The organism is Streptomyces sp. NPDC001568 (genome assembly GCF_042893755.1).
Classification (GTDB): domain Bacteria; phylum Actinomycetota; class Actinomycetes; order Streptomycetales; family Streptomycetaceae; genus Streptomyces.
In genome coordinates, this window is sequence record NZ_JBIAVF010000004.1 from 452,725 (window position 1) to 501,096 (window position 48,372).

41 protein-coding genes (1 of these 41 only partly in view) are annotated in these 48,372 nt (G+C 73.6%); 19 read left to right on the forward strand and 22 right to left on the reverse strand.

Going from position 1 to position 48,372, the window contains the following annotated elements; genetic code table 11:
- The 4 genes from ACFY0I_RS10150 to ACFY0I_RS10165 form a co-directional block, all read left to right on the forward strand.
- On the forward strand, window positions 1–199 hold the 3' end of the coding sequence (locus tag ACFY0I_RS10150) for an ABC transporter ATP-binding protein (RefSeq protein WP_388892708.1). Its footprint begins 731 nt before the window's first position; 199 of the gene's 930 nt are visible here — the last part of the coding sequence; the start codon falls outside the window, past its left edge; its stop codon occupies window positions 197–199.
- Window positions 196–1,149 (forward strand): ABC transporter permease subunit, encoded by a 954-nt coding sequence (locus tag ACFY0I_RS10155; protein ID WP_388892710.1) that lies wholly within the window; start codon window positions 196–198, stop codon window positions 1,147–1,149. Before ACFY0I_RS10150 ends, ACFY0I_RS10155 begins: the two co-directional genes overlap by 4 nt.
- A 160-nt stretch (window positions 1,150–1,309) precedes the next feature.
- Window positions 1,310–2,086, forward strand: a complete 777-nt coding sequence (locus ACFY0I_RS10160) for a class I SAM-dependent DNA methyltransferase (protein ID WP_388892712.1) — start codon at window positions 1,310–1,312, stop codon at window positions 2,084–2,086.
- A gap of 196 nt (window positions 2,087–2,282) precedes the next feature.
- Window positions 2,283–5,549 (forward strand): TIM-barrel domain-containing protein, encoded by a 3,267-nt coding sequence (locus ACFY0I_RS10165; protein ID WP_388892714.1) that lies wholly within the window; start codon window positions 2,283–2,285, stop codon window positions 5,547–5,549.
- Here the strand turns inward: ACFY0I_RS10165 and ACFY0I_RS10170 are convergent.
- Window positions 5,539–6,942, reverse strand: coding sequence for an MFS transporter (locus tag ACFY0I_RS10170; RefSeq protein ID WP_388892716.1), 1,404 nt, complete (start codon window positions 6,940–6,942; stop codon window positions 5,539–5,541). The two genes, ACFY0I_RS10165 and ACFY0I_RS10170, sit on opposite strands and share 11 nt — an antisense overlap.
- Window positions 6,939–7,532 (reverse strand): TetR/AcrR family transcriptional regulator, encoded by a 594-nt coding sequence (locus ACFY0I_RS10175; protein ID WP_388892718.1) that lies wholly within the window; start codon window positions 7,530–7,532, stop codon window positions 6,939–6,941. The genes ACFY0I_RS10170 and ACFY0I_RS10175 overlap by 4 nt, the downstream gene beginning before the upstream one ends.
- A 146-nt stretch (window positions 7,533–7,678) precedes the next feature.
- Here ACFY0I_RS10175 and ACFY0I_RS10180 point away from each other — a divergent pair, with 146 nt between their 5' ends.
- The 7 genes from ACFY0I_RS10180 to ACFY0I_RS10210 all read left to right on the forward strand — a co-directional run bounded on the left by ACFY0I_RS10180 (window position 7,679) and on the right by ACFY0I_RS10210 (window position 14,685).
- On the forward strand, window positions 7,679–8,065 hold the full coding sequence (locus tag ACFY0I_RS10180; RefSeq protein ID WP_388892720.1) for a GntR family transcriptional regulator: 387 nt from the start codon (window positions 7,679–7,681) through the stop codon (window positions 8,063–8,065).
- The gene (locus tag ACFY0I_RS10185) at window positions 8,062–8,949 is read left to right on the forward strand and encodes an ABC transporter ATP-binding protein (protein WP_388892722.1); all 888 of its coding nucleotides are present in this window, start codon (window positions 8,062–8,064) and stop codon (window positions 8,947–8,949) included. Before ACFY0I_RS10180 ends, ACFY0I_RS10185 begins: the two co-directional genes overlap by 4 nt.
- Window positions 8,946–9,863, forward strand: coding sequence for an ABC transporter permease subunit (locus ACFY0I_RS10190; protein WP_388892724.1), 918 nt, complete (start codon window positions 8,946–8,948; stop codon window positions 9,861–9,863). The genes ACFY0I_RS10185 and ACFY0I_RS10190 overlap by 4 nt, the downstream gene beginning before the upstream one ends.
- A gap of 103 nt (window positions 9,864–9,966) precedes the next feature.
- Window positions 9,967–10,878 (forward strand): aldo/keto reductase, encoded by a 912-nt coding sequence (locus tag ACFY0I_RS10195; RefSeq protein ID WP_388892725.1) that lies wholly within the window; start codon window positions 9,967–9,969, stop codon window positions 10,876–10,878.
- 88 nt (window positions 10,879–10,966) lie between these two features.
- Window positions 10,967–11,236, forward strand: coding sequence for a hypothetical protein (locus tag ACFY0I_RS10200; protein WP_388892727.1), 270 nt, complete (start codon window positions 10,967–10,969; stop codon window positions 11,234–11,236).
- Between the two features lie 94 nt (window positions 11,237–11,330).
- On the forward strand, window positions 11,331–13,367 hold the full coding sequence (locus ACFY0I_RS10205) for a prolyl oligopeptidase family protein (RefSeq protein ID WP_388892729.1): 2,037 nt from the start codon (window positions 11,331–11,333) through the stop codon (window positions 13,365–13,367).
- Window positions 13,368–13,461: 94 nt separating this feature from the next.
- Entirely contained in the window at window positions 13,462–14,685 is a 1,224-nt protein-coding gene (locus ACFY0I_RS10210) for a PP2C family protein-serine/threonine phosphatase (protein ID WP_388892731.1), read from the forward strand.
- Between the two features lie 16 nt (window positions 14,686–14,701).
- Here ACFY0I_RS10210 and ACFY0I_RS10215 read toward each other — a convergent pair whose 3' ends face one another.
- From ACFY0I_RS10215 to ACFY0I_RS10235, 5 genes are all read right to left on the reverse strand, one after another.
- Window positions 14,702–16,774, reverse strand: a complete 2,073-nt coding sequence (locus ACFY0I_RS10215) for a SpoIIE family protein phosphatase (protein ID WP_388892733.1) — start codon at window positions 16,772–16,774, stop codon at window positions 14,702–14,704.
- A 205-nt stretch (window positions 16,775–16,979) separates the two neighbouring features.
- On the reverse strand, window positions 16,980–17,480 hold the full coding sequence (locus ACFY0I_RS10220) for a hypothetical protein (protein ID WP_388892735.1): 501 nt from the start codon (window positions 17,478–17,480) through the stop codon (window positions 16,980–16,982).
- A gap of 208 nt (window positions 17,481–17,688) precedes the next feature.
- A complete protein-coding gene (locus tag ACFY0I_RS10225) occupies window positions 17,689–17,946 on the reverse strand; it encodes a hypothetical protein (RefSeq protein WP_388892737.1) in 258 nt (85 codons plus the stop codon).
- Window positions 17,947–18,017: 71 nt separating this feature from the next.
- Window positions 18,018–18,491: a hypothetical protein gene (locus tag ACFY0I_RS10230; protein ID WP_388892739.1), complete on the reverse strand. Its 474-nt coding sequence runs from the start codon at window positions 18,489–18,491 to the stop codon at window positions 18,018–18,020.
- A 61-nt stretch (window positions 18,492–18,552) separates the two neighbouring features.
- Window positions 18,553–19,017, reverse strand: a complete 465-nt coding sequence (locus ACFY0I_RS10235; protein ID WP_388892822.1) for a DUF2199 domain-containing protein — start codon at window positions 19,015–19,017, stop codon at window positions 18,553–18,555.
- Window positions 19,018–19,177: 160 nt separating this feature from the next.
- On the opposite strand from ACFY0I_RS10235, the gene ACFY0I_RS10240 reads away from it, so the two are divergent.
- Window positions 19,178–19,906 (forward strand): SOS response-associated peptidase, encoded by a 729-nt coding sequence (locus ACFY0I_RS10240; RefSeq protein ID WP_388892741.1) that lies wholly within the window; start codon window positions 19,178–19,180, stop codon window positions 19,904–19,906.
- 31 nt (window positions 19,907–19,937) lie between these two features.
- Here the strand turns inward: ACFY0I_RS10240 and ACFY0I_RS10245 are convergent, their stop codons facing one another.
- Window positions 19,938–21,059 (reverse strand): sulfite oxidase, encoded by a 1,122-nt coding sequence (locus ACFY0I_RS10245; RefSeq protein WP_388892743.1) that lies wholly within the window; start codon window positions 21,057–21,059, stop codon window positions 19,938–19,940.
- 81 nt (window positions 21,060–21,140) lie between these two features.
- Here ACFY0I_RS10245 and ACFY0I_RS10250 point away from each other — a divergent pair, with 81 nt between their 5' ends.
- Complete coding sequence (locus ACFY0I_RS10250; protein WP_388892745.1) at window positions 21,141–21,959, forward strand: class I SAM-dependent methyltransferase; 819 nt, start codon at window positions 21,141–21,143, stop codon at window positions 21,957–21,959.
- A 6-nt stretch (window positions 21,960–21,965) separates the two neighbouring features.
- Here ACFY0I_RS10250 and ACFY0I_RS10255 read toward each other — a convergent pair whose 3' ends face one another.
- Both ACFY0I_RS10255 and ACFY0I_RS10260 read right to left on the reverse strand, forming a co-directional pair.
- The gene (locus ACFY0I_RS10255) at window positions 21,966–22,595 is read right to left on the reverse strand and encodes an HAD family hydrolase (protein WP_388892747.1); all 630 of its coding nucleotides are present in this window, start codon (window positions 22,593–22,595) and stop codon (window positions 21,966–21,968) included.
- 3 nt (window positions 22,596–22,598) lie between these two features.
- The gene (locus ACFY0I_RS10260) at window positions 22,599–23,354 is read right to left on the reverse strand and encodes a DeoR/GlpR family DNA-binding transcription regulator (protein WP_388892749.1); all 756 of its coding nucleotides are present in this window, start codon (window positions 23,352–23,354) and stop codon (window positions 22,599–22,601) included.
- Window positions 23,355–23,426: 72 nt separating this feature from the next.
- Between ACFY0I_RS10260 and ACFY0I_RS10265 the strand changes: the two genes are divergently transcribed.
- From ACFY0I_RS10265 to ACFY0I_RS10275, 3 genes are all read left to right on the forward strand, one after another.
- Complete coding sequence (locus ACFY0I_RS10265; protein ID WP_388892751.1) at window positions 23,427–24,671, forward strand: MFS transporter; 1,245 nt, start codon at window positions 23,427–23,429, stop codon at window positions 24,669–24,671.
- 96 nt (window positions 24,672–24,767) lie between these two features.
- Window positions 24,768–27,971, forward strand: a complete 3,204-nt coding sequence (locus ACFY0I_RS10270; protein WP_388892753.1) for an amidohydrolase family protein — start codon at window positions 24,768–24,770, stop codon at window positions 27,969–27,971.
- A 168-nt stretch (window positions 27,972–28,139) separates the two neighbouring features.
- Window positions 28,140–28,853, forward strand: coding sequence for an intradiol ring-cleavage dioxygenase (locus ACFY0I_RS10275; RefSeq protein WP_388892755.1), 714 nt, complete (start codon window positions 28,140–28,142; stop codon window positions 28,851–28,853).
- On the opposite strand, the gene ACFY0I_RS10280 is transcribed toward ACFY0I_RS10275, so the two are convergent.
- The 9 genes from ACFY0I_RS10280 to ACFY0I_RS10320 form a co-directional block, all read right to left on the reverse strand.
- Window positions 28,832–30,136 (reverse strand): MFS transporter, encoded by a 1,305-nt coding sequence (locus ACFY0I_RS10280; protein WP_388892757.1) that lies wholly within the window; start codon window positions 30,134–30,136, stop codon window positions 28,832–28,834. The genes ACFY0I_RS10275 and ACFY0I_RS10280 overlap by 22 nt on opposite strands.
- Window positions 30,136–31,257, reverse strand: a complete 1,122-nt coding sequence (locus ACFY0I_RS10285; protein WP_388892759.1) for a PLP-dependent cysteine synthase family protein — start codon at window positions 31,255–31,257, stop codon at window positions 30,136–30,138. Before ACFY0I_RS10285 ends, ACFY0I_RS10280 begins: the two co-directional genes overlap by 1 nt.
- 365 nt (window positions 31,258–31,622) lie before the next feature.
- Complete coding sequence (locus ACFY0I_RS10290) at window positions 31,623–32,030, reverse strand: hypothetical protein (protein ID WP_388892761.1); 408 nt, start codon at window positions 32,028–32,030, stop codon at window positions 31,623–31,625.
- Window positions 32,031–32,173: 143 nt separating this feature from the next.
- Window positions 32,174–33,376: a GNAT family N-acetyltransferase gene (locus ACFY0I_RS10295; protein ID WP_388892763.1), complete on the reverse strand. Its 1,203-nt coding sequence runs from the start codon at window positions 33,374–33,376 to the stop codon at window positions 32,174–32,176.
- 92 nt (window positions 33,377–33,468) lie between these two features.
- Window positions 33,469–34,761, reverse strand: coding sequence for an ATP-grasp domain-containing protein (locus ACFY0I_RS10300; RefSeq protein WP_388892765.1), 1,293 nt, complete (start codon window positions 34,759–34,761; stop codon window positions 33,469–33,471).
- A complete protein-coding gene (locus ACFY0I_RS10305) occupies window positions 34,758–36,053 on the reverse strand; it encodes an MFS transporter (RefSeq protein ID WP_388892767.1) in 1,296 nt (431 codons plus the stop codon). Before ACFY0I_RS10305 ends, ACFY0I_RS10300 begins: the two co-directional genes overlap by 4 nt.
- Entirely contained in the window at window positions 36,053–37,429 is a 1,377-nt protein-coding gene (locus tag ACFY0I_RS10310) for a diaminopimelate decarboxylase family protein (RefSeq protein WP_388892769.1), read from the reverse strand. The genes ACFY0I_RS10305 and ACFY0I_RS10310 overlap by 1 nt, the downstream gene beginning before the upstream one ends.
- Window positions 37,426–38,229, reverse strand: coding sequence for a class I SAM-dependent methyltransferase (locus ACFY0I_RS10315; RefSeq protein ID WP_388892771.1), 804 nt, complete (start codon window positions 38,227–38,229; stop codon window positions 37,426–37,428). Before ACFY0I_RS10315 ends, ACFY0I_RS10310 begins: the two co-directional genes overlap by 4 nt.
- Window positions 38,230–38,234: 5 nt before the next feature.
- Complete coding sequence (locus ACFY0I_RS10320) at window positions 38,235–38,921, reverse strand: 2OG-Fe dioxygenase family protein (RefSeq protein ID WP_388892773.1); 687 nt, start codon at window positions 38,919–38,921, stop codon at window positions 38,235–38,237.
- A 423-nt stretch (window positions 38,922–39,344) separates the two neighbouring features.
- On the opposite strand from ACFY0I_RS10320, the gene ACFY0I_RS10325 reads away from it, so the two are divergent.
- Window positions 39,345–40,637, forward strand: a complete 1,293-nt coding sequence (locus ACFY0I_RS10325; RefSeq protein WP_388892775.1) for an MFS transporter — start codon at window positions 39,345–39,347, stop codon at window positions 40,635–40,637.
- Window positions 40,638–40,967: 330 nt separating this feature from the next.
- Here the strand turns inward: ACFY0I_RS10325 and ACFY0I_RS10330 are convergent, their stop codons facing one another.
- Together ACFY0I_RS10330 and ACFY0I_RS10335 are read right to left on the reverse strand one after the other, a co-directional pair.
- On the reverse strand, window positions 40,968–42,863 hold the full coding sequence (locus ACFY0I_RS10330) for a helix-turn-helix domain-containing protein (protein WP_388892776.1): 1,896 nt from the start codon (window positions 42,861–42,863) through the stop codon (window positions 40,968–40,970).
- A 27-nt stretch (window positions 42,864–42,890) separates the two neighbouring features.
- Window positions 42,891–44,264 (reverse strand): MFS transporter, encoded by a 1,374-nt coding sequence (locus ACFY0I_RS10335; protein WP_388892824.1) that lies wholly within the window; start codon window positions 44,262–44,264, stop codon window positions 42,891–42,893.
- Between the two features lie 308 nt (window positions 44,265–44,572).
- On the opposite strand from ACFY0I_RS10335, the gene ACFY0I_RS10340 reads away from it, so the two are divergent.
- Window positions 44,573–46,171, forward strand: coding sequence for a serine/threonine-protein kinase (locus ACFY0I_RS10340; protein WP_388892778.1), 1,599 nt, complete (start codon window positions 44,573–44,575; stop codon window positions 46,169–46,171).
- Entirely contained in the window at window positions 46,168–47,766 is a 1,599-nt protein-coding gene (locus ACFY0I_RS10345) for a serine/threonine-protein kinase (RefSeq protein ID WP_388892780.1), read from the forward strand. The genes ACFY0I_RS10340 and ACFY0I_RS10345 overlap by 4 nt, the downstream gene beginning before the upstream one ends.
- A 264-nt stretch (window positions 47,767–48,030) precedes the next feature.
- Here ACFY0I_RS10345 and ACFY0I_RS10350 read toward each other — a convergent pair.
- The coding region (locus ACFY0I_RS10350) for a hypothetical protein (RefSeq protein WP_388892782.1) at window positions 48,031–48,372 on the reverse strand (342 nt) is incomplete at its 5' end.

Consider the following 48,372-nt stretch of genomic DNA (forward strand, 5'->3'; position numbering starts at 1 on the left):
GTTCGACCGCGACTCCGTCGTGCACGCCGCCGCCAGTGGCCGTCAGGTCACCGCCCTCGTCCGCACGTCCCCGGGCGCCCCCTTCGCGCCGGGCGACCGGTGGATCGCCGAAACCCCCTCCCTGGAAACCCTGTTGCTCGCTCACCTGCGCTCCCCGCGATCCGCTGCCGACGCCACGACGACGGAGGCAGCCGCATGAAGGGCGCGCTCTGGCTGGCCTGGCGCCAGCAGCGGCTGCTGATCCTGGCCGGTACGGCCCTGCTCGTCGGCTGCGCGGTCTGGGTGGCGTACCAACGCTCCGGGATGATGCAGCTGATCGAGGAGTACGGGTGGGTGCCCTGTCCGGGGTGGAACGGCGGCTGTGAGAGCGTCGCCACCTACGAGATCATGAACGGCAACGTCGACGGCATCCGGATGCTCGGCACCCTCGGGTTCGCGATTCCGGCCCTCATCGGCGTGTTCTGGGGTGCCCCGCTCATCGGCCGGGAGTTGGAGAGCGGCACGTTCAAGGTGGCCCTCACCCAGGGCGTCGGCCCGCGCGGTTGGTTCGCCGCCCGCTTCGGCCTCGCGGCGCTGTTCGCCCTGCTGGCGTCGGCGGTCGTCGCGGCCCTCGTCGCCTGGTGGTGGCTGCCGATCGCCAACACCCTCGAGGGGCCCTACTGGCACGACGCCGCCGTCTACGACGCGACCGGACCGGCCCCGCTCGCCACGGCCCTGTTCGCCCTCGCCGTCGGCACCCTCGCGGGGCTCCTCGTGGGCAAGGTGCTGCCCGCCATGGGTGCGGCCTTCGGCGTGATCGGCGCGACGATGCTCGCCGTCACCTACTTCCGCACCTCCTGGATCGACCCGGAGACCCGGATCACCCCCGGCATGACGCCCAAGCGACTCGTCGGCAGCGCCTGGTCCACGGGCGAGTTCGGCTACCGCACGCCGGACGGGCGGGAGTTCTCCATCGGCGAATGGTGCCAGACGTCCGGGTGGGACGCCCAGCAGTGCATGGACGAGAACGGCTTCACCAGTCGCTACCACAAGGTCTATCCCAGCAGCGACTTCTGGACCTTCCAGTGGATCGACACCGCGCTCTACCTGGGCCTGGCAGCCGTACTGATCGCCGTCACGCTGGCCGTCCTGCGCCGCCGCACCGCCTGACGGCCGGACCGCCCGTCCGCCGCACCGCCGGCTCCGTCGCACGGCCCGAACCACCCCACCGCCCGTCCACCCCACCGCCCGCCCACCGTACGGCTCGACCCGCCGTGCGGTGCGCGCATCACCACCGCACCTCTTCTCCGTACCCCAGGGGGGACCCCTCATGGCCACCAAGAAGAACCTCACCGCCAACCGCTCCGGCGTCGGGCACAAGGTCCGCTACGCGTTGGGCAACCCGACCCGCATCGCCCCGTACGTCCGGCGGGCCGCCCGGGACGGCTGGCTGCGTTTCAAGCACCCCGACCACGTGGGGTACTACCGCGCCGTCATGGCCTCCGACACCGGCCGCAATCCGGAGGCGGCCGTCGGCAGCCAGAGCCACGACCGTTGGTTGGCGCTCGGCAAGATGCAGTTCGACTACCTGCTGGAGCACGGCCTGACGCCCCGGCACCGGATGCTCGACATCGGCTGCGGCAACCTGCGGGCCGGCTGGCGGTTCATCGAACACCTGGACGCGGGCCACTACTACGGCATCGACATATCGCCCGACATCCTCATCGCGGCCAAGCAGACCCTGACGGGACGCGGTCTCCAGGCCAAACTGCCGCACCTCACCATCACCCAGGACCTGACCCTGGACTTCCTGCCCGACCACCACTTCGACGTGGTGCACGCCCACAGCGTCTTCTCGCACTCGCCGCTGCACATCATCGACGAATGCCTCGCCCACGTGGGACGGGTGCTCGCGCCCGGCGGCCGGTTCGACTTCACCTTCGACCGTACCGAGGGCGTCGAACACCAGGTCCTGCGCGAGGACTTCTACTACCGCACGCGGACCCTCGTGGACCTCGCGGCCAAGCACGGTCTGCGGGCCCGCTTCATGGAGGACTGGGAGCACCTCGGCCACGGCCAGTCCAAGATCCGCGTCACCGCTGCCTGACCGGCGGCCCCGGGAAGCCGCCGCAACGGCTTCCCGGGGCGGCCCGGGCGGGCGCCCACCTCGCGGAGTGCTCAAAGGTGCGTGATACGAGACGATTTCGAGCAACTTCCTTCAAGTGGACGCTCGGGGCCGCTATGTTGCCGGGAGCATGCCAAAGCGGTGTGTCCGCGATCCGGACCGCACGAGGAGCTGCCCGATGACACCGAGCACCAGGCGCGACCGGCACGACCCCCCACCCCCACCGCCACCCCCGCACCGGACCGCCCGATCCGGCCGCCCGGCCCGCCGTCGGGCCCCGCTCAAGGCCCTGTCGGCCGCCGCCCTCGCCGTCGCGGCACTCGCCGCCGTCGGCCCGGCCACCGCCCGCGCGGCGGGACCCGATCCGGCCCGGTCCGTGAGCGCCCCCACGGTGACGGCGGGGAACGTCACCGGGTTCACCCGGGCCGGAAACACCTTCACCATCAGCACGTCCAGCGGGGCCAAGGCCCGGGTGACGGTCGCCCGCGCCGACATATTCCGGATCAGGATCTCGCCCGACGGGTCCTTCACCGACGACCCGGCCGGCTCCGACCTCGCGCCCACCACCGACTTCGGCCCGGTGGACGCCGAGTCGACCGACGCCGGCGGGCACCACCGGATCACCACCGGAGCCGTGTCCATCCGCGTCGAGAAGTCACCCCTGCGGTTCTCCGTCTACCGCGCCGACGACTCCACCCTCGTCTGGCAGGAGACCCGGCCCACCAGCTGGGGCGGCGGCAGGACCACCCAGTACCTGGCCCGGGGAGCCGACGAGCAGTTCTACGGCACCGGCCTACGGCTCGGCGAATGGGCACTGCGCGGCAAGACCGTTCCCGTCGCCGTGGACAACAAGTGGCGTGAGAACGACAATGCCAGCCCGGCCCCCTTCTACATGTCGACCAACGGCTACGGCGTCATGCGCAACACCTGGGCCCCCGGCTCGTACGCCTTCGACGCGCCCACCGCCCTCACCCACGACGAGGACCGCTTCGACGCCTGGTACTTCACCGGGGACTCCCCGAAGTCCGTCCTCGACGCGTACACCGACGTCAGCGGCAAACCGTTCATGGCGCCCCTGTGGGGCTTCGAACTCGGCAACGCGGACTGCTTCAACGCCTCCAACCCCGACTACCAGGGCAGGCACGACCGCCTCCGGCACCAGAGCACCCCCGACGTCATCGGATACGCGACCGACGCCCGCGCCGCCGACATGCCCTCGGGCTGGTTCCTGCCCAACGACGGCTACGGGTGCGGCTACACCGCCCCCCTGAAATCCACCGTCGACGCGTTGGCGGCCAAGGGGTTCCGGACCGGCCTGTGGACGTCCACGGGGCTCGGCTCCATCGCCGACGAGGTCGCCGGGGCCGGCAGCCGCGGGGTCAAGACGGACGTCGCGTGGATCGGCAGCGGCTACAAGTACGCCTTCGACGGGGTCCGGCAGGCCGTCGAAGGCATCGAAAGGAACTCCGACGCCCGCCGCTACGTCTGGACCGTCGACGGTTGGGCGGGCACCCAGCGCAACGCCGTCGTCTGGACCGGTGACACCCACGGCACCTGGGACGACATGCGCTGGCACGTCCCCGCCATCACCGGAGCCGGCCTCTCCGCCCTCAACCACGCCGCCGGCGACGTCGACGGCATCTTCGGCGGCAGCCCGAAGACGTACGTCCGCGACCTCCAGTGGAAGGCCTTCACCCCGGCCTTCATGACCATGTCCGGTTGGGGAGCCACCGGCCCGTCGGCCGGCTACCAGGACAAGCAGCCCTGGCGGTTCGCCGAGCCGTACCTGTCCATCAACCGCAAGTACCTCCAGCTGAAGATGCGGCTGATGCCCTACCTGTACACGATGAGCCGCGTCGCCCACGAGAGCGGGGTGCCCAGCACCCGCGCCCTGGTCCTGGAGCATCCCGACGACCCGGTGGCCCGCGGCAACGCCACCAGCGGACAGTTCATGGCCGGCGACTCCTTCCTGGTCGCCCCCGTCGTCTCCGACACCTCGGTCCGCGACGGCATCTACCTGCCCGCGGGGACCTGGACGGACTACTGGAGCGGGAGGACCTACGCCGGGCCGGGCTGGTTGAACGGCTACCGGGCGCCCCTCGACACCCTGCCGCTCTTCGTGAAGGGCGGCGCGATCGTCCCGATGTGGCCGCAGATGAACCACACCGGCGAGAAGCCCGTCTCCACCCTCACCTACGACATCCACCCGCGCGGGACCTCCACCTTCAGTCTCTACGAGGACGACGGCCTGACCCGGGCCCACGAGTCGGGCGCCTTCGCCCGCCAGCGCGTGGACGTCACCGCCCCCGCGACGGGAACCGGCACGGTCACCGTCGCCGTCGGCGCCCCCACCGGCCAGTACACCGGCAAACCCGCTTCGCGCGGCTACGAGTTCAGCCTGCACGTGGCCTCCGCACCCACCGCCCTCACCGTGGACGGTGCCCCCCTGGCCCGCCTCACCGACAAGAGCGCCTACGACGCCGCCGCGACGGGCTGGTTCTTCGACCCGGCCGACCGCGCCGGCATCCTGTGGGTCAAGTCCGGTACGAAGGCGGGGGCGTTCACCGTCACCGCCGCCGGGGTGGCCGTCCCGACGGCCGATCCGGTGCCGGCCGGCTCGCCACCCCTGGACCCGTCGCGGTGGAGCCTGGTCTCCGCCGACAGCCAGGAGACCGGCGCCGAGAACGGGTCCGCGCGCAACGCCTTCGACGGCGACCCCGCCACGCACTGGCACACGGCCTGGTCCGCCGGCGCGCCGGCCGCGCTGCCGCACGAGATCGTCCTCGACCTCGGAGCCCGCCACACCGTCGACGGGCTCGGCGTCCTGCCCCGCCAGGACGGCGGCGTGAACGGCCGGATCGGCGGCTACGAGGTGTACGTCTCGGACTCCACCGCCGACTGGGGCACCCCGGCGGCCACCGGCGCCTTCGTCGACGGCGCGAGCGCCCAGAACATCGCCCTCGCCCCCCGGACCGGCCGTTACCTCCGGCTCCGGGCCCTCACCGAGGCCGCCGGCCGCGGCCCCTGGACCAGCCTCGCCGAACTCACCCTGACCGGTCGTCCGGCACCGCTCCCGGCCGACGTCACCCTCGTCAACGCCGCCTCCGCCCGCTGCGCGGACCTCCCGCACAGCGCCACCACCCCCGGCACCGAACCCACGCTGTACTCCTGCCACGGCGGCCCGAACCAGCGCTGGACGCCGCATTCCGACGGCCGCCTCACCGGCCTCGGCGGGGTCTGCCTCGACGGCGCCGACCCGGCGAAGGTCACCGTACGGGGCTGCGACGGCAGTTCCGGCCAGATCTGGCGTACCGCCCCGGACGGCAGCCTGCGCACCGCCGACCAGTGCCTCACCCCGGCCGGGTCGGGCACCGCCAACGGCACCCGGCTCACCCGGGCCGCCTGCACCGGCGCCGCCGCCCAGCGCTGGACGCTCACTCCCTGACCCGTCGTGCGCGGGGTTCTGTCCGGCCCCCCACGCCGGGCAGAGCCCCGCGCACGACGCCCGCCGGGCCGGAGCGGCCCGGGAGCAACGCCGCGGCCGGCAGCCCGGTCGCGGCGAGCGCGGCGAGTACGGCGAGCGTGCGACCCGCGGCGTCCGTCGCGGCGGGTACCGGGCCGGCGGCCCCGGCGCCCGCACCCGCCGCGACCGCGATGCCCAGGGCCGGGCCGACGTTCATCGCCGTCTGCTTCAGCCCGCCCACCACCCCCGCGTACCCGGGCGGGGCGTCCCCCACGACCGAGGCGGTGGCGGTGACCATCACGGCGGTGAACCCGGCGCCCAACACCCCGAACGCCACCGGCCCGCCCGAACCCAGTGCGGCGATCCCGGTCACCACCAGCGCCGTCCCCGCCAGGGCCGTGCGCCGCGGGCCCAGCCGGCGCAGCGCGAGCCCCGCCACCGGCGCCCCGGCGACCATCAGCGCCGTCATCGGCAGCACCCGCAGACCCGTCTCCATCGGGTCCAGCCCCCGTACGTCCTGCAACAGGAACGTCGCCGTGAACAGCGCGCCGAACATCCCCGCCGAGACGGCCATCAGCAGCGCCATCGAAGCCGCCACCGGCCTGGAGCGGGCCACGGCGGGCGGCACCAGCGGGCGGAAGCCGCGCCGTTCGCGCCGTACGAACAGGGCCCCGAGTCCGGCCGCAGCGCCGCATCCGAGCAGGGTGCCCGGCGCCGTCCAGCCGGATTGCGCCGCCCCGGCCAGCGCGTGCACCGCCGCCGCGACGGCCGCCGCGAGCAGCGTCGGGCCGGCCACGCCCATCGGGGTCCGGGTCGTTTCCGGCGCGGTGGGGACCCGTACGGCCGCCGCCGCGACGGCGATGACGACGGCCACCGGCACGTTCACCAGGAACACGGCCCGCCAGCCCCACTGCGCGACGATCACCCCGCCGAGCAGCGGCCCCGCCGCCGCGGCCAGACCGATCGCGCCGGTCCGCACCGCGATCGGCGTGCTCAGCCGCTCCGGCGGGTGGGTGAGCCGCAGCAGCGCGAGCGTGGCGGGCTGCAGCAGCGCCCCGAACAGCCCCTGGACGGCCCGCAGGGCGATGACCCAGCCGACGTCGGAGGCGAGCGCGATCCCCGCCGAGGCCGTGGCGAAGCCCAGTACGCCGGTGAGCAGCAGCCGGACGTGCCCGTACCGGTCGCCCAGCCGGCCGGCGATCACGAGGAACGCCGCGACGGTGAGCAGGTAGGCGGTACTCGTCCACTGCACCTGGGCCGCGCTCGCCCCGAGGTCCTGACGCAGCGCGGGTTGGACCACGATCAGGACGGTGCCGTCGAGGGCGACGAGCATCGCCGCCGCCACGCTGACCAGGAGCGCGAGCCGCCTCCTCATGCCGGCTCCGGCCCGAGGTGCGCGTCCAGGGCGGCGGCGACGAGCCGCTCGACGCCGGCCTGCGGGCCTCCGTCGAGAACGAGCGGCAGGCTGCCCGTCGCCCACAACTGGGCCACGCCGTGCAGGTTGGCCCACAGGGCGGCGGCGCTCACCTCGGGATCCGGTGCCCCGCACCGGGCGACCAGGGAGACGAGCAGGGCGAACAGCGGCAGGGTCGCTTCCCGCAGCCTCGGCCCGTCGTCCGGTTCGCCGGTGCTGTCGAGCAGGTCGTGACGGAACATCAACTCGAACATGCCGCGGTGCTCCAGCGCGTGGTCGACGTATGCCGTCGCGAGGGCCCGTACCCGCTCCCGAGGGGCCCGACCCGCGGTGTCCCCGGCCGCGAACCGGGCTCCGAGATCGGCGAAGCCGCGGCGGGCGATGGCCGACAACAGGGCCCGGTGCGTGGGGAAGTGGCGCCGCGGCGCGCCGTGCGAGACCCCGGCCCGACGGGCGATCTCCCGCAGCCCCAGGGCTCCGCTCCCCTCGGTCGTGAGGAGTTCCACTCCGACGTCGATCAACCGCTCGCGCAGCGGGCTTCCGGGTTCCATGGACACTGTCTACCAGCCGGTAGTAGACAGTGTCTACCCCCTGCTCCCGACTCTCCAACTGCCCCGACTCAAGCGGAAGGTTGACATCCGTCCCCTCCCTCCGCCACCCTTTCACTAGTTAATTAGTGAAAGGGTGGTGATGGGGCGTGCTGGAGTACCGCATCGACCGGCGCAGCGGCATGGCCACGTACCTCCAGATCGTCCAGCAGACCAAACAGGCCCTGCGCCTGGGCCTGTTGGAACCGGGCGACAAACTGCCCACCGCGCGCGAGGTCGTCGAAGCGACCGCCATCAACCCGAACACGGTCCTCAAGGCCTACCGGGAGTTGGAGCGCGAAGGCCTCGTCGAAGCACGACGCGGCATGGGCACCTTCGTCCGCCGGACCCTGGGTGCCGCGCCCGCCGGATCGCCCCTGTGGGAGGAACTGGCCGACTGGGCGCGGCGCGCCGGTGAGGCGGGCCTCGCGCGGGACGACGTGGCCGCCCACTTCACCGCGGCACTCGACGAACACTTCAAGGGGGACGACGCGTGAACGACATGGCGATCGAGGCGGAAGGCCTCGGCCTGCGCTACGGACGGAAGGGGACCTGGGCCCTGCGCGACTGCTCCTTCCGGCTCCCCGCGGGCCGGGTCTGCGCGCTCGTGGGCCCCAACGGCGCGGGAAAGTCCTCCCTCCTCACGCTGGCGGCCGGCCTGGAACGCCCGACCGAGGGCGCCATCAACAGCTCCGCCTCCCGCGAGACGCTGGCGTACGTGGCCCAGGACAAGCCCCTGTACCCGCAGCTCACCATCGGCGAGACCCTGCGCATGGGCCACGAACTCAACCCCGACCGCTGGGACGCCGCGAAGGCGGCACGCATCGTCGAAGCCGGCGGACTGCGCGAGGACACCCGCGTACGGACGCTCTCCGGAGGTCAGCGCACCCGCGTGGCCCTCGCGCTCGCCCTGGCCAAGCGGCCCACGCTGCTCCTGCTGGACGAACCGATGGCCGACCTCGACCCCCTCGCCCGACAGCAGCTGATGGGCGTCCTCATGGGCGACGCCGCCGAGAACGGCACCTCCGTGGTGATGTCCTCGCACATCCTCACCGAGCTCGAAGGGGCCTGTGACCAGCTGCTCCTCGTCGACGGCGGCCGGATCCGGATCTCCGGTCCCATCGAGGACGTCATCACCGCCCACAGCCTGCTCACCGGCCCCGCCACGGCCGCCGACGAACTCGCCGCGCACACCGTCGTCGAATCCCGCACCACCGGCCGACAGCTGATCAGTCTCGTGCGGCCGGGGGGCCCGGTCGACACCGACACCTGGCACGCGGCGCACCCGACCCTGGAGGAACTCTTGCTCGCGCATCTCCGCGCCCCCGACGCCCCGCCCCTGGCGCTCCAGCCTTCCGGCGCCGAGGCGGTGCGGGGATGAGCGTCCTGACCCTGAAGGGCCCCCACTGGGTCACGGTCCGCCAACACCGGCGCGCCCTGTGGGCCCTCCCGGCCGCCGTCGCCGCGTGCCTCGTGGCCGCCGTCGCCCTGCGCGTGCTGTCCTCGCCGCGGGGCACCCTGGATCCGAACATCTGGTACGACCTGCGGCCCAGCGCCCTGGAAGGCGCCGGGCGCGGCATGCTGATCCTGCCGGTGCTGATCGCCGCGTTCGTGGCCGGCCCGATGCTGGCCCGGGAGACGGAGAGCGGGACGTACCGGCTCGCCCTCACGCAGTCGACGACGCCGAAGGCCTGGCTGGCCTCCAAGGTCTCGGTCGCCGCGGTGGTGTCGGCGGCCTGCGCGGCCGCCATGATCGGGGTGTACCGCTTCGGCTGGGCCCCGGTGGCCGGTGCCTACCAACTCTCCTGGGCCGACCGCGGCACCTACGAGGCGACCGGACCGGTCGTCGTCGCCTACTGCCTGCTCGGCGTGGGCGTCGGAGCCGTCGTCGGGCAGTGGATCCGCCGTACCCTGCCCGCCCTGCTCGTCGCCGGCGCCGTCACGGGCCTGGTGGTCGTGGTGTTCGGATTCCTGCGCTGGTCCGTCCTCACCCCGGTGACGCTCACCACCCCGCTCACCGAACGGCCGGAAACGGGAGTGCCCCGATCGGCGTTCCTGATGGAATCCGGCCTCCTCAAGGCCACGGGCGAGCGCATGCCCGAATGGGCCTGCACCAGCCCGTCCGGCGGCCTCGGCCCCTGCGCCGCGGACCTCCGGGTCACCGGCCGGTACGTCGACTACCACCCGTACGCGCACTACTGGCTGACCCAACTCATCGAAAGCGCCGCCGTCCTGACCCTGGCGGCCCTCGCCCTCCACGCCGCCTTCCGCGTCCTGCGTGCCCGCCGGGGCTGACGCCGGCACCGGGCCGTACGCGTCGAGCCGCCCCGGCGGCCGGCCGCGTACGGCCCGCCAATCCGTTGGCGGCCGCCCCGCCGGATGGGTGATCATGCACGCCATGACCACAGAATCGACCCACGCATCGGCTTCGGGGACCTGGAAGCTCGGCGACCTCGAGATCAACCGCATCGGCTTCGGCGCGATGCGCCTGCCGCAGAACGGCGCCGCCCTGCGCGCCGACGCCGTCTCGGGGGACCGCGACCGCGCGATCGGCGTCCTGCGCAAGGCGATCGACCTCGGCGTCAACCACATCGACACCGCGACGTTCTACTTCTCCCCGCTGCGCTCCGCCAACGAGCTGATCAACAGCGCCTTGGGCGGCCCCTACCCGGACGACCTGGTCATCGCCACCAAGGTCGGTCCGGGTCGCGACCTGTCCGGCGAATGGACCGCCCACGCCGGCCCCGCGCAGCTGCGCGGCCAGGTCGAGGAGAACCTGCGCCAGCTCGGCCGGGACCACCTCGACGTGGTCAACCTGCGCATCCTCGGCACCGATTCCGTCGCCGAACGCTTCGGCGTCCTCGCCGACCTCCGTCAGGCCGGACTCATCCGGCACCTCGGCGTCTCCAACGTCACCCCCGAACAGCTCGCCGAAGCCCGGGCCATCGCCCCGGTGGTCTGCGTGCAGAACCCGTACGGCATAGGAATGCGGCCCGACCAGGACGAGTTCGTACGCTTCTGCGGCGAGCAGGGCATCGCGTTCGTGCCGTTCTACTCGATCGCCACCACCGGACGCGAGGGCGGCGCGAGCGGCGCCGAGAGCGAGGAGGTGCTCACCGTCGCGCGGGCGCACGGCGCGAGCGCGGCCCAGGTCCGCCTGGCCTGGACCCTGCACCGCGGCCCGCACGTGCTGGCCATCCCCGGTACCGGCAACCCGGACCACCTCGTCGCCAACGTCGCGGCGGGCACCCTGCGCCTGACCGAGTCCGAACTGGCCCTGCTGGAGGGCCTCCACCGGCGCGACGCCTGATCAACCCGGCCCCGGGGCGCGGGGTGTCGGTGGTCCGTGGTGGGATGAGCGGGCTCTATTGTCGTGAACCTGCTGGGAGATCACCCTCATGCCCGTGTACCCGTCGCTGACCCATGCCTTGGCCGAGGCCCTGGTCGACGTGCTCCGCTTCGTCGAGGACAGCGAGGACGAGTCCATGGACGCGGACGACGCCGTCAAGGTCCTGGAGGGCGTGGCCCACCTCGTGGGCGAGCTGTCGGCCGATCAGCGCGGCGAACTGGGCGACCTGCTCGGGGCGATGGCCGAGGCCGAGGTCGACCCCGTGCGCCGCGAGTTCCTGGAGGAGTTCCCCGAGGGCTTCGGACTCCTCGACGACTGACCTCGGACGCCACCGGGCCGGGACGAGCCGGCTTCCGGCCGGTCCCGCCCGGGAGGCGAGGGTCGCCAGGCCGGGCCTGCGGCACAATCGGCGGATGAGCGAAGAAGCCCCCAACGACCCGTACCTCTGGCTGGAGGACGTGACCGGCGAAGCGGCCCTCGACTGGGTCCGGGACCGCAACGCCGAAACCGTGGCCGCGCTGACCACCTCTCCCGGCTTCAAGCCGCTGGAGCAGGACGTGCGCGAGGTCCTCGACGACGACGGCCGGATCCCGTACCCGGTCCGCCGAGGCCGCCACCTCTACAACTTCTGGCAGGACGCCGACCACGTCCGCGGGATCTGGCGGCGCACCACCCTGGAGGAGTACCGCACCGAGCACCCGGCCTGGGAAACCGTCCTCGACCTCGACGCGCTCGCCGACGCCGAGGGCGAGAAGTGGTCCTGGGCGGGCAGCCGCGTCCTGGCCCCCGACCACCGGCACGCACTGCTGCTCCTCTCGCGCGACGGGGCGGACGCCAGTGTGGTGCGCGAATTCGACCTGGAGGCGAAGGAGTTCGTCGAAGGCGGCTTCGAGGTCGCGGAGGCCAAGACCCGCATCGGCTGGATCGACCACGACCACGTCTGGATCGGCACCGACTTCGGCCCCGGCTCGATGTCCCCGTCCGGCTACCCGCTCCAGGCCCGACGCTGGCGCCGCGGCACCCCCCTCGACCAGGCCGAACCCGTCTACACCGGCGAGCCCACGGACCTTTCCGCCAGCGCCTGGCACGACGACACCCCCGGCTTCGAAAGGGACTTCGTCCACCGCCAGATCGACTTCTGGAACCAGCGGCTGTTCCTCCTGCCGCAGGGCGGCGACGCCCCGCCCCTGCGGATCGACGTACCCGACGACGCGCACGCCTCGGTCCACCGGCAGTGGCTGCTGGTCACCACCCGCTCGCCGTGGCTCGGCCACGACCCCGGCAGCCTCCTGGCGTTCGACTTCGACGCCTACCTGGCCGGCGCGCGCGAGCCCGCCGTCCTGTTCACCCCCGACGAGCGCACCGCCCTCGCCGACTTCAGCTGGACCCGCAACCACCTCATCCTCAGCATCCGCGCCGACGTCTGCTCCCGCATGGAGCTCCTCACCCCCGGCCCGGACGGCTGGCGGCGCGGCCCCCTCGCCGGGGTGCCCCCGCTGTCCACGGCGTCCGTCGTGTGCACCGACCCCGACGTCGGCGACGAGTACTTCCTGAACGTCTCCGGGCACCTCCAGCCCTCCACCCTCCACCGCGGCACCGCGGGCGCCGACGACGGCGGCGAGAGCGTCAAGCGGGGCCCGGCCCTCTTCGACACCGCCGGCCTCGCCGTCAGCCAGCACTTCGCCGACTCCGCGGACGGCACACGGGTCCCGTACTTCGTCATCGGTCCCGAGGACCGTCCCGGCCCCGGCCCCACCCTCCTCTACGGGTACGGCGGCTTCGAGATCTCCCTCGCCCCGCACTACAGCGCCGTCACCGGCCGGACCTGGCTGGCGCGCGGCGGCACGTACGTCGTCGCCGGCATCCGCGGCGGCGGCGAGTACGGGCCCGCCTGGCACCAGGCCGCCCTCGGCGCCCACCGCGTCCGCGCCTTCGAGGACTTCGCCGCCGTCGCCCGCGACCTCACCGCCCGCGGCATCACCACCCCCGCCCAACTGGGCATCGAGGGCGGCAGCAACGGCGGCCTGCTGATGGGCGCCGTCCTCACCCGTGACCCCGAGCTGTTCGCAGCCGTCGTCGCCCACGTACCGCTCCTGGACATGCTCCGCTTCCACAAGCTCCTCGCCGGGGCCAGCTGGGTCGCCGAGTACGGGGACCCCGACGACCCCGCCGACCGGCCCCACCTGGAGCGGATCTCCCCGTACCACCGGATCCGGGCCGAGGGGCCGCCGTACCCGCCGCTCCTGCTGCTCACCTCCACCCGCGACGACCGCGTGCACCCCGGACACGCCCGGAAGATGGCCGCCCGACTGCGGGAACACGGCCACCCCGTCCTCTTCCACGAACACCTCGGCGGCGGCCACGCAGGCGCCACCGACCACGCCCAGACGGCCTTCAACGAAGCCCTCGTGCACACCTTCCTGTGGGAGCGGCTCACCCCCGGGCACTGAAACCCCGGCGCGCTGCCCGGCCCGTCCGCCGCCGCGGCTGGTGGAATGGGCGGACCGGCGGCCCGCACGGGGTCGTCCCACGGGCGGAGGCACTGTGTCGGAACGCGACGGCGCGCACCCCCACCCGGGCTCCGGGCCGTCCCGCGACCCGGATGACGGGCCGCACGTCCCACCCGCCGTCACCGAGGCCCTCGACGCGATCGGCACGACCGACGACGAACGCACCACCTGCCGCGAACTGGCCGCGTTCGTGCTCCGCACCCTGGGCGACGCCGCCGCCGTCGACCTGACCGTCGACGGCGTCACCGAACGCGTCGCCGTCGCCGGGGCCGCCCACCTGCTGCGCGCCCCCCTGCGCGCCGTGCGGCCCGCGGTCCGGGCCGTCGACGGCGGACACCCCATGCGCAGCTGGACCCAACGCCCGGGCCGCGCCCCGGTGCACGGCCTGTCCGTCGCGCTCGCCCGGCAGGGAACCTCGTACGGGACCCTGCTGGCCGTGCGCTCCGGGACCGGGTTCACCGACGCCGAAGCGGCGGCCCTGCACTTCGCCGCCCGGGTCGCCGCCGTCCACGTCCGCCACGCCCGGCGGCTCGCCGCCACCGAGAGCGTCGCGCTGAACCTCCAGCGGGCCCTCGTCGCCGACCCGGGCCGGCCGCACCCCAACCTCCTCGTCGCGGGCCGCTACCTGCCCGTCGGGACGAGCGCCCTCGTCGGCGGGGACTGGTTCGAGACCGTACGGCTGCACTTCGGCCGGACCCTGCTCGTCGTCGGCGACGTCATGGGGCACGGCCTCGACGCGGCGGTGGACATGAACGCCTACCGCTCCACCCTCCGCGAGGTCGCCTCCACCGACCTGCCCCCGCACCGGGTGCTGCGCCAGCTCGACTCCCTCGTCGCCGAGGACGCGGCGCGCCGACCCGCGACCTGCCTCCTCGTACGGGTCGACCCGGCGCGCGGCACGGCCGTGTACGCCAGCGCCGGGCACCTGCCGCCCGCGCTGTTCGGGGCGGACGGGATCGGCCGGCTGGTCGACGTCCCGGTGGGACCGCCGCTGGGCACCGGCCTCGGCGGCTACGAGTCCGTGGCCCACCCGCTCGGCGAGGAGGACACCCTGCTGCTGTACACGGACGGGCTCGTCGAGCGGCGCGGGGAGGACATCGACACCTCCCTGGACCGGCTCACGGCCCTGCGGATCCCGGCCGGCGGGGGAGTGGCCCAGGTGGCCGACGCCGTCGTGGCCGGACTCGACGCACGGCACGCGGAGGACGACGTGGCCGTCCTCGCCGCCCGCATCAGGGCCCGCACCCCGCACGCCTGACCGGGGGCCGACCGACCTACGGCAGGGCGCGGGCGATGAGGAGGGCCACGTCGTCATGGGTGTCGGGGCGGCGCAGGGCCGACAGCAACAGGTCGCAGGTGTCCTCCAGCGGGCGGTGCGGGCCCGCCAGCAGGTCGGTGAGGGTGAGCAGCCGGGTGTCGATGTCCTGGTCACGGGTCTCGACCAGGCCGTCCGTGTAGAGGACCAGCTCGTCACCGGGGCCGAGGGTCACGCTCGTGGTGTGGAAGGGCACCCCGCCCACCCCCAGCGGCACCGCGGTCCTCAGCCGCAGCAACCGCGGATGACGGCCGGGGCGCAGGTGCACGGGCGGTAGGTGCCCGGCCGTCGAGATGTGGCACTGGCGGGTGTGCGGATCGTAGACGCCGTAGACACAGGTGGCCATCGCCTCACCGAGGTCGGCGGTCGCCGCGTCGAGGTGCGTGAGGACCGTCGCGGGCTCCAGTCCGAGGCGGGCCAGCGCCCGGGCCGTGGCGCGCAGCTGTCCCATGGTGGCGGCGGCGTTGATGCCGCTGCCCATCACGTCGCCGACGACCAGCGCGGTCCGGTCCCCGGGGAGCGGGACGACGTCGAACCAGTCGCCGCCGGTCTCGTCGGCGGCCCCGGCCGGCTGGTAGCGGTAGGCGATCTCCAGGCCCGGGGCGGTGCGGGGGTCCTGCGGCAGCAGGTGGCGCTGGAGGGCGAGGGCGGTGTGCCGCTCGCGTTGGTACCAGCGGGCGTTGTCGATGGACACGGCCGCGTGCGCGGCGAGTTCGGAGGCGAGCAGGACGTCGTCCTGTCCGAAGGGCGCGGAGTTCCGGGTCCGCTTGAGGTCGAGGGCGCCGAGGACCTGCCCGCGGGCGATCAGCGGGACCGCCAGGTAGGAGTGCAGCCCGGCCGCGCCCAGCAGGCGGGCCGCCTCCTCGTTCCGTGCGATGCGCGGCAGGTCCGCGGGCAGCACCCGCGGCACGAGGACCGGCCGGCCCGTGCGGACGCAGCGGGTCACCAGCCGGCCGGGACCGTACAAGGTGACCTCCCCGACGGGGTCGGCGGCGTCCTCGGCCGGATTGCGGTAACCCGACTTCAGGGCCAGCGCGCGGAACCGTACGGAGCCGTCCCGCAGCGCCTCGCCGGGCCGGGTACCCGCCAGGATGGTGTCCAGCACGTCGACGGCGGCGATGTCGGCGACCTCCGGGACGACGACGTCGGCCAGTTCCCGGGCGGTGATGTCCAGGTCCAGGGTGGTGCCGATGCGGACGGAGGCGTCCGCGATCAGGGACAGCCGGCGCCGGGCGTGCGCGGCGGACACGGCCGTGCGGTGCTGTTCGGTGACGTCCACGACCGATACGGCGACCCCGATGGTCCGGGAGGCCTGGTCGTCGAGCCGGTAGATCGACACCAGCCAGGCGTGCTCGTCCCCGCTGTTGCCCGGGATCCGGCCGGTGGTGAACTCGTCGAGCATCGGCACGCCGCTCTCCATGACGCGGCGCATCCGTGCCTCGATGGTCGAGGCGCCGAGGAAGGGCAGGACCTCCCCGATCCGTCGGCCCAGGTGCTGGTCCGCCGGTACGCCGTTGATCCGCTCCAGGGCGGGGTTGATCAGGACGTAGCGCAGGTTCGTGTCGAGGACGGCCAGGCCGATGGGGGACTGGTCGACCAGCCGCAGCGAAAGGGCCAGGTCCCGCTCCACGCGCCGCAGGGTGGCCTGCTCGGACGCCAGGCCGAGCGCGTACCGCCGGCCGCTCTCGGCTTCCAGCCGCATGTTGCGGAACTCCACGACCACGGACCGGCCGTCCCGGTGCCGTATGGGGAACGACCCGGCCCAGGCGCCCTCACCGGTCATCACGTGGGCGAACAGGGCCAGCACCTCGTCGCGCCGGCCCTCCTCGACCAGGAGCTGCGCCGCGTACTGGCCCAGGGCCTCGTCGGCGGTGTACCCGAAGAGGGTCTCGGACTGTGGGCTCCACAGCCTGATCCGGCCCTGGTCGTCCAGGACGACGGAGGCCACGCCGAGGACGTCGAGCAAGCCTCCAGCTGTCGCCGCCCCCACCAGGGGGCCGGCGGCAGGCTGAGGGGAGTCCTCCTCGGCCATGACCGGCCTCCTCGTCCAGGGCGCGTGCTTCCATGCTGCGGCCCCGGGGGCCGGCCTGCGAGCCGGTCGTGGCGGGCGGGGTGTCGCGGCGGTGCGGGGTGCGGGGGTTCCGGGAGCCGATCGGAGCCGGTCGCCCGGTCCGCTCCGAGGCCGTTTCCGGGTCCGATGCCGGGCAGGGGGCGGTCCTGCCCGGGACCGGGAGTGGTCAGCGGAAGAGCATGGAGGCGCCGCCGGCCGGGGTGGCCACGGAACCCGGGCACAGGAAGCTGCCCGAGGCCTTGGTCGCGGTGAACGGCTGGTTCACGTACTTCCGGGTGGTGCCGTCGCGGTCCCAGACGATGTTCGTCGCCCTGTAGCGACAGGTGATGAAGCTCGCCTGCCCGGTGATGTCGATGAGGTCGGCCCGGGCGGTGGCGGCGGCGTCGTCGAAGGTGAACGCCGGGTTGTTGTTGAGGGTGGCCTTGATGCCGCCGTCGCAGGCGAGGTTGCCGCCCGGCTTGTTGATGGTGGCGCGGTCGACCGTGAGGGCGGCGGGCGGTTCGGCGCTGGTGCTCGCGTTGGTCCAGGTGCAGGTGTTGCCCGCGACGACGATGACGCCGTCGACCTTCCGGTCGGCGGCGCCGCCCGACGCCGCGGCGGTGGTGGCGGCGCCGACCGTGGCCGCGACGGCCACCATCGTCACGGCGAATTTCGCGAGGTGCTTCATGTCGCTCCTCCTTGACACGTCCTTGTGGGGGTGTGGCGCGAGGGCGGTGCGGAGTGCGGAGTGCGCACTGCCGTGCACTGCAGTGCGTGCGCCAGGGAGATTCCCACAGGGGTCTTGAGATGTCATGAGCACAACATGGATTGGCCGGAACTGGGCCGCCGCGGCGGGTGGCGGGGAAGGGCTGCCCCGGAGAGCCGACGGGCGACGGTCAGGGCAGGTCGGACGGGATCGGCCCGGTCTCGGCCTCGTAGACGTGCGGGTCGTCGCCCTGCCACTCCAGCAGGGTGGAGTCCTCACCCAGCACGAGCTCGTCCGGGTCGGGCACCTCTGCGCGGCGCAGGAACTCGATCACGTCGCGGTCCTCGTGCGCGACACCGAGGGCCGTCTCGCCCGCCGGGGTGCGCAGGGTCACCCGACGACCCCCGGAGGGTGAGATGCGATGTACGACGATCGGGGCGTGCTCCATCCCCCCACCCTCCCGCCGCGCTCCCGCACCCGCATCCCGACACCGCCCGACCCCCGGCACGGACCGGCGGGTCATGCCCCGCCGGAGCCCTGTCGCGCGAGGCCGGCCCGGGCCGTGCCGCGGATCCGCTTCGTGCGGCCCTGCTCGGCGAGCAGGGCGAGGGCGTCCGGGTCCGCCGCGCCGGCGGCTTTGAGTTGCAGCCAGTCGGAGGCGCCGAGCAGTGCGTTCGGCTGCCAGGGCTGCCGCAACGCGATGGCGCGCAAGAGGGTCCATTCCCGTAGGCGCCCGGTCAGGAAGGGGACGGGGGCGGCGGCCGGGGCGATCGAAGCGGCCCATGGATCCCAGGCGGGTCCGTGGTGGAGTTCGGTGGCCCGGCGGTCCAGGTGCCGTACGACGGCGGAGCAGGCCATCACCGGGTCCGGGTCGGTGAGCACCTCGATGATCAGGTCGACCTCGTCGGCGTCGTCGACCTGCTCCAGCGCCCGCAGGTGTGCCGCGAACCGCAGGTGCTCGGCCGGCTCCCGCGACGGGTCGTCGTCGTTCACGGGGCCGCTCGCCGGCGGTCCCGGTCGTTCCGCGACCACGCGATGCCCGTTCCGGAGGCTGTCACCACGAGCTGTCGCCGGTCGGGTGGAGGAAGGCCGCGGCGATCTCGCGCACGCGGTCCAAGGTGATCCCCGTCCGTTGCTCGACGGCGAGGGGATGGTCGGTGCGCTCCAGTTCGACGGAGGGGCGCCGGCCGATCGGGCGGGTGTGGACGTGGGTCTTCAGGTTGAGGGTGGTGTGCGCATAGGGCCGCAGGTCGGTGGTGAGCCAGCCGAAGTACGGGCTCTCGGACTCCCGTCCCGGCGTGTTCCACAGGTCCGCCGTGCGGGAGAAGTTCTCCGGGCTGAGGGAGACCCACACGCCCCAGGAGAACACCTCGGCGCTGCCGATGACCGGTATCTCGATCATGCCCTTGACGAAATAGTGCTGTGCGTTGATCACGCACTGTTCCGAGGAGAGCAGGCAGCCCTCCGCGTCGGCGAACGCCGCGTCCCACACCGCCGGCGCCGGCGCCGTGTAGTTCATCGGCAGCTCGGCATGGTGCGCGCCGCAACGGGCGCAGGTGAATCCGAGATCATCGCTCATGCCACCGAGCCTAGTGACCGCCCCTGCCGCCCGGGGACGCACCCGCCCGGTCCGCCGAGCCGTCCGGGCCCGGGGGCACCGGGCGTGGCAGGCTGGGGGCATGTGCGGCCGATACGTATCCACCCGGGGCCCCGAGGACCTGACCGGACTGTTCGGGGTCACCCGGCGGGAGGGCGACCTCGTGGTCCCGCCCAGCTGGAACGTCGCCCCGACCGACCCGGTGTGGGCGGTGCTGGAGCGCGCGGACCGCGACAGCGGCCTACTGGAGCGGCAACTGCGTCCGCTGCGCTGGGGGCTGGTGCCGTCCTGGTCGAAGGCCCCGACCGGCGGGGCCAGGTTGATCAACGCCCGGGTCGAGACGGTCGAGGAGAGGCCCGCCTACCGGCGGGCGTTCGCCAAGCGCCGCTGCCTGTTGCCCGCCGACGGCTTCTACGAATGGCAGCCCGTCGCGGCCACCGAGCGGGCGAAGGCGTACAAGCAGCCGTACTTCATCCGCCCCGAGGACGGCGCGGTCATGGCGATGGCCGGCCTGTACGAGTTCTGGCGCGACCCCGCGGTCGCCGACGCGGACGACCCGGCCGCCTGGTGGGCGACCTGCACCGTCATCACCACCGAGGCCACCGACGCCGCCGGTCGCATCCACCCCCGGATGCCACTGGCCCTCGCCCCCGCCGACTACGACACCTGGCTCGACCCCGGCCACCAGGACCCGCACGCCCTGCGCGCCCTCCTGGTGGCCCCGTCCGGCGGCCGGCTGGACGTACGCGCCGTGTCCACCGCCGTGAACAACGTCCGCAACAACGGTCCCGAGCTGCTGGCCGACGCGTAGGACGACCGGCTCCGGGGGCCGTCGCCGTCCCTCAGCGGCAGCACAGCACCGGGACGTGCTGGACCAGGTTGTTGCCGAAACCCCCGCGGTTCCAGGGCTGCTCCAGGGGCTGGGCGCGCCCTTCGGCATCGGTGGCGCGGGCCGTGAGGGTGTGGGCGCCGGGCGTCGCCGTCCAATCGCAGTGCCATGCCTGCCAGGCCCACCCGCCCGGCTCCCGTTCCGTCAGCCGGGCCCGTACCCAGGACGTACCCCCGTCCGCGCTCACCTCGACCCGTACGACGGGGCCGCCGCCCGACCAGGCACGCCCCTCCAACCGCACCGGGCCCGGCCGCACGACGCGGACCCGTGACATGAAGTCCGGAAAGCCCGGCGGAACCATCAGGGCCCTCGGCAGGATCCGGGTGACGGGAACCCCGGGGTCGTCGGGGAGGTCGCCGGCCTGCCGGTACCGGTAGGCGACGCTCTGCTGGAAGCCGGTGAACGGAACGTCGGTCAGGGTGATGTCCCGCAGCCACTTCACGTGCGCCATGCCGTACCAGCCCGGCACGACCAGCCGCAGCGGATACCCGTGCTGCGGTGGCAGGGGTCCCCCGTTCATCGTGTGGGCGACCAGCACCGGCGGCTCCTCGCCGGTGGCCACCCCCAACGGCAGACTGCGTCGGTAGTCCTGCTCGACGCCCCGCTCGACCCCGTGATCGGCGCCCGTGAAGACGGCTTCGACGGCTTCCGGCAGCACCCCGGCCTCGGCGAGTACCGTCCGCAGCGGTACGCCCGTCCAGTCCGCGGTGCCCACCGCCTCGACCAGCCACGGCTGGCTCACGGGCCGGGGCGAGAGCCGGGCCCTGCCGTTGCCCGCGCACTCCATCGTGACCCGGTGCGTGACCGCGGGCAGGGCGCGCAGCGCCGACAGGTCCAGCTCCAGCGGCGTACGCACCAGACCGCCCACGGACAGCCGCCAGGTGTCCTCGTCCGCCGGCGGTATGTCGTAGTGCACCAGTACGTAGTGCAGCCCGGCCGGGGTGACCTCGTAGCGCAGCGCCTCCAGGGGGAGCCCGTGGTTGCGGGCGGCCAGCGCGAGCTCCTGCCCGCTGATGTCCTCCCCGTCGTCCGCGATCCGCCCCGGGGTGCTGACATCACTGAGGGAGCCCTCCATCCCCCCATCGTCGCGCGGGCCAAAGGGTTCGGCACCTCGTCGTCGAAGCCCTAGGGTGGCGGTCCGACGGAGGGGAGCCGCATGAGTGCGGGATCAGGGTTCGACCGGGAACGCGCCCGGGTGTTCGGGGAGGCCGCCGAGCTGTACGACGCCTCCCGACCGGGCTACGCGGACGCCCTGGTCGCCCGGGTGCTGGACTACGCGTCCCTGGGCGGCCGACCGGCGCTGGAGATCGGCGCGGGGACCGGAAAGGCGACGGTGCCGTTCGCCGAGGCGGGCGCCGCGCTGGTGTGCGTCGAGCCCGACCCGCGCATGGCGGCGGTCCTGCGCCGCAACACCGCGCACCTGCCCGCGGTCCGCGTCGAGGAGGCCGCCTTCGAGCAGTGGCAGCCGCGGGGCCGCCGCTTCGGGCTGGTCATCGCCGCCACCTCCTGGCACTGGGTGGACCCGGAGCGGCGCTGGGACCTCGTCCACGACGCCCTCGAACCGGGGGGAGCCGTCGCCCTGTTCTGGAACCCGCTGGGGGTGCGCGACCGGGAACTGCACGCCGCGCTCGCCGAGGTCGACGCCCGCCACGGGATGACGGAGGCCCCGCACGCGACCCTGGCCTCCTCGTACGGCGACGCCGTCGGGCAGCACCGGGCCGGGCCACCGGACTGGCCGGATGCGCAGTGTCGACGTGACGGGCGGTTCACCGAGCTGCGCTCGACCCGCTTCCGCGCCGACCGCGACTACGGCACACCCCGCTACCTGGGCCACCTCGCCTCGCTCTCCTGCTACCGGGTCCTGCCCCCGGCACGTCGCGAGGAACTGCTCGCCGACACCGGCCGGGTACTGGACGCGCACGGCGGCATCGGCCTCGTGGAGTTCGGCGACCTCTTCCTCGCCCGCAGGCGCTGACCCGGGTCAGCGCGGCGCGAGGGCCGTGACGAGCGCGTCGGCGTCCGTGAAGAGCCGGCCGTGCAGGCCGAGGGCCCGGGCGGCGTCGACGTTCTCCTGCCGGTCGTCCACGAAGAGGACGTCGTCCGGTTCGGCTCCGAGGGCCGACAGGCACCACCGGTAGGCGTCCGGTTCGGGCTTGGCGTGGCCGATGCGGCAGGAGAAGGCCCGCACTTCGAACCGCGCCAACCAGGGCTGGTGCCGTTCGTAGTGCACCGCGAGTTCCTCGGGGATGTTGGACAGCAGCGCGATCCGCCGCCCCGCGGCGGCGAGTTCACCGATCAGGTCGACCATCCGGTCGTCCACCGCGCTCCAACTCGCCACGTCCCGCGCGACGAGCCGGGCGGTCGTCCCCGCGTCGAACCGGGTACCGAGCGCGTCGGCCACCCGGTTCCAGTAGCCGGGACCGTCGACGTCACCGCGGTCGTAGTCGGGGCGCAGCGCCCAATAGGCCTCCCAGAAGGGTGCCGGGGCCACGCCGGCCGTCTCCGTGAGGCGCCGGCGGCCGGCCGCGGACTGATGGCGGGCGATGACCCCGAAGAGGTCGAAGAGCAGGATCGAGGACACCTCGTCGCACCTTCCGTACATCGAGGGCATCCGTCACACCTTCCGTACGGTGACACCGGCGGTGGTGAGCGCGTCCACGGCGTCCGCGGGAGCGGTCCCGTCGGTCACGACGGCGTGCAGCGCCCGGGCGGGCAGGACGTGCGCGAGCGCCGTGCGGGACAGTTTCGCCCCCTCGGCGACGGCGATGACCCGGCGGGAGGAGGCGATCGCGGCCCGTTTGACGGCGGCGTCGGCCAGGTCGTGGGCGGTGAGGCCGTCGGCCGCGGTCAGACCGCAGCAGCCGATGACGGCGGTGTCGAAGCGCAGCGCGGCGAGGGACGCCTCGGTGAGGGGTCCGGTCAGGGAGAGTTCGCCCCGGCGGGGTGCGCCGCCCGGCACCAGCAGCGTCAGCCGGGGTGCGTCGGCGAGGGTGTTGGCGGCGTGCAGGGACAGGGGCACGACGGTCAACCGGCGGTCGTGCAGGGCGCCGGCCACCTCCAGGCAGGTGGTGCCGCTGTCCAGGACGACGGACTCGCCGTCCGCGATCAGAGCGGCGACCTCGGCGGCGATGCGCCGCTTGGCCTCGGTCCCCTCCTGGGCGCGCAGCGCGAACGGGATCTCCTCACCGCGCAGCAGCAGGCTGCGCGCGCCGCCCCGGTAGCGCTCCAACACCCCCTGTTCGGCCAGCGACTCCAGGTCGCGGCGGATGGTCATCTCGGAGGCACCGGTGAGCTCGGCGAGCTCTGCGACGCTGCGTCGGCCGCTGTCGCGCACGGCGTCGGTGATCTGCCTCAGGCGGTCTGCACTCATACCCGAAGTGAACAGCAGAGATGTTCGAAAGGCAAGTATCGAACATCAATCATGTTTGTTATGTTCGATTGCATGGATACAGTGTTGCGCCGCGCAAGAGCGGCGACCTTCGTCTACTTCGCCCTGAACGGCTTCGTCATGGGGATGTGGATCGTCCACATCCCCGCCGTGGAAGCGAGCACCGGCATCGGACACGCACTGCTCGGCTGGCTCCTGCTGGTCCTCGGCGCCGGGGCCTTCGCCGGGATGCGGCTGGCGGGTCCGCTCACCGACCGGTTCGGTACCAGGACGGCCGTGCCCGTCGGCGCCGCCCTGTGCAGCGCCGCCCTCGTCCTGCCGGCGTTGGCCCGCGACGCGTGGACCCTGGGCGCGGCCCTGCTCCTCCTCGGCTTCGGCAACGGCTGTCTCGACGTCGGCATGAACACCCACGCCGTGCAGGTCGAGCGCGGGTACGGACGACCCGTCATGTCCGCCTTCCACGCCGCCTTCTCCGTCGGCGGGGTCCTCGCCGCCCTCGCCGGAGCCGTGGCGCTCGGCCGCGGCCTCGGTGTCGCCACCGCACTGGTCGCCACCGCTCTCGGCGGTGTCGCCGTCGCCCTCCTCGCCGCCCGCGCGCTCCTGCCCGCACCGCCCGCCGGACCCGCCGGGGCCGCGGCGGCCCCTGCGGCGCCGGCGGCCGTCGGCCGGGCCGGGCGGGGCGCGGGCCCACGGATCGGGGTGCTGGCGGCCCTCGCCTTCATGCTCATGCTGTGCGAGGGAGTCGCCAACGACTGGAGCGCCCTGCACCTGCGCGACGCCCTCGGCGCGCCCGCCGCCACCGCGGCCCTCGCCTACGCGGCCTTCGCCACCGCCATGACCGTGGGCCGCCTCGTCACCGACCGGCTCGCCGCACGGGTCGGACCCGCCGCGGTCATGCGCTACGGCTGCGCCCTCGCCGCCGTCGGTCTGGCCCTGGCCGTCGCCGCGCCCGGAGTCGGGCCCGCCCTGGTCGGCTGGACCCTCTTCGGGGCGGGTCTCGCCGGCAGCGTCCCGCAACTCTTCAGCGCGGCCGGACACGCGGAACCGGACCGCGCCGGCTCCAACGTGGCCCGTGTCGCGGGCCTCGGGTACCTGGGCATGCTCGCCGGGCCCGCCGTGATCGGGCCCCTCGCCCACCTCGTCTCCCTCGACCTGGCCCTCCTGCTGCCCGTCCTCCTCTGCGCGGTCGCCGCCCTCGCGGCCCGGACCCTGCGCGAGCCGCCGGCCCCCGGTGCCCCCCGGACGCCCGCCGCACGGGAGCCGTTGCCGGAGCCGGGCGTTGATCGTTCGTGTGGCTGACGGGGCGGTCGCGCGATCGGGCGGCCGTGGGTGCGCGAGGCGAGCGGAGTGGTCGGGTTGCGGGTCGAACGAAGGACGGTACTCCGGGCGGCACCGGTGAGCGCCCTCGCGGCGCTGCTCGGCCGGGCCCCGGCCGGGGCCGCGGAGGCCGGCTCCACCCGGGCCGAACCGGCGGGCGCCCCCGGACCCGAAACGGCGGCGGTGGTGGTGGCGGCCACCGCCGGATCACGGATCCGGCTGCGCTTCACCCGGGCCACCAACGGCGCGGCGACCGCCACCGCCGACGGGCGGCACGTCGTGGCCGAGGTGCAGAACGTCCTCTGGTCGCTCCCGCCGGACGGCTCGCCCGCCACCGCCCTCACCCCGCCCGACCTGGAACCCGGACGACCCGTGTTCTCCCCGGACGGCCGCCACGTCGCGATGAGCGCCTACCGCGGCGGCGCCTTCCACATCTGGGTGATGCGCGCCGACGGCTCCGACCTGCGCCGGATCACCGACGGCCCCTTCGACCACCGCGCCCCCGCCTGGTCCCCCGACGGCCGCACCCTCGCCTTCTGCTCCGAACGCGGCGGCGACCCCGTGGCCGGCTGCCCGTACCGCATCTGGACCGCCGCCCTCACCGGCGGCTCCCCGCGCCGCCTGACCGGCGTGCCCGGGCAGGACGGCCCCGGCCAGGACGGCGCCTGGGAGGACTTCGACCCGGTCTGGTCGGCGGACGGCTCCCGGGTGTTCTTCGTCCGCGCCACCGTCACGGGGGAGACCCTGACCGCCCGCACCCTCGCCTCCGTCGCGGCCGACGCCACGGGCCCCGTGCGCACCGAACACACCGTCACCGAAGGCGGCCTGCTCGCCCCGGCGCTCTCCCCGGCCGGGCGCACCGCCTGGCTCCGCGCCGCCCCCGGACCCCGCAAGGCCGAACTCCACACCCTGTACGTGGACGGCCGGCCCGTCGCCCTCGACGGCGACCTCGCCCCCGCGCCCCCGCGCTGGATCGGCGACGACCGGCTCCTGATCACCCTCGACGGCCGGTTCCGGACGATCCGCCCCCACCACGACCCCGTCGGCCGGGAACACCCCCTCGACGCCACCCTCGAAGTGACCCGGCCCCGCTACCGGATCAAGCAGTACGCCCTGGAGGCCGACAGCCGCCGCCGGGTGCTCGGCCTCCACCTGCCCAGCCTCTCGCCCGACGGCCGCAGCGTCGCCTTCGCCGCCCTGAACGCCCTCTGGATCGCGCCCGTCACCACCGGAATCCCGCGCAGGATCGTCCGGGCACCCGTCACGGCCTACGTCCAGGGCCCGGTATGGACCCCCGACGGCCGGGCCCTGATCTGGACCGACGACCGCGAGGGGCTGAACACCGTACGCCGCCGGGAACTCGCCGACGGCCGTGAAAGCGTCCTCACGCCCGAAGGCCGCGTCTACGGAACCCCCTCCCCGGACGGCGCCCGCCTCGCCGCCCTCGACCTGAGCGGACGGCTCGTCGTCCGCGACCTCGCCACCGGAACCGAGACCGCACCGGTCGCGCCCCTCGGCGGCGGCGGACTGCCCGGCCCGCCCAGCTGGTCGCCCGACGGACGGTACGTCGCCCTCTGCGACCGCAACCGCCTCAACCGGCGGTTTCGCGAGGGTCACAACCTCATCCGGATCGTCGACACGACCACCGGCGCGGACCGCCTCCACGCACTGGCCCCGCACGCCTCCCTGTCGGACCGTTACGCCTCCGGCCCGGTCTGGTCACCCGACGGACGCTTCCTCGCCTGCGTCGGCGAATCCGCCCTCTGGCTGCTGCCCGTCACCCCCGACGGCACCCCCGCCGGACCCGCCCGCCGCATCACCGACGAGAGCGCCGACCACCCCTCCTGGTCCGCCGACGGCCGCAAGCTGCTCTACCAGAACGGCAACCGGCTGCGCCTGCTCACCCTCGACGCGACGGGCACGCCCGACGGGCCGTCCCGCACCGTCCCCGTCGCCTTGGACCACCGGCGCCCCGCACCCGTCGACACGGTCGTGCACGCCGGCCTGCTCTGGGACGGCACCGGGTCCGCGCCCCGCGCCGACGTCGACGTCCTGATCCGGGACGGGCGGATCACCGGCGTCGAACCGCACCGGCCCGGCCGCCGCGCCGCGCGGGGCGTCGACGCCTCCCGCGCCACCGTCCTGCCGGGCCTGTGGGACTCCCACGTCCATCCGTACCCGTACACCTACGGCGCCCGTCAGGGCCTGCTGCACCTCGCCTACGGCGTGACCACCACCGTCTCCCTCGGCGGCTCCGCCCACGAACAGGCCCGACTGCGCGAGGACATCCGCGCCGGCCTGCTCCGCGCGCCCAGGCTGTTGGCCGGCGGGGAGCTCCTCGACGGCTCCCGGGTCGCCTACAGCATGGGGCGCGCCCACCGCACGCGGGCCGGGTTCGCCCGCTCCCTGGCCCGCGCCGAGGCCCTGGACTGGGACTTCGTGAAGACCTACGTCAGGGCTCCGTACGAACTGATGGCCGAGGCGGCCCGGTTCGCGCACGAGCGGCTCGGCGTCCTCGCCGGCTCCCACCTGTGCGCCCCGGGCATCCAGAGCGGCCAGGACCTGACGACGCACCTGGTGGCCACCGAACGCGCCGAGCACGGCCACGGCGCGACCCCGCGCGGCCACACCTACCAGGACACCGTGGAGGTCTACGCCCGCGGTGGCTTCGACCTGATCGCCACCCCGTTCACGGCCCTCCCGCTGATCGGCGCCGATCCGGCACTGGCCGCCGACCCGCGCGTCACCGCCCTGATGCCGCCCTGGGACGTGGCGGCCGTCCGGGAGGCGGCCGGGCGTCCGCCGAGCGCGGACCAGTACGACGTGCTGGAACGGGAGGTCGCCGCCTACCGGGACGTCCTCGCGGGCGGCGGCCGGGTCGTCCTCGGCACCGATGCCCCGCTCACCCCGGTCGGCCTCCACCTCCACCTCGGTCTGCGCGCCCTGCACCGGTACGGGCTGTCCCCGGCCGAGGCCCTCACCACCGTCACCCTCGCCCCGGCCCGCACGTTCGGCGTCGCGGACCGGCTCGGCACGGTCGAGGCCGGCAGGATCGCCGACCTCACCGTCATCGACGGGGACCCCTTCGCCGACTTCGACGACCTGGTCCGCGTCCGGGCGGTGGTGAGCGGCGGAACCGTCCACGACCGCGCCGAGCTCGAGGCGTCCGCGACCGCCCGGCGCGCGGCCGGCCCGGCCGCCCCGCCCGAGGACGGTTGGCGGGCCGTGCTGGACCAGATGCGCCGCGACGGTTGCTGCCCCCCGCACGAGCCCTCCCCGTGAACCCGACATGACGGCCGCCCCGCCCGGCCGGCCCCGCGCCGGCCGTCGCCTGTGGGCCGAAAGCTTGGTCGTTCGTGTCGGTGCCGGGGCCTGCGCGCGGCGTCCGGCACCGTGCTCGGTGGGCGGCCGTCCGCGTGCGACGGTCCACGAACGCTGCGAGGGGTTCGCATGGCCGAGTACGACGACACCTCCCGGACCAGCCGTCGCGCCGTGCTGCTGGCGGCGGGAACGGCCGGGGCGGTCGCGTTGACCGCGGCCTGTTCGAGCGTGGCCGGGGACCGCGGGTCCGGGGCGCGGCGGACGCCCGCCGCCCCCGCGGCGCTGCCCTCGGCCGGCTCCACCGTCCCCGGCTGCGTGCTCACGGCCGAAGCCGGCGAAGGCCCGTACTACCTGGACCTCGACAAGGTCCGCTCGGACGTCACCGAGGGCCGGGGCGGCGTGCCCGTGCGGCTCGACCTCACGGTGGTCCGGATGTCGGCGGGCTGCCGGCCCCTCGCGGACGCCGCCGTGGACATCTGGCAGGCCGACTCCTCCGGCACCTACTCGACCGGCAAGGCCACCTTCCTGCGCGGGACGCAGATCACCGACGCCGCCGGCCGCGCCGTGTTCCGTACGATCGTGCCCGGCTGGTACGCGGGCCTGGCCCCGCACATCCACTTCAAGGTGCGTCCCGACGCGGGCGCCGGGACCACCTCGCAGTTCTTCTTCCCCGAGGACTTCCTCCTCCGGGCGTACGCGCTCGCCCCCTACGACCGCCGGCGGGCGCCGAAGCACCCCAACGAGCGCGACGACCGGTACCGGGCCGCCGGCGCCGCCATGACGCTGAAGCCCCTCGCCGACGGTCAGGGTTACCGGGCCGCCTACACCGTCGGGATCGCCTGAACCCTCACCGGGGCCGCCGCGGTCAGGCGCCCCGTGCGGTGCAGCGCGTACACCGCGGCGGTGCAGCCCAGGCCGAGGGCGCACAGCGCGAGCCAAGGCAGCGCCGACAGGCCGGCGGCCCGCGCGGTGTCCAGCGCGGCCCCGGTGAGCAGGTTGCCGACGGCGATGCCGAGGCCGCAGACGGTGTTGTAGAACCCGTAGTGCGTCGCGACGAGGCGGTCCCCGCAGAGCCGGACGATCGTGTCCATCTCGAACGGGTAGGCGATCATCGTGCCCACTGCCAACATCAGCGCCGACACCGCCGCCGGCCCCGCGGCCAGCAACTTCGCCCCCGCACCGGCCGGTTCCACGGTCACCAGCGAGGCGGCCAGCAGCGGCAGGAAGGCAGCGCCCATGACCAGCAGCCCCCAGGTGAGGGCGCGACCCGGCTCCATCCGGGCCTTGCACCACGCGGTGACCCGGGTCTGCAGGAGGATCGTGCTCAACCCCGACACGGCGAACAGGGCCGCCACCGAGGCCGTGCCGAACCCCCCGTCGCCGCCGAGGCGCCGAACCTCCAGGGGGAGCGCCAGGTACACCTGGAAGGTCATGACGTACGAGCCGATCATGGCCAGGGAGAACAACAGGAACGGCCGGTTGGCGAGGATGCCGCGCCACTGGACCAGCACCTTCTCGCGCGGGCCGGCGGCCCGGTCCCCGGAGTCGTTGCCCCGCCGGGCGGGCAGGGCCCGGATCTGCACGACGCCCAGTACGGCGAACACGGCCGCCGCCGTCAGGCAGGTGACGCGGAAACCGATGCCCGTGAGCACCATGCCCACCAGGGGGCCCAGCAGGATGCCCGCCTGGTAGAAGACGTTGAACAGGGCGAACGCCTCGACCCGGCGCTCGCCCGAGGCCGCGGCCAGATAGGCCCGGGTGGCCGGGTTGAACAGCGCTCCGGCCAGGCCCGTCGCCGCCGAGGCGGCGATCAGCGCGGGCACCGAACCGACCAACCCCAGCGTGGCGAACCCGGCGACGCGCAGCCCCAACCCCGCGATGATCATCGGTTTGTAGCCGAGTCGGTCGGCGAGCGTCCCGCCGATCAGGAACATCCCCTGCTGGCTGAAGTTGCGCACGCCCAGGATCAGACCCACCGTCCACCCGGCGAGCCCGAGGGGTCCCGCCAGGTGCGCGGCCAGATAGGGCATGAGCATGTAGAACCCGAGGTTGATGGTGAACTGGTTGACCATCAACAGTTGGACGCAGCGGTCGTACGAGCGGACCTGCGCGAGGGTGCCCTGCATCAGGCCCGCTCCTTCGCACCGGCCGCGCCGGCGGTCCCGCCCGCCCCGCCGGGCGCCAGCGGATCGACGACGTTCGCGCACCGGGTCCAGCGGGTCACCTCCCGTTCGTCCGGGCGGGCGATGGTGTCGGGCTCGGCGGCCGGCGGGGCGTCCAGCAGACCGTGGGTGGCGCAGTAGTCGTCGTCGTACACGGTGCCGAGGTAGCGCTGCGGGCCGTCGGGGAAGATCGCCGCGATGCGGGTGCTCCGGGGCAGGGTCCGGGCCGACCAGCCGGCGACCAGGGCGACCGCGCCGACGCTCCAGCCACCCGCCGCGTAGTGCGAGGCGGCGAGCCGGCGGCAGGTGTGGACGGCTTCCGCCGGGGCGACCCAGTGCACCTCGGAGAACTGTTCGTAGGCCACGTTGCGCGGATGGATGCTCGAACCGAGGCCGCGCATCAGCCGGTTCCGGGCGGGTTGCCCGAAGATCGTCGAACCCACCGTGTCCACCCCGACGAGCCGCAGGCCCGGGTACAGCCGGCGCAGGACGCGGGAGACGCCCGCCGAGTGCCCTCCGGTGCCGACGCTGCACACCAGGACGTCGATGTGCCCCAGTTCGGCGGCGAGTTCCTGGGCCAGTCCGGCGTACGCGGTGGTGTTGTCGGGGTTGTTGTACTGGTCCGGGCACCACGAACCCGGATGGCGCCGCATCAAATCGGCGACCCGGTCCCGGCGCGCCTGCTGCCATCCGCCGGTGGGATGCGGCTCGGCGACGACGTCGACGCGCGTCCCGTACGCGGTCAGCAGGCGGGTCATCGAGGGCTCCAGCCCGGGGTCGGTGACCAGGGTGACGGGATGGCCGTGGACCATGCCGGCCAGCGCCAGCCCGAGGCCCAGGGTGCCGCTGGTGGACTCGATGATCCGGGCCCGGGGCGCGAGGTCGCCCCGGGCGCGCGCCCGCTCGACCATGTGCAGGCCGGGACGGTCCTTGATGCCGCCGGGGTTGAAGCCTTCGAGCTTCGCCCAGAACCCGCGTCCGGTCCGGGACAGCGGGTCCGAGACGCGCAGCAGGGGAGTGTTGCCGACCAGCCCGGACAGGGAGGAACGGCTGGGGGGTGTGAGGCCGGTGATGGGGGGATGCATCGTTTCCGCTCTCGGTCGATGGAACCGGTGGTCGCACGTGCGGGTGTCGTCGGGCCTTCCCACGGGCGAACGGTCCTGCGGGATCGGCCGCGGTGGCGGATCCCGTGTGGGGAGGACCGGGTCGAGAACGCCGACGGCTGCCGCCGTTCGGGGCGCGGCGATCGGTCGGCGGGAGGCCGGCGGACGGGAGGCGGTACCGGGGCGCGGGCAGGGCCGTCGGCGGATCGCCGGGCCGCGCACGCACGATGGGGTACGGGGCGGGGCGATCGGGCGGCTCGAACCGTCGTGGCGGGCCCGGCCGTTCGGCGTCGGTGCGCGTGGCACCCCGGGACCGCCGCCCCGCCCTCCCGGGCCGGGCGGGGTGTCTACACCCGCAGGACGGCCGAAGTGACGGGACGTACGGGACCGGGAACGGCGGGGCCGACCCCGTCGCGGTGGTCGGGACGGCCGGTCCGCACGCATCCGGGGTCGGTGTGCGGGGCGGTGGTCGAGGCCTCCGACACGGCCCCCTGGTGCGGCGGCAGCGGCGCGCACTCGTGCGCCGGATGCACCGGATCACGGCCCGGGTCGGGCGCCTCCGAGGGCGCCGACCAGGTGACGGCATGCGTCACCGACGCGCCCGGTGCGCCGGGGCCCGGGTGGACGGCGCCGTCCTGCGCGGCGGTGCCGTGCGCGCAGAACAGGCCCATCAGCAGCACGGTCAGAGCGAGCAGGCGCAACAGGCCCGCCGGAGGGCGGGCCCGCGAGGTGCCGTGCGAGCGGGCTGTGACCATGCCGTGATGCTAGCGCCCCCTTCCGTCCGACGGTGGATGTCGATTCGGACATGGGAAAACAGGCCTCGTGAGGGTGAAGGATCGTCAATTGAGTGCCGTTCACGGTGCACGGGCCCTCCACCGCGCGTACGGACCGACGCGGCTCAGGCCGCGCCCGCGCCTCCCACGGGTCCCGCCACGGCCGCGTCCGCCGCCGTGCCGGCCGTCATCGTGTCGGCCGCCGCCGGAGCCGCGGGCTCCAGGCGCTGCGCGAGTGCGGTGAGCCGCGCCGTCAGCTCCGCCCGGCGGGGTTTGACGTAGGCGATCTGACGGCGCGGCGTGCAGCCGCGCAGCAGCTTCGCCCGGTCCGAGCCGACGGAGTAGTGGATCTGTCCGAGGCCCTCGGCCAGCGCGATCCGCAGCAACTCGTAGTAGACCAGCCCGAAGTAGAGCGGCAGTTTGCCCTGCGCCCCGTAGTCGAAGCCGGTCTGGCGGGCGTACATCTCACCCCGATGGGTGAAGGTGAGGACGAACCCCGTCAGGTGCCCGTCCAGGTGCGCGGTGGTCACCCGGGCCGCCGTGCCCACGCGCCGGGCGATGCTGTGCAGGACCCCGCTGAAGGCGCCCGCGTCGGCCGGGGTCCCGTACTTCGCGTAGAGCGCCAGTTCCAGCGGCGCGAGCCGCTCGACGAGGTCGGCGGTCAGGGGCTGCGTGCGGTAGGTGATGCCGGCTTCCGCCAGCGCGCGGATCTCCCGCTTGATCTTCATGCGGCGCGGCTGCTCGAAACGCGCCAGGTAGCTGTCGAAGGAGCCGTCCTCGGGCACCGGCAGGGAGTACGCCGTCTGGCCCGGCAGGGCGACGTAGCCGCGTTCCGCCAGGACTCCGCGCAGCAGTTCGTCCTCCTCGTCGACGTACAGGAACGACACCGACTCCAGCCCGGCGTCCCCGGCTTCCCGTTCGGCCGCGGCGGCCATCGCCCCGAGCGTCGCACGTCGCGCCTCCCGGTCCAGGGAGGGGTCCGTGCCCGCCTTGGTGTGGGCGGGGTTGCGACCCCCGCAGGCCAGGGCGGGCAGCAGCCCCGCGATCCAGTCGGCGCCCTCGCCGGTCGCGCCGCGGTGCAGCGCGTCGAGGACCCGGCCCGGACTGCAGAAGACGTAGGGCGTGTCGGCGTCCAGCGGGTAGGCGGGCAGCACCCCGGTACGACGGCCCCGCGCGTCGGAGGCCGTGAAGTAGTACGGAGCCTGCCCGGCGGTGGCCTCGGCGTGCCGTAGCCACGGCGAGGCGGCGTAGAAGCCGCGCGGCCCGATCAGCTCGTCCCACGGGCCGGGCCCGAGCTCCGTCAGACCGCGGTGCACGGATACGGTCACGGCCGTGACCGTATCCGTATCCCTGTCCGTCGCCGTTCCCGTCCCTGTCGCCGTTCCCGGGTTCGCGCCGGGCGCGGGGCCGGTCGCCGCGCTCACCGCGCGCCGCCGGAGGTCGGGGCGGTCGTCGGGGAGATCACCGGCGTGAGCTGCCCGAGGGCGGCCTCCGCACGGCGCACCGCGTCACCCGTGGTGTCGCCGACCGCGACGACGTGACCGAGCAGGTCCAGGTTGTTCTCCGGCGGCGCCACCCGGTGGCCCGGGCCGACCTCCAGGTCCACGTCCACCACGCCGGGCACGCGCCGGGCCAGGTCCACGCCCCCGACCTCGGTGAGCACGCCCGCCGTCCGCGCCGCGAGGTAGCGGGACGCGGCGGCCCGCTCCCGGGTCCGCGTCAGATCGGCGGCCCCGCCCGTGTGCAGCCGGATCACCTCGCGCTGGAGGTGGATCCCGGTCGCCTCGCGGATGAGCTGGGTGATCTCCGCGCCGGGCATGCGGCCGTTGACCTCCACGACGTACGGACCCTTCTCGGTCATCTTGACCTCGACGTGGGCGGCGCCGAAGTCGTGTCCGACGGCCTCCAGGGCCCGACGGGCCAGTTCGGTGCACTCCTGCCGCACGGGCTCCGACAACATCGAGGGGAAGGTGTCGCCCATCTCGACGAAGTACGGGTGCGGGCCGAGCGCCTTGTCGGTGACGCCCAGGAACTGCCGCTCCCCGTCGACCAGAACGGATTCGACGCTCACCTCGAAGCCCAGGAGGTACTCCTCGACGAGGGCGCCGGGCCGCCGGGGCTGGCCGCGGAAGTCGGTCGGTGCCGAGCTGATGTCCCGGTAGGCCGCGAGGACCTCGTCGGCGGTCCGGCACAGGGTGACGCCGATGCTGGCCGACTCCGTCATCGGCTTGACCACGCAGGGGTAGCCGAATCGCCGCGCCGCGAGCAGGGCGTCCTCCTCGCTCGTGGCCTGGTGGAAACCGGGCGTCGCGACCCCGGCCCCGGCGCACGCGCGGCGCATCAGCAGTTTGTCCCGGCAGGTGCGCGCCGCGAGGGGGGTCAGGCCGGGCAGACCGAACCGGGCGGCCACCTCGGCGACGACGGGAATGTTGTAGTCGGTGACGGTCATGACGCCGCGCAGCCGGTTCGCGTCGTGGAACGGTCCGAGGGCCTCGGCGACGGCGTCCGCGGAGTTGGTGTCCGTGACGACGATCTCGTCGATGTGCTGCGCGAAGACCTCCTCGGCGATCCCGACCACCCGGTAGCGGTCGGGGTCGTTGCTCACCAGCACGGTGTGGAACCCGAGTTCGTGCGCCGCGCGCAGCGGCGTCAGCCCGAAGTTGGACAACTGGCTCTCGACGACGGCCAGTACGCCGGGTGCGGTGTTGGTCATGGCTGGAGTTCTCCCTGGTTCGGGGCCGGCGGTGTGGAGAGCCCCGCCTCGGGGGCGGAAACGGCTCGGACGACGGGGCGCCGGGCTGCCAGGCTCAGCAGCAGCGCGGCGAGGGTGAAGAGGGCGGGCATGCACAGGGCCGCGGTCGAGCCCAGCCGGTCGGCGACCAGCCCGGTGACGGCGGAGCCGGCCGCTCCGCCGATCGAGATGACGCTGCCGACGCCCGCGAAGGCCTGGGTCGCCTTGTCCCGGGCCGCCATCTCGCCGATCAGCTGGAACTCCTCCGCCCCGGCCGGGGCGATGGGCAGCCCGCTGAGCACGAGCAGCGCCGCCAGCAACGCGAGTGCCCAGGAGGGGGGCAGTCCGGCGTGCAGGGCGAGCCGCACCGTCGGCAGGGTGGCCAGCGCCAAGGTCAGCACGACCAGCAGCCGCAGGTACCGGTGGTAGGTGGTGCCCCCGAAGGCGCGGGCACCGTAGAGGAGACCGCCGACGACGCTGCCGACGGACTGGAGTGCGACGAGCGTGCCGGCCAACTCGGGCGACGACCCCTGGTCCCGCAACGACGCGGTGACCGCGACGACGAGTCCGCTGGACAGGGCCGCCGTCAGGGCGATGGCCACCAGCACCGCGGTGGCCGCCGTACGCCGGTGGCCGCCCGCGCCGGGCCGCTTCCCGCCGGTCGCCCCGTCCGGGGCCGGGCCACGGCGCCCGCGGACGGCGGGAGCCTGCCCGAAACCCAACCCGCCGACCCCCAGCAGGACCGCCGTGACCAGCAGCGCGCCGCGCGAGCCGGTCAGGGTGGCGAGCACGGTGACGGCCGTGGGGCCCAGGATGAACAGCGTTTCGCTCAGCGTCGCCTCGAAGGAGTACGCCCGCCGCCGCAGCGCGGGGTCCTCGGTGAGGCCCGGCCAGAGCGCCCGCATCGACGCCCCGACCGGTGCGGTGACGAGCCCCGCGGCGCAGGCCCCGGCCAACAGGACCACCGTCGCGGAGTCCTTCGCCCACAGCGCGAGCCCCAGCAGGATCAGGGCCGCCGCGGGCGCCGTCAGGCGCAGCACCGGGCCGGGACCACGCCGGTCCATCAGCCGGCCGATGAAGGGCCCGCCGACGGCGCTGCCGACGGCGTACGCCGCCCCCGCGCCGCCGCCGACCGCCAGGGAACGCCCCGACTGGACGAGGGTCAGCAGCAGCGCCAGCGGAACCATCGTCCCGGCCAGGCGCGCGAGCGCGGCGGGTACCGCCGCCGCGCTCGCGCCCGGGAGTCTCAGGAGCTCCAGGTAGGCCTTGACCATTACGGGGCCCCGTCGGCCGACGTCGCCCCGAGGGGGTCGGCGAGGGCGAACACGTCCGCGCCCGTCTCGGCCCGCCACACCAGTTCCTCCCGGGCGCCGTCGACCGCGACGACCGCGGCCCGGGTCCGGATGAAATTGTTGCTGCGGCCGAGCGAGTAGGCCCCTGTGTCGTGCAGGCACAGCAGGTCGCCGGGCCGGAGGTCCTGCGGCAGGTCGACGGAGCCGGCGTGGACGTCGTTCTCGTAGCACAGCGGCCCCGCCACGGACCAGGTGCTCCGATCGGCCGTGAACCTCCTGCCGATCGGTACCAACCGGTGCTCCTCGCCGGTGCCGGCCCACGGGGCGACGTTGTGACCCGCGTCCACGATCAGCCAGCGCGCCGCCGGGAGTTCCTTGCGGGACATCACCCGGGTGACCATGGCCATGGTGTCCGACACCAGCAGGCGGCCCGGCTCGCAGGCGAGGGTGACACCGTCGAGGCCCAGCCCGGTCATCCGCTCGTCCAGCGCGCCGAGCAGCCGTGCCACGTCCAGGGCGGGCTCCTCGTCCCGTACGAGGGGCTCCCCGCGCAGCGCCGCCAGCGCGCCGTGCGGTCCGACGCGGGGGCGTCGGATGCCGGGGACGCCGAAGCCGCCGCCGATGTTGACCTCCCGCAGTCCGAACCTGCGGTGCAGGGAGGCCGCTTCCACCAGGACGCGGTCCAGTGCCGACAGCATCAGGTCCTCATGCACGATCTGGCTGCTGAGGTGGGCGTGGACGGCCGTCAGCGACAGGTGACGGGACGTGGCGATCCGCTCGACGAGAGAGGCGAGTTCGTCCGAACCGGTGGGCCAGCCGAAACGGTTGCGCGCGGCCGTCCGCTCGGCCTGGGCCCGGTACGAGGGATCGGAGGAGGTCGAGACCGGTACGCCGGGGAAGAGCCGGATGCCCACCTCGACGGTCCGGCCGGCGCGGCCGGCGATCGCCTCCAGCGCCTCGACCTCCTGCGCGCCGTCGATGTTGACGCGCACGCCGTGCCGTACGGCGTCCTCCAGTTCGGCGTCCGTCTTGACGGGGCCGTTGAAGACCATGTCGGCGGGGTCGAACCCGGCCGCCAGGGCGGCGTCCATCTCGTACCCGGACACCACGTCCGCGCCCATGCCGTGGCCGGCGAGCCTCCGGAGCAGGTAGGGCAGGTAGTTGGTCTTCACCGAGTAATAGGCGCGGGCGGGCCTGCCGAGGCCGGCGAGCACGCCGAGCAGGTGCCGCGTCGCCCGGTCCAGCCGGGTGGCGTCCAACACGTGCAGGGGCGTGCCGTGCCGACGGGCGACCTCGGTGAGCCGGTCGTGGTCCCAGCCGGGCCCGGACCCGTGGTCCGGCCGGTCGGCGCCGCTCATGCGGGCACCTCCCGGGCGGCGAGCGGGGAAACGCCGGTGATCAGGCGGAAACCCGCGTCGATGTGGTCACGGGTGACCAGGTCGGCGTGGCGCCGGTGCCACGCGCCCGACTCCAGGTCGTCCGCGAGGCGCCGCACACCGCGGGCGACGGCCTGTTCGTCCGTCAGGGCGAAGGCGGAGCAGGCCCGACGGGTGGCGGCGTCGAGGTAGGCCTCCGGCCGGCGCCAGAAGGCGGTCATGAATCCGTCGGTGAAGTCGTGCCACACCGGGAGCGTGGTCACCTCGCAGGGGCCGAGCAGGTCGCGCAGTCGGGCCATGGAGGGGACCCGGGAACACTCGGCCTCGGCGATCTCCGGGACGTAGTCCCGGGTGAACCAGAACTCCTTCTGGACGTCCATGTCGTACGTGACGATCGCGAACCGGGCTGCGGTGCGCTGGAGTTCGGCGATCCCTGCTTCCAGGTCGGACCAGTGGTGCACGGTCAGGACGGCCATGACGGCGTCGAAGCTCTGGTCGTCGAAGGGCAGTCGCTCGGCGCTGCCGATGACGCACGGCGCCGCTCCGGGGCCGCGCTGGACGCGCATTTCGAGGGAGGGTTCCACGGCGACGACCAGCCGCCCGGCGGGCTCGTAGGCGCCGGTGCCGGCGCCGAGGTTGAGGACGGTCCGCGCGTCGCCGAGGGCGGCCTGGACCTGCCCGGCCCACCGGGGGTCGGGGCGGCGCACGGAGGAGTAGCCGACGCCGATGCTGTCGTAGACGGGGGCGCCGGTGGCGGGGGAGTTGAGTACGGCCTGGGACATTCGCTTCAGACCCCGTTGCTCTCGTGGACCTCGCGCTCGTACTCCTCGCCGTAGCGGCGGTGGTCCCAGTCGTTGACCGCGACCAGCCACACGTCACGGTGACCGCCCTCGTCGGTGAGGTGCTGGATGTCGGTGACGTGGTGGAACATCAGGCGGTCGTCGAAGGCGATCGCCTGACCGTCCCGCAGCACGGTGCGGAAGAACGGTTCTCCTCCGCCGAGGGGCATCAGCTGGGTCTCGCCCCCGGAGATGTTGCGGCGATGCGTGACCGCCACGATGCCGTACTGGTGGCCGTCCCGGTGCGGACCCTCGGGCGCGGCCACGCCGTCGACCTCGGGGGTGCTCACCACCCGGCACTGGTGGACGTTGAGCTGCCAGACGGTCCCCTTGTCGAGGCCCAGGGCCTCGGCGCCGGCCGCGATCAGCGGACTCGGGTCCGCGGTCAGCGGCTCCAGGGTGCGCATGCGGCCGCCGACCAGGTCGTTGTACTGGCGCGGCTGGGCGAAGTGACGGTGCGGCAGCAGTTCCAGTTCCCAGCCGCCGTCGTGCACGAGGCGGAACTGGGAGAAGCGGCGGTACCGCTGGGTCGACCCGGTGTAGGGGTCGAGCGGAAGTTTCTCGAACTCGGCCAGGACGAGGTCGTCCAGCGGTGGTGTGTCGATGACGGTGAAGCCCTGCTCGTTCAGACTCATGTGATCCCCCAACGTCAAGCCCCCGAACACGTGTGATCGGGGGCCAATAAACGATCTTGAGGAGGTTATGCAGGGGCGTCGTACGGCATCAACACCATGACCACTCCATGAACGCGGGGGAAACTCGACATCATGTCGCATGGACATACGGCCCGGCCGCGGGTATAGGCGATTCATTTTCGGACAACGGGGCGAGAAAGCGCCGTTCCGTATCCTCCGCGCCGCGCCGAGGGCGGTCGGGAAGTCGATGTCACGGCAAATGAACGTTAAATTCGGTCAGGGGAAAGTGCATTCCACGTCAAGGAAAGCATATTTCAAGACAGTCAATGACCGCCTGTGGCTACGGTTCGATCAAGACCGGGCACGTGGGCGCCTGCCGGTCGGGCGCGGCACGCACCCGACCGGATCGAAGGAGGAGCCGCCGTGACAGCCCCTGGTGCGCAAGCGAACAGACTCAAGCGCACCTTCGAGGCCCTGTCCGTACGCAACTTCCGGCTCTTCGCGGGCGGCCAACTCCTGTCCGTCACCTGTACCTGGATGATGATCGTCGCCCAGGACTGGCTCGTCCTGTCCCTCTCCGGGGATTCGGGCACGGCCCTGGGCCTGGTGACCGCCCTGCAGTTCACTCCCGTCCTGCTGCTCACCCTCGCCGGCGGCCGGCTCGCCGACCGGTACGACAAACGCGTACTCCTCATCTGGGCGAACGCCGCCTCCGGCGTGCTGTCCCTGCTGTTCGCGCTCGCCGTCCTCCTCCCGGGTGCCGAACTGTGGCACGTCTACCTCTTCGCCCTCGGACTAGGCACGGTCAACGCCGTCGAAGTGCCGACCCGGTTGTCGTTCGTCAGCGAAATGGTCGGCGCCGAGCTCCTGCCCAACGCCTCCGCCCTGAGCGCCGCCTACTTCAACGCGGCACGTGTCGTCGGACCGGCCCTCGCCGGTCTGCTCATCAGCGGCCTCGGCATCGGCCCCGTCATCGCGCTGAACGCGGTCAGCTACCTGGCCACCGTGCTCAGCCTGCTGGCCATGCGGCCCGCCGAACTCCAACGCGGCAGCGCTCCGAAGCCGGGCGCCACCCGGGTCGCGGACGGACTGGCGTACGTCCGCGGCCGGCCGGACCTGCTGTTGCCCATGGCACTGGTCGGAGTGGTCGGCATGTTCGGCTTCAACTTCCAGCTCACCCTGCCGCTCCTGGCGAAGACCGTGTTCCACGCCGACCCGCGGGCGTTCGGGCTGCTCGCCAGCGCGCTGGCGGCGGGTTCGTTGCTCGCGGCCTTCGTCACCACCGCCCGTCGGGGCCGGCCCTCCGCCTCGCTGGTCGTCGCGTCCGCCATCGCCTTCGGCCTGCTGGAGACCCTCACCGGCCTGGCCCCCACCTTCACCGTCGCGCTGGTCCTGTTGGCCGCCACCGGTTTCGCGTCGATAACCTTCGCGCAGGCCACGAACCACCGCATCCAACTCGGCAGCGACCCGCGGTTCCGGGGCCGGGTCATGTCCCTCTACGCCCTGATCATGCAAGGCTCCACCCCCGTCGGAGCGCTCCTGCTCGGCTGGCTCGCCGAACGCTGGGGAGCCCGCTCGGGCCTCTGGGTCGGAGGGCTCGTCTCCCTGGCCGCCGCCCTCGCGGTGCTCGTCGTCCAACGCCGCGGGATCCGCGACGGCTCGCCACCGGACGCGGACACCCACCCGAACCGCCCGGAGGTCCCGGGGCACCGCTGAGCGGGGCGTACGCAAGACCATGGCCGTGGCCCTCGGTGGGGGAACGGGCGACATCGTTGCGGCGAATGCGCCGAGCCGATCCACCGGGGTGATCGCGGGGATGTGCGCCGGGATGTTCGCCGGAATCCACCGGAACCGGCGTAGGAACCGATGAGGGGATTCAATGATCCGGAGAGTTTCGGTCCATTGGCCCGGGGTTGTGCGATTCCCTTTCTTGATCAGGGGAATCGCAGAAAGGCCAAGACGCGGTGTTGCGGCGTTTCGGGCGTCACCGCTCCGGCGATCGTCACGCTCGCCGACCGGAGCGGACCAGGCCCGTGGGACGGACCGTCAGGCGTCCCGTCCCGACACCTGGTGCAAGCGGAGGGCGAGTTGGAGTTCCAGGGCCCGGTCGGGTGACTGCCAGTCCGCGCCGAGCAGTCGGCCGATGCGGTCCAGCCGCTGGACGACGGTGTTGACGTGGACGTGCAGGAGGTCCTTCGCCCGGGACTGGCTCATCCCCGCCGCGAAGTAGACCCGCAGGGTGTGCACGAGCTCGCTGCCGCGGCGCTCGTCGTACTCCAGCAGGGGCCCGAGCGTGGTCCGTACGTAGGAGGGCAGGTCGGGGCCCTCACCCAGGAGCACCCCCAGGAATCCGAGACCGGGCAGGGTCCCGCCGTCCCCGGCGCGCCCCAGGGCCCGCAGCGCCGACAGGCAGCGCAGGGCCTCCGCGTGCGCCGCCGGTAGCTCGGCGGGGTCCCCGTCCGTGCCCGCCGCACCGACCGTGACCGGGCCCCCCACCGCCCGCCCGAGCGCGGCGGCCAGCGCCACGGCGTCGGCGCCGGGCGAGTCCGACGGGGCCAGCAGCACCGCGTGGTCGTGGTGGAGGCCCGCCAACCCCCGCCGTGCCCGCGCCCGGTGGGCCGCCGCGCTGAGCAGCCGCGGCCGCGGGGCGGTGTCGCTGTGCAGGACGAAGAGGGCCTGGGGTCGCGTGAGGTCGACGCCCAGCCGGCGGGCGCGGACGGCCAGGCCCACCGGATCCGCCGCGGGACTGAGCAGGTCACCGAGGAGCTCGCCCCGTATCCGGTCCTCGGTCTCGGCGACCGAACGGCGCAGGAGCAACAGCAACGCCGCGACCGTCGCGGCCCGTTCGAACAGGCGGCGACCGGCGTCGTCGAGCCCGGGGCGGTCGGTCAGGGTGACGCTGCCCAGGATCTCCGGACCGGCGAGCACCGCGCACACCCAGGTCCCGTCCAGGGGAACGGCCCGGCCGCCGGCCCGGGAAGCCGCCACGGCCTCGGCGGGCGCGGCCCGGGAACCGGTCCGGGAACGGGCCAGTTCCGTCCCGTCGGCGTCGTGGACGAGGGTGCCCCCGTCGAGGAGCGTCCCGATGGCCGCGGCCACCTCCGCGATGTCCCCGCCCCGCAGGACGAGCCCGGTGAGCCGGTCGTGGGCCTCCTCCGCGCGGCGCAGCGCGTCACTGTTCTCCTGGATGGTGCGGGAGGCGACCCCCAGTTCGGACAGCGCCCGGCGGGTCTCCTCCAGCAGACGGGCCCCGTCGATGGCTATCGCCGCGTGGTCGGCGAGCGAGGAGAGCAGCGCCACCTCCCGCGCGGAGAACTCGCGCGGGCTGCGATCGGCGGCGAACAGGACACCGATCACCTTCGGCCCGAGCCGCAGCGGCACCCCCAGGATGGCGTGCAGTTCCTCCTCGCCGACGGCCTTGTCGATCGGACGCGTGTGCCGGAACCGCGGGTCGCTCTGGTAGTCCCCGGTGGCGTACGGGCGGGCGGTCTGGGCGACGAGCCCGCCCAGCCCCTCGCCCATGCCGAGCCGCAACTGCTGGAACGCGGCCGACACCGAACCTTCGGTGACGCGCATGAAGGTGTCGCCCGCGCCCTCGTCGTTCAGCGAGAGGTACGTGACGTCCGTGTGCAGGAGCTGCTTGGCGCGGTGGGTGATCGCCCGCAGTACCGCGTCCAGGTCGCGCAGCGCCGCGAGGTCGCCCGCCGTGTCGAACAGCGCCGTCAACTCGGCCTCGCGGGTCCGGTGCTGGGCCAGCGTGCGGTGGACGTCCAGCGCCGCGCGCGTGGCGTCCTCCAGGTCGGCGAGCTCCCCCGCGGGGGCGCCGGCGGCGCGTGCGTCGGCCACCGGCCGGGCGAGGTCCTCGGCGGGAGCGCCGAGGGCCAGCAGGCCGAGCAACTCCCGTACGCCCGCCCGGGTCCGCGGGCCGTCTGCGTCCGTCACGGGGGTGAGCCTACGGGCGCCGGTCGATCAGCGGCCGACGGGGGCCGACTCCGGGCGGGCGGCCCCCGTGGGGGCGCGGTCCGTCCCGGTCAGACTGCGGCCCTTGGTCTCCCGGGCCAGCAGCACCGTCACCGTCGTGACCAGCGCCGCCGCGCAGAGGTAGAGGGAAACGGGGAGGGATGAGTCGTAGTCCCGCAGGAGCTCGACCGCGATGATCGGGGCCAGGGCGCCGCCCAGGATGGAGGCCAGCTGGGAGCCCATGGAGGCGCCGGAGTAGCGGACCCGGGTGTCGAACAGCTCCGAGATGAAGGCCGCCTGGGGGCCGTACATCGCCCCGTGGAACAGCAGCCCGGCCGTCACCGCGACCGCGATCACCGGGAACGACCTGGTGTCCAGCAGGGCGAAGAAGGCGAAGGCCCAGCCCGCCATGCCGACCGACCCGACGAGCGTCACCGCCCGGCGGCCGATCCGGTCCGACAGGGCGCCCCACATCGGGATCGTCACGAAGTGCACGGCCGAGCCGATCAGTACGGCGTTCAACGCGTCGCTCTTCGGCAGCTGGAGGTGCACGGTGACGTACACCAGCAGGAAGGCCGTCAGGATGTAGTACGAGACGTTCTCCCCGAGCCGGGTCCCGATCGCCGTGAGGATGCCGCGCCGGCCGGTGCGCAGCACCTCGACGACCGGGGGCTTGCGCCGCTCGCCCGCGGCCTCCTCGGCCTCGGCCCGCGCCCGGGCCTCCAGGAAGGCGGGCGACTCCGACACGGAGACCCGGATCCACAGCCCGATGACCACCAGCACCCCCGACAGCAGGAACGGCACGCGCCAACCCCAGGCCAGGAATTCCTCGTCGGACTGCACGGCCGCGAGCAGTGCGAGGACACCCGTCGCGAGCAGGTTGCCGCCCGGGGCGCCGGCCTGCGGCCACGACGCCCAGAAGCCACGGTTGCGGTCGTCGCCGTGCTCGGCGACGAGCAGGACGGCCCCGCCCCATTCGCCGCCCAGCGCGAAGCCCTGCACCAGCCGCAGCACCGTGAGCAGGATCGGCGCGCCGACCCCGATGCTCGCGTGGGTGGGCAACAGCCCCATCGCGAAGGTGGCGCCGCCCATCAGCAGCAGGCTGAGCACCAGCAGCTTCTTGCGGCCTATCCGGTCGCCGTAGTGCCCGAAGACGATCCCGCCCAAGGGGCGGGCGGCGAAGCCGACGGCGTAGGTGAGGAACGCGAGGAGGGTCCCGACCAGGGGGTCGCTGGAGGGGAAGAACAGCGTGTTGAAGACGAGGGCGGCGGCGGACCCGTAGAGGAAGAAGTCGTACCACTCGACGGTGGTCCCGACGAGGCTCGCGGCGACGATCCGCCGGATTCCGGCTGGCGCCTTCGGGTCGGTACCGGTGGAGGCCATGTGCACCACTTCCAGGGTGTCTGCGGGGACGGCGGGTGTGGCCACAACGTAGAAGTCCGCAGGTCGGCGGAATATGTGGCGTGCCATCACAATCAACCCCACCTGAGTGTGTCGCACCACCACACGACACTTTTCAGCAGCCCGAGGCTCGTCCCACGTCCCCGGTCATTGGGGCTTCCTCGGGTGCCAGGGCGTCTGTCTGTATGATCCTCTCGCTTCGGGACCGGAAGGTTCTCCACGGGGAGGGGCAAGGCATCATGGGCGTAACAGGGCTGTCCGGGCCGTTGTCCGTAGGTCCATTCCGGGCGGTGGCCGAACTCGGTCAGGGCGGCATGGGACGCGTTCTGCTCGCCGCCGGCCACGACGGCCGTCTCGTAGCGGTCAAGCAGGTGCACCCGGAGCTGGCCGAGGACGCAGGGTTCCGAGCCCGGTTCAGACGCGAGGTGGCGGCCTCGCGCAAGGTGTCCGGGGCTTACACCGCCGCTTTGATGGACGCCGATACAGAGGCCCAGGCCCCCTGGCTGGCTTCGGAGTTCGTGCCCGGCCCCACGCTTGGCCAGGCCCTCGACACCGCGGGCCCCTTACCCGAGGAGGCGGTGAGGGTGCTTGCGGCGGGCCTCGCACAGGCGCTGGTGGACGTGCACCGGGCGGGCCTGGTCCACCGCGACCTCAAACCGTCCAACGTGCTGCTCGCCGAGGACGGGGTGCGCGTCATCGACTTCGGTATCGCGCGGGCCGCCGAAGGGCACACCAAGGTCACCCACACAGGGGCCATGGTGGGCTCGCCGCCCTTCATGGCGCCGGAACAGGTCCAGGGTCTCGCGCTGACCGGCGCTGCCGACGTCTTCTCGCTGGGCTCGACTCTCGTGATGGCATGCACGGGCAAGCCGCCGTTCGCGGGTACGTCGGTGCCGGGAGTGCTCTACAACGTCGCCCACTCCGCACCGGCCCTGGACGAGGTGCCGCAGGCGCTGCGGCCATTCATCGAGGCCTGCCTGGCCAAGGCTCCGGCGGAGCGGCCGTCGCCGCTGGAACTCCTGACAGCGATCGGCACGGTGACGCCCACATCCCGGCCGTGGCCGGAGGCGGTGCACCGGCTTGCAGCGGAGCAGCGCGCGACCATCGAAGAACTGATTGCCGGACTCGTCGTGTCCGGTGTTCCCAAGGGCACCGCACCCGGGAAAATTTCGGCACCGCCCGTCGAGTCCCTGCCGCCGCTACCGTCCGCGCTGCCGGCCGGCGCGATCCGTCGCAGGCGCACCTGGGGGTTCGCGGGGGCGGCGGTGGTAGTGGCGGCACTCACGGTGACGGTCCTGAACCTGCTGCCATCGGGCCGCATCGGCAGCGGAGAGGTCGGCGGCCAGACGAGCGCACCTACGAGGAAGCCGGATGCCGGGGCACCCGGCGGGAGCGAGATCGTCCCGACCCCGGGGACGACGCCGCTGTCGAAGGTTGGCGACAAGTACACGCAGCGGGTGCCTTCGTGCAAGGAGGCCGGGGGCAAGGTGGAGGTGCCCGCGGGCTACGGAGATCCGAGCGGCAACCTGGAAGCTGTCGGTGAGACGCCGCAGGAGTCGAATCAGTGCTTCTGGAGCGACCGGTACGGAAACAGAGTCGTCGTTTCCTGGAATCGTCACCTCTCGGAAGGCGGCAAGACCGGAGCGGAACTGGCGAAGGAGAGCTACGAGACCGGCTACGCCTCCGCCCGACAGTCGTACGAGCGCGCTGACGCCGGCGTCGGGGAGGAGGCGTTCTGGCAGCGGGGCATGGCCAATTTGTACGTTCGGGACATCAACATGAGACTCAACGTCGTCGTGCAGAGCACGCGATACTCCGACGATGAGGCCAGGAACATCGCCAAGGCCGCAGGGGAGTCGGCCCTGAGGCTGGCGGAGTTCCAACGATGAGGCCCCTGGGACCGACCGACCCGGCCACCACCGGGCCCTACCGCCTGCTTGCCGAACTGGGCCGGGGCGGGATGGGACGGGTACTGCTCGGCTCCGCGCCGGACGGACGACTCGTCGCGGTCAAGCACATCCATGCACGGTACGCCGCCGACGCCGGATTCCGCGCTCGCTTCCGGCGCGAGGTCACTGCTTCACGGAGGGTCTCGGGCGCCTACACGGCGGCCGTCATGGACGCCGACGCGGAAGCCCGGACGCCGTGGCTCGCCTCGGTGTTCGTGAACGGCCCCTCGCTGGGCGCGGCCGTGGAGAAGGCGGGCCCGCTGCCCGAGGAGTCCGTACGCCGCCTTGCCGCCGGACTGGCCACCGCGCTCGTTGAGATCCACCGAACGGGGCTGATCCACCGGGACCTCAAGCCCGAGAACGTCCTCCTCGCCGAGGACGGCGTACGCGTCATCGACTTCGGCATCGCGCGCCTCGCCGGAGGCACGGAGGCGACTGAGCTGACGCAGACCGGCTGGGTGGTCGGCTCGCCCGCGTTCATGTCACCGGAACAGGCCCAGGGCCGCGAACTGACACCGGCCGGAGACGTGTTTTCGCTCGGCGCGGTCATGGCGATGGCAGCGACGGGCCACAGCCCCTTCGCGGGCACGTCCATGGCGGGGACCCTCTACAACGTCGTGCACGCCGAACCCGACCTGTCCGCCCTGACGCCTGGGCTGCGCACGGTCGTCAGGCCGTGCCTGGCCAAGGCCCCGGCGGCCCGTCCCACCCCAGAGCAACTCCTCACGCTCCTCGGACAGGTCGCGCCCGCCGATCGGCCGTGGCCCCCCGCCGTGCACCGGACGATCGCCGCCCAGCGGGCCGACATCGACCGCCTGCTCGGCGACACGGACCGCACGCTTGTGCCGGAGCCGGCCCCAGCCCCTCCAGCCGACGCGGGTACGGCCCTGCTGAGACGGGCACACGATCGCACGGCACACCCGCCCCCGCCCCGTCGGCACACCGGAAAGCTCATCGCCCTGATGGTGGCCTGTGCACTTGCCGTCGCCGGCATCGGATATGGGGTGTACACGCTCGGGGACCAGGAAACGCCCGCCGAGCCCGACACATACGTGAAAGCACCGATCTGCTCAGAGGTGGTCGCCCAACTACCGCTGGGAGCACGGGCGGAGGAGCTCGACTACTACAACGAAACCGGCACAGCGGCCTCAACCGGATGTGCTTGGGGGAAAGCACCCGCCGACGCCAAGAACGTCAGGCTCGCCGGCCTCGTCGATCAAGTGCACGCGTTCGTCGGCTGGGAACTGAAGCGCGACAACGAGGGTAGCGACCACGAAACCAATCAACAGCGCGAGAAGTTCCGACAGGACGCCGCCAAGGAAACCCGGGCGACCGACCTCGGCTTCGGCGACGATGCCTACTGGAGCGCCCCTTACAGCACCTATCCCGACGCCGACGAACACTGCAGCTTGCACGTCCGCGACGGCAACCTCGTGGTCCACGTCGCCCTGGGGGGCGAGGAACACCCCCCGTCGACCTGCAAGGCGGAGGCCAAGAAGGTCGCCCGCGCGGCGATCGCGGCCATGCCCCGCTGAGGGCCGGGCGGAGACGCGCGACCCGATGACTCCGCCGCATACGTCGAGGAGCCGGCTTGCACCGTGCCCGCACCCGGGGATGGAGGGTGTCGGTGGCCGCTGTAGCTCACGAGCCGACCCTGGACGCGGTGCCACCGGGCCGCCAGAACCAGACTTCGACGATGGTCTGCCGGCGTTGGTCACCGTGCCTCGACGAGCTGGAAGCGGCCCACCGGAAGCCTCGCGACGGAGGACAGCTCCGGTGGGCCACTTGGAGTGAGTCGGTTACCGGCCCGCGATGAAGGAGGCGGGGCCGCCGACCTTGTGCCAGGTGGTTCCGTTGCCGGACCACTTGAAGACGGCGTCGCTGGTGGGTGACAGGCCGTAGATCGCGTCTGCGGCGACGGCGAACTGGTGGCCGGCTCCGCCGATCTTGGCCCAGTTGTCGGGGCCGTTCATTTTGTAGAGGTCGCCGTTGGTGGGGTTGGTGGCGAAGAGGCCTGCTCCGCCTGCGAAGAGTGTTCCGGCTGCTCCGCCGACTTTGTTCCAGGTGGTGCCGTTGCCGGTCCATTGGAAGATGGCGCTGCCGTCGGGGGAGAGGCCGAAGAGGCCGTTGCCGGTGACGGC

Coding starts and splice junctions, on each gene's coding strand:
- ACFY0I_RS10155 (WP_388892710.1), top strand. CDS start 196: ATGAAGGGCGCGCTCTGGCTGGCCTGGCGCCAGCAGCGGCTGCTGATC.
- ACFY0I_RS10160 (WP_388892712.1), top strand. CDS start 1,310: ATGGCCACCAAGAAGAACCTCACCGCCAACCGCTCCGGCGTCGGGCAC.
- ACFY0I_RS10165 (WP_388892714.1), top strand. CDS start 2,283: ATGACACCGAGCACCAGGCGCGACCGGCACGACCCCCCACCCCCACCG.
- ACFY0I_RS10170 (WP_388892716.1), bottom strand. CDS start 6,942: ATGAGGAGGCGGCTCGCGCTCCTGGTCAGCGTGGCGGCGGCGATGCTC.
- ACFY0I_RS10175 (WP_388892718.1), bottom strand. CDS start 7,532: ATGGAACCCGGAAGCCCGCTGCGCGAGCGGTTGATCGACGTCGGAGTG.
- ACFY0I_RS10190 (WP_388892724.1), top strand. CDS start 8,946: ATGAGCGTCCTGACCCTGAAGGGCCCCCACTGGGTCACGGTCCGCCAA.
- ACFY0I_RS10195 (WP_388892725.1), top strand. CDS start 9,967: ATGACCACAGAATCGACCCACGCATCGGCTTCGGGGACCTGGAAGCTC.
- ACFY0I_RS10200 (WP_388892727.1), top strand. CDS start 10,967: ATGCCCGTGTACCCGTCGCTGACCCATGCCTTGGCCGAGGCCCTGGTC.
- ACFY0I_RS10205 (WP_388892729.1), top strand. CDS start 11,331: ATGAGCGAAGAAGCCCCCAACGACCCGTACCTCTGGCTGGAGGACGTG.
- ACFY0I_RS10215 (WP_388892733.1), bottom strand. CDS start 16,774: ATGGCCGAGGAGGACTCCCCTCAGCCTGCCGCCGGCCCCCTGGTGGGG.
- ACFY0I_RS10220 (WP_388892735.1), bottom strand. CDS start 17,480: ATGAAGCACCTCGCGAAATTCGCCGTGACGATGGTGGCCGTCGCGGCC.
- ACFY0I_RS10225 (WP_388892737.1), bottom strand. CDS start 17,946: ATGGAGCACGCCCCGATCGTCGTACATCGCATCTCACCCTCCGGGGGT.
- ACFY0I_RS10235 (WP_388892822.1), bottom strand. CDS start 19,017: ATGAACTACACGGCGCCGGCGCCGGCGGTGTGGGACGCGGCGTTCGCC.
- ACFY0I_RS10240 (WP_388892741.1), top strand. CDS start 19,178: ATGTGCGGCCGATACGTATCCACCCGGGGCCCCGAGGACCTGACCGGA.
- ACFY0I_RS10245 (WP_388892743.1), bottom strand. CDS start 21,059: ATGGAGGGCTCCCTCAGTGATGTCAGCACCCCGGGGCGGATCGCGGAC.
- ACFY0I_RS10250 (WP_388892745.1), top strand. CDS start 21,141: ATGAGTGCGGGATCAGGGTTCGACCGGGAACGCGCCCGGGTGTTCGGG.
- ACFY0I_RS10255 (WP_388892747.1), bottom strand. CDS start 22,595: ATGCCCTCGATGTACGGAAGGTGCGACGAGGTGTCCTCGATCCTGCTC.
- ACFY0I_RS10260 (WP_388892749.1), bottom strand. CDS start 23,354: ATGAGTGCAGACCGCCTGAGGCAGATCACCGACGCCGTGCGCGACAGC.
- ACFY0I_RS10265 (WP_388892751.1), top strand. CDS start 23,427: ATGGATACAGTGTTGCGCCGCGCAAGAGCGGCGACCTTCGTCTACTTC.
- ACFY0I_RS10275 (WP_388892755.1), top strand. CDS start 28,140: ATGGCCGAGTACGACGACACCTCCCGGACCAGCCGTCGCGCCGTGCTG.
- ACFY0I_RS10280 (WP_388892757.1), bottom strand. CDS start 30,136: ATGCAGGGCACCCTCGCGCAGGTCCGCTCGTACGACCGCTGCGTCCAA.
- ACFY0I_RS10285 (WP_388892759.1), bottom strand. CDS start 31,257: ATGCATCCCCCCATCACCGGCCTCACACCCCCCAGCCGTTCCTCCCTG.
- ACFY0I_RS10290 (WP_388892761.1), bottom strand. CDS start 32,030: ATGGTCACAGCCCGCTCGCACGGCACCTCGCGGGCCCGCCCTCCGGCG.
- ACFY0I_RS10300 (WP_388892765.1), bottom strand. CDS start 34,761: ATGACCAACACCGCACCCGGCGTACTGGCCGTCGTCGAGAGCCAGTTG.
- ACFY0I_RS10305 (WP_388892767.1), bottom strand. CDS start 36,053: ATGGTCAAGGCCTACCTGGAGCTCCTGAGACTCCCGGGCGCGAGCGCG.
- ACFY0I_RS10310 (WP_388892769.1), bottom strand. CDS start 37,429: ATGAGCGGCGCCGACCGGCCGGACCACGGGTCCGGGCCCGGCTGGGAC.
- ACFY0I_RS10315 (WP_388892771.1), bottom strand. CDS start 38,229: ATGTCCCAGGCCGTACTCAACTCCCCCGCCACCGGCGCCCCCGTCTAC.
- ACFY0I_RS10320 (WP_388892773.1), bottom strand. CDS start 38,921: ATGAGTCTGAACGAGCAGGGCTTCACCGTCATCGACACACCACCGCTG.
- ACFY0I_RS10335 (WP_388892824.1), bottom strand. CDS start 44,264: ATGGCCTCCACCGGTACCGACCCGAAGGCGCCAGCCGGAATCCGGCGG.
- ACFY0I_RS10345 (WP_388892780.1), top strand. CDS start 46,168: ATGAGGCCCCTGGGACCGACCGACCCGGCCACCACCGGGCCCTACCGC.